Raw genomic sequence first — 53,659 nt, 5'->3', positions numbered from 1 at the left:
CTGATCCGTCCGTAGAACGCCCGCCACCCTCTTCCCGCCGCCCTCTCCCGATGGGAGAGGGCTTGAGCACGCGGCGGCGTAGCCGTCGCCCTTGCGCGAAAGGGTGAGGGTTCTAGGTCGAAGTCAGCGCGAGCTGTTGCTCCAAGGCCTGTACGACGGACGGCTCACGCCGACGGAAAGGGGAAACCCTCACCCTTTCGCCTGAGCCAATCGCTCCGCTCTTGGAGGCTCAAGCCCTCTCCCATCGGAAGAGGGAGCTCTTAACTGAGCACGTCGTCGATCATCACCTGCAGCACGCCGCGATCGCAGCGCTGGACACGGGCCGAGACGCGATAGACCTCGGCCAGGATGGCGGGCGTGACGGCTTCGTCCGGCGTCCCGAAGGCGACCAGCCGTCCCTTGGCCATGACGGCGATCCGATCCGAAACCCGCGCCGCCGCCTGCAGGTCGTGCAGGACGATCATCACCGTCATGCCCCGCTCCGCCGCCGCCTCGCGCGCCAGGTCCAGCACGCGCAGTTGATAGTGCAGGTCCAGCGCGCTGGTCGGCTCGTCCAGCAGCAGCAGGCGCGGCTCGCGCGCCAGGGCCTGGGCCAGGCCCGCCAGCTGTTTCTGGCCGCCTGACAGGCGGTCCAGACGCTGCCCGGCCAGAGCCTCGGCGCCGATGCGTTGCAGCACCTCATAGGCGCGCTCGACCGCCTGTTGGTCGGTGAAGCTGGCGCCGCCCAGCGGCGTGGCGCGGATCGAGGCGACCACCGTCTCCAGCACGCTCAGGGCCACGCCCTGCGGCAGGGTCTGGGGCATGTAGGTGACGCGCTTGGCCCGGTCAGCCAGCGACAGGCCGGTCAGCTCGGCGTCATCCAGCCGGATCGCCCCTTGGCCGGGATCAGCCCGGCGAGCGCGCGCAGGAAGGTGCTCTTGCCCGCGCCGTTGGGGCCGACGACCGACACCACTTCGCCGGGGCTGAGCGGCGGAAGGCTGAGGCCCTCGACGATGGGACGGCCGCCATAGCCGGCGCTGAGGTTCTGGATGTCCAGCCCGCTCATGCCCGTCCTCCGTTGCGGAAGATCAGCACCAGGAAGACCGGCACCCCGATCACGGCGGTGACGATGCCGACCGGCATCAGCACGCCCGGCACGATGATCTTGGACGCCGCCGAGGCCAGCGACATGATGACGGCCCCCGACAGGATGCTGGCGGGCAGGAAGAAGCGGTGATCCTCGCCCACCAGCAGGCGGGCGATGTGCGGCCCGACCAGACCAATGAAGCCGATGGCGCCGACGAAGGCCACGGCCGTCGCCGACAGCAAGCTGACGCGCAGCAGGGACAGGAAGCGCAGACGCTTCACGTCAACGCCAAAGCTCATGGCCCGGTCCTCGCCGAGGCGAAGCGCCGTCAGGCCGCGCGAGGACAGCAGGGAAAAGGGCGCCACCGCCGCCAGCACCACGCCCAGCGCCCCGACATTGCCCCAGGTGGCGCGCGACAGCGAGCCCATGGTCCAGAACACCAGCTGCTGCAGCGCCTCGGCCGAGGACAGGAACTGCACCAGCGCCGTCAGGGCGTTGAAGGCGAAAACCAGGGCGATGCCGAACAGGACGATGTTCTCGACGCCCGAGCCCTTCATCCGCGCCAGGGCCTGAAGCGCCAGCACCGAGCCGAAAGCGAAGACGAAGGCGTTCAGCGGCACCAGCCAGTCGGCGCCGATGAAGCTGGCCCCCACGCCCAGCACGATGGCCAGGGAGGCGCCGAAGGAGGCGGCCGAGGACACGCCCAGCGTAAAGGGGCTGGCCAGCGGATTGTTCAGCACCGTCTGCATCTCGGCCCCGGCCAGGGCCAGGGCGGCGCCGACCATCATCGCCATCAGGGCGTAGGGCAGGCGCACCTGCCAGACGATGGCCTGCTGGGCCGTGGTCAGACTGGACGGGTCGAACACGCCCTGAAGCACCGTCAGAGGCGACATCGACGACGGCCCGGTCACCACGTCCAGCAGCAGGCTGCACAGGGCCAGAGCCGCCAGCCCGCCGATGGCCAGGAACCGTAAGCGCACGTCGCGCCCATAGGCCGCGATCGCGTCGGACGTGACGCCGGGCGTCGCGCCGGAGGCCGCCTTGGACGCGACAGGTTCGAGACTCGCCAACAGCACACTCCATTCAGCGACTGCGTCGCAATACATCTCGGGGCCGAGATGGGCTAGGGTGAAGCCATGGATTCCGCTCCTTGCGTCTTTTCGCCGTCCGCTCCGCCCCTGTCCGGCGGGTGCCGCGCCTTGAGCCTGACCGCCGAGAGCGACGCGCCCGGCCTGATCCTGTGGCTGAGCGCGCCCGAGGGCGAGCCCCCGGCTGAGGGCTGGCCCCTGCTGATCGTTCTGGAGGGCGAGGCCTATTTCACCGCCGCCGCCGAGTGCGCGCGCCGCCTGGCCCGCCGCCCCCAAAAGACGCGCGTGGGGCCGATGATGGTGATGGGCGTGGCCCTGGCCCCCGGCGCCGAGCGTGTGGGGGCCTTCGCCTTCACGCCTGGGCCCGACACGGGCGGCGGCGCGCCTGCCCCGCGCGGCGCCGGCCTGCTGCGCCGACTGGTCGATGATGTGCTGCCGCTGGCCATCGGCGAGGGCGCCGATCCGACGCGCGCCGCCCTGATGGGCCACTCCATGTCCGGCCAGTTCGTGCTGGAGGCGCGCGCCCGCTCGGCGCCCTTCGCCCGCTTCGCCGCCGTAAGCCCGTCGATATGGTGGAACCCCGCCGTCATCGACGCCCAGCCGTCGCAGGCCCAAAGCGAACTGTTCCTGGCCGTCGGCGCGCAGGAGGAGGCGCCCGGCCTGCCCGGCCCGCATCTGGCGCGGCGCATGGTCTCCAACCTGCGGGATTTGGCGGGGCCGCTGGCGCGGCCCTGTCCATCCTGGCCAACGAGGACCACGGCTCGACGCCGTTCGCCAGCCTGCCCGCCATCCTGAGATTCGCCGCGCGTTCGTGAACTTAAACGCACGGAACTTGCGCCTTGAAGCCCAAGGGCGCATGAAATCCGCCCTTCCCTTCGCCTGATCGAGAAATCGCCGTGTCCGACGAAAAGCCCATCGCCACCCTGCCTGAAGGCCAGCCCGTCGGCCGCGTCATCGCCATGCCGGCCGACACCAATCCCGAGGGCGACATCTTCGGCGGCTGGCTGCTGGCGCAGATGGACCTGGCCGGGGCCACCCCGGCGTTCGAGCGTGCGGGCGGCCGCTGCGCCACCGTGGCGCTGGACGGCATGGTGTTCCACCAGCCGGTGTCGGTCGGCGACGAGGTGTCCACCTACGCCAAGATCATCCGCGTCGGCCGCACCTCGATCCGCGTGCATGTCGAGGCCTGGAAGCGGGCGCGCGGCCAGGCCGAGGCCCTGTCGGTCCGCGTGACCGAGGGCGTCTTCACCTATGTGGCCATCGACCAGGACCGCAAACCGCGCGAAGTGCCGCCCGCCTGAGGACGGCCGGAAGTCCCAGCGCGACGGTCGGAAATTCTTGACCTTCGGGGGCGGCGGCCCTACCTCCCCCGCATGGCCATTCGTCGCATCCTGACTATCGATAACGCCGCCGATCTGGCGATCCTGAAGACCGTCGCCGCGCCCGTCGAGGGCGGGGTGACCGACGCCGTGCGCGCCCTGATGGATGACATGCTGGAGACGATGTACGACGCGCCCGGCATCGGCCTGGCCGCGCCGCAGATCGGCGAGCTGACCCGCGTGGTCGTCATGGACCTGGGCGACAAGCCGGTCGAGGGCGCCTCTGACGAGCCGCAGACCGAGGAAGAGGCGCTCGAGCGCCGCAACCCGCGCTTCTTCGTCAACCCCGAGATCCTGTGGGCGTCCGAGGAGATGTTCTCCTACGAGGAAGGCTGCCTGTCGGTGCCGACCTATTTCGACTCGGTCGAGCGTCCGGCCCGCGTGCGCGTTCGCTACCTGAACTATCAGGGCGAGACGATCGAGGAAGAGATCGAGGGCCTTTACGCCGTCTGCTTCCAGCACGAACTGGACCATTTGAACGGCGTCCTGTTCATCGACCACCTGTCGCGCCTGCGCCGCGACCGCGCGGTCGCCAAGGTCAAGAAACAAGCGAGGTTGGCCGCCTGATGTCCCGCAAGACCCGCATCATCGATCAGAGAGAGCGTCGCCGTCTGACCCGCAACGAAAAGGTCGGCGTCGCCAGCCTGGCCACCCTGCTGGCCGTCGCCGCCGTCGGCGTGGTGGCGGGCCTGATCGTCGACCGGCTGCTCGATTTCGACGACGCGCTGGACGCGGGCGGCGAGTGGGACGAAGGCGGCGGCGTCTATACCCGCTGGATGTAATCGGCCTCACGGTCTAAAGGCCTGCCCATGCGCCTAGCCTTCATGGGAACCCCGACTTCGCCGTGCCGTCGCTGGCCGAGCTGATCGCCTCGGGGCACGAGATCGTCGCCGTCTATTCGCAACCGCCGCGCCCCAAGGGCCGGGGCCAGAAGCTGACGCCGTCGCCGGTTCACGCCTTCGCTGAGGCCATGGGCCTGCCGGTCTTCACGCCCGAGAGCATGAAGGTTCCTGAGGCCATCGACACCTTCAAGAGCCTGGACCTCGACGCCGCCTGCGTCGTCGCCTACGGCCAGATCCTGAAGGCGGAGGTGCTGGAGGCGCCGCGTCTGGGCTGCTTCAACCTGCACGGGTCGCTGCTGCCGCGCTGGCGCGGAGCCGCCCCGATCCAGCGCGCCATCATGGCCGGGGATCGCCAGACCGGCGCCCAGATCATGCGGATGAGCGAGGGCCTGGACGAAGGCGCCATCATCCTGTCCGAACTGATGGACATCTACGCCGACGACACGGCGGCCAGCCTCAGCGACCGCATGGCCCATGTCGGCGCCGCCCTGTGGCCGCGCGCCCTGGCCGCCATCGAACGCGGCGGCTTCACCAAGACGCAGCAGGCAGGCGAGCCGACCTACGCCAAGAAGATCACTTCGGCCGAAGCCCGCATCGACTGGACCCGCCCGGCGGCCGAGGTGGACGCCCACATCCGCGGCCTGTCGCCCTTCCCCGGCGCCTGGTTCGAGGTCGAGGCCGACGGCGAGCCGGTGCGGATCAAGGCCCTGATGTCGGCTCTGGCCGACGGCGAAGGCCTGGCCGGTCAGGTGCTGGACGACGCCCTAACGGTCGCCTGCGGAACCGGCGCGGTGCGCCTGACCCGCGTGCAGCGTCCGGGCAAGGCCGCGCAGTCGGCCGAGGAAATGCTGCGCGGCTTTCCCATCCCCGCCGGAACCCTTCTGGACGGGCCGCGTCGGGTCGAGAAGGCGGAGCCTTCTGATCGCGGCCCCCAAGGCTAATGCCCCGGTATCGGTTCACGGTCGAATACGACGGCTCGGCTTACAACGGCTTTCAGGCTCAGACCGACCAGCCGACGGTGCAGGGCGCGATTGAGACGGCGATTACCGCCTTCAGCGGTCAGAGCGTGCGCATCGCCGCCGCCGGGCGCACCGACACGGGCGTCCACGCCACGGGCCAGACCTGCCATGTCGATCTGGACAAGGAGTGGCCGGCGCAGACGGTGATGAACGCCCTGAACGCCCATCTGGTGAAGGAAGCGGTCGCGGTTCTGGACTGCACGCCCGTCAGCGACGACTGGCACGCCCGCTTCACGGCGACCGGGCGTAAATACCTGTATCGCATCCTGAACCGGCCCGGCCGCCCGGCGCTGGACCGGGGCCGGGTGTGGCACGTCAAGAAGCCGCTGGACGCCGAGGCCATGCACGCGGCGGCGCAACATCTGATCGGCCAGCACGACTTCACCACCTTCCGCGACGCCGCCTGTCAGGCGGCCAGCCCGGTCAAGACGCTGGACGTGGCCTGCGTCGCCCGCGTCGGCGAAGAGGTGCATCTGGTCTTCGAGGCGCGCAGCTTCCTGCATCGGCAGGTGCGCTCGATGGCGGGCAGCCTCGCCGAAGTGGGTTTGGGCCGCTGGAGCCCCGCCGACCTGGCCGAAGCGCTGGCGGCGAAAGACCGCGCCCGCTGCGGCCCGGTGGCGCCGTCAGACGGGCTGTATCTGACGGGCGTCACCTATGAGACGGAAGCCTGAAGCCTCGTCCTAACGCTTGAACAGACCGCCCAGGGCGCCGCCGAGGCCGCCCGGCAGGTTGTTCAGAAGACCGCCCAGCATGTCGTCCGCGCCGGCGGCCGTGCCGTTCGGCGTCAGGCGGTCGATGACCTGCGGCAGCAGGGTCGCCAGCGTCGCGCTGGCCTGTTCCGGCGAGACGCCCAGCTTTTTGGCGAAGTCGGCGATGGGGCCGGAGCCGATCACGGCGGCGATCTGCTCGGGGCTGATCGGGGCGTTGCCGCCCTTGCCGACCCATGAGGCCGCCACATCGCCCAGACCGTTCTGGCCGAACTTTTCCGTCAGGCCCGACACCCCGCCCTGGCTTTTCAGCAGATCCGCCACGCCCCCAGCCGCGCCGTCGCCCAGACCGCCCAGGATATTATCCAGAAGTTCCATGCTCATTCCTCCGATTGAGGCGTCACGTTAGTCGGTTTTTCCGACCCGTTCGCCGCCGGAAGGTAAAACATGGCGCCGGCGCCAGCGGGCGCCTCAGCTCTTGGCGCGTTCCGAGCCCGAAGTGACGGCCTGACCGGCGGCCGAAAGGTCGCGGCCGATGCCCGACACCGTGTTGCAGGCGGCGGTGGTCAGGGCGGCGGCGATGACGCCCAGAACGATGAGCTTGCGCATGATGAAATCCCCGTAGATCGATAGAGCGCTTCAACGTGAAGCTTGGCCGTAAGGTTGCATGGCCAACATATCCTCCGATCTGCTAACGGCCAAAGCATGACGCAAGCTTCTGACACCGCCGCCCGCCGTCTGGTCGAAACCCTGGTGATGAACGGGGTCGACAAGGTCTTCTGCGTGCCGGGCGAGAGCTATCTGGCCGTGCTCGACGCCCTGGCCGACGTGCGCGACAAGATCGAGGTCATCGTCTGCCGCCACGAGGCGGGCGCCGCCAACATGGCCGAGGCCTACGGCAAGCTGACCGGCCGTCCCGGCGTCTGCATGGTCACCCGCGGACCAGGCGCGACCCACGCCAGCATCGGCGTGCACACGGCGCATCAGGACTCGACGCCCATGATCCTGTTCGTCGGCCAGATCGCCCTGACCGACCGGGGCCGCGGCGCCTTCCAGGAGGTCGACTATCGCGAGGTCTTCGGCGGCCTGGCCAAGTGGGCGACCGAGATCGAAAGCCCGCAGCGCACGGTGGAGGTCGTGGAGCGCGCCTTCGCCGTCGCCCAGCAGGGCCGCATGGGCCCGGTCGTCGTCGCCCTGCCCGAGGACATCCTGCACGAAAACGGCGGCCCAGCGCCCGTCCGTCCGGTCGCTCCGGCGAAGGCGGCGCTGGACCCGGCCTTCGTCGAACAGGTGCGCGTGCGCCTGAGCCAAGCCGAGCGTCCCCTGCTGATCCTCGGCGGTTCGGGCTGGACCGACGAAGCCACTGACGCGATCTCCGGCTGGGCCGAGCGTCTGGGCCTGCCGGTCGCCCTGTCCTTCCGCCGCAAGGACCTGATCCGCAACGACCATCCCGGCTATGCGGGCGACCTGGGCCTGGGGCCCAACCCCAAACTGGTGGCGCGGGTCAAGGAGGCCGACCTGCTGCTGGTGATCGGCGCGCGCATGGGCGAAAATCCGACCCAAGGCTACACCCTGCTCGACCGCACGAAGACGGCGCAGACCCTGGTGCACATCCATCCGGGTCCAGAGGAGCTGGGCCGCGTCTGGGCCCCCGCCCTGTCGGCGGCGGCGGACAACGCGCTGGCCGCCCTGGCCCTGTCGGCCATCGAGCCGGGCCGGACCTGGCGCGATCAGGGCGCGGCGGCCCATGCCGACTTCCTCGCCTTCTCCTCGCCCATCGAGGTGAACAGCGCCGTCAACATGAGCGAGGTCATCGCCCATCTGGCCGAGGCCCTGCCCGAGGACGCCATCATCACCAACGGCGCAGGCAATTTCGCCGCCTGGCTGCACCGCTTCCACCGCCATCAGGCGCGCCGCACCCAGCTGGCCCCGACCTCGGGCGCTATGGGCTACGGCTATCCGGCGGCGCTGGGAGCCAAGGCGACCCAGCCGGAGCGCGAGGTGGTCTGCATCGCCGGCGACGGCGACTTCATGATGAGCGCCAATGAGATGGCCACCGCCGCCCAATACGGCCTCGGCGTCGTCGTGGTGGTCGTGGACAACGGCACCTTCGGCACCATCCGCATGCACCAGGAGCGGGAATACCCGGCCCGCGTCATCGCCACCGAGCTGAAGAACCCCGACTTCGTCAAATACGCCGAGGCCTTCGGCGCCTACGCCGTGCGCTGCGAGACGACCGGCGACTTCCCGGCGGCTCTGGCGGCGGCGCGCGAGGCGGCGGCGGGCGGGCGCCCGGCGCTGGTGCATCTGATCACCGACGCCGAACAGATCGCCCCGGGGCGGACGATCACGGATTTGCGAGGCGGGTAAAGCGCGCCCTCTCCCGGCGGGAGAGGGCTTGAGCCTCCAAGAGCGAAGCGATTGGCTAAGGCGAAAGGGTGAGGGTTCGCGGGTGAAGTCGGCCGAAGGCCGTGGCGCGACGGCTTGCGCCGACTGACCCCTCAGCCCCTCACCCTTTCGCGCCAGAACGACGACTTCGTCGTCGTGCGCTCAAGCCCTCTCCCGCCGGGAGAGGGTGGGCGTTTCCATCTTCACCTCAATCACCCTCCCGGCTTGCGTCCCGCCACGCTTCGCGAAAGAGTGCGCCCCTTATTGTACCGAGGGGTCTTTCTCATGCGTCGTCTTCTGATTTCATCCGCCGCCGTGCTGGCGCTCTGCGCCGCCGCGCCCGCCGTCATGGCGCAGGCGGCGCCCGCCGCTGCGCCCGCTGAGGCCCAAAGCGAGGACGCGCGGCTCAACGCCTTCTTCGAGCAGGCCTTCGAGGCGCGCGTGGCCCTGAGCCCCCAGCGCATGACCTCGCTGGGCCGCAAGACCGACTACGACAAGCTGGACGACGTCTCCGACGCCGCCGCCGAGCGCTCGCTGGCCCTGCAGGAAGCCCAGCTGGCGCAGATGAAGGCCCAGTTCGACCCGAACAAGCTGAGCGAGCAGAGCCGCCTATCCTGGCGCCTGTTCGAACACGGGGTGCAGCAGGCGCGCCTGTCGAACCAGTGGCGCGACTGGGGCTTCCAGTTCGCCGCCAACGGCAATCCGACCACGGGTCTGCCGGTGTTCCTGATCAACAACCACCGCATCTCAAGCGTTGCGGACGCCGAGGCCTATGTCGCCCGCCTAAACGCCGCCGAGCGCTACATGGGCCAGGTGGCCGACACCCTGACCGCGCGCGCCGCCAAGGGGTGGTCTCGCCGCGCTTCGTCTTCGAGCCCTCGATCGACAACACCCGCGCGGTGATCGCCGGCGCTCCGTTCGACGGCGGCGCCGACAATCCGGTCTGGGCCGACTTCCAGAAGAAGATCGCCGCCCTGGACGCCGATCAGGCGACGAAGGACCGGCTGCTGGCCTCGGCGCGCGAGGCCCTGACCGGCCCTTACAAGCGCGGCTTCGACACCGTCCTGACCGCCCTGGATCAGGTGCGGACCCAGGCCGACAGCGACGCGGGCGTGTGGCGCCTGCCGCAGGGCGAGGCCTATTACAACGCGCGCCTTCAGCTCTCCACCACCACCGACCTGACCGCCGAGCAGATCCACCAGATCGGCCTGGACGAGGTCGCCCGCATCCAGCGCGACATGGAGACGATCAAGGCCCAGGTCGGCTTCACAGGCTCGCTGCAGGACTTCTTCGCCTTCCTGAAGACGGACCCGCAGTTCCAATATCCGAACACGCCCGAGGGCAAGGAAGCCTATCTGACCGACGCCCGCGCCTTCGTGGCCCAGGTCATGGCCGTGGCGCCGCAGTGGTTCTCCAACCTGCCCAAGGCCCCGCTGGAGGTCCGCGCGGTCGAGCCGTTCCGTGAGGCGACCGCCTCCATCGCCTTCTACAACTCGCCCGCGCCGGACGGCTCGCGCCCCGGCATCTACTACGTCAACCTGTCCGACATGACCCAGGTGCTGAAGCCCCAGATCGAGGGCATCAGCTATCACGAGGGCGCGCCGGGCCACCACTTCCAGATCGCCTATGCGCAGGAGATGGAGCACCTGCCCAGCTTCCGCCGCTTCGGCGGCTACGGCGCCTATTCCGAAGGCTGGGGCCTGTATTCCGAGCGTCTGGGCAAGGAGATGGGCTTCTATCAGGACCCCTACTCCGACTTCGGCCGCCTCTCGACCGAGCTGTGGCGCGCGGTGCGTCTGGTGACCGACACCGGCCTGCACGCCAAGCGCTGGAGCCGCGAGCAGGCGATGGACTACTTCCGCCACAACTCCCTGCTGTCCGAGCGCGACATCCAGAAGGAGGTCGAGCGCTACATCACCAATCCCGGCCAGGCGACCAGCTACAAGATCGGCGAGCTGAAGATCGAGGAGCTGCGCGCCAAGGCCGAGGCCGCGCTGGGCGACAAGTTCGACATCAAGGACTTCCACACCGTGGTCCTGGGCTCGGGCGCCGTGCCGCTGGACGTGCTGGGCGACCTGGTCGACGCCTGGATCGCCAAGGGCGGCGGCAAGCCGGCCTAAGTCTTCCTTCTCCCCTCCGGGGAGAAGGTGGGCGCCGGAGGCGCTCGGATGAGGGGAGGTTTCAGCGCACGCGCGGCTGACGTCTCGCCTTCATCCGCCCGCCCCTCATCCGTCATGCTGACGCATGACACCTTCTCCCCGAGGGGAGAAGGGCTAGGAGGCTGCCCATGCCCTTTACCGCCACCGTCCTGACCATGTTCCCCGAGGCCTTTCCTGGACCGCTGGGGGTGTCGCTGATCGGCACCGCCTGGCGCGAGAAGGGGCTGTGGGACCTGCAGACGCTGGACATTCGCGCGTTTTCCGAAGATAAGCGCGGCTTCCTGGACGACACCCCTGCGGGTGGCGGTCCCGGTCAGGTGCTGAAAGCGGACGTGGTGGCCAGGGCTCTCGACAGCCTGGAAGGCCCGCCTAGGCCGCTTTTGTACATGAGCGCACGCGGTCGACCCCTGACGCAGGCGCGGGTTACGGAATGGGCCAAGGCCGACGGCATCGTCGTGCTGTGCGGCCGTTTCGAGGGGGTGGACCAGCGGGTGCTCGACGCCCGGGGGTTCGAGGAGGTCTCCGTCGGGGACGCGGTGCTCGCCGGCGGCGAGGCGGCGGCCATGGTGGCGATCGAGGCGTGCGTCCGGTTGGTTCCGGGGGTTCTGGGTGCGGCGGAAAGCCTGTCCACCGAGAGCTTCGAGGACGACCTGCTTGAGCATCCGCAGTACACGCGACCGCGGACGTTCGAGGGCCACGACATCCCGGAGATCCTGTTGTCAGGCGATCACAAGAAGATCGCTAAATGGCGCCAGGAGCAAGGGAAGCGACGACGCGGGAGCGGCGCCCGGATCTCTGGGAGCGGCATCTCGCCAACTTACAGGTAAAGAGCAAACAAGCTCCGGAGAAATGACATGAACATCGTCCAGCAGCTCGCTGCCGAAGAAAAAGCCCGCCTGCTTGAAGGCAAGACCATCCCCGATTTCCAGCCGGGCGACACCCTGCGCGTCAACGTGCGCATCAAGGAAGGCGAGCGCGAACGCATCCAGGCGTTCGAAGGCGTCTGCATCGCCCGTGACGGCGGCGGCGTGAACGAGACCTTCACGGTCCGCAAGATTTCCTTCGGTGAAGGCGTGGAGCGTCGCTTCCCGATCCTGTCGCCGAACGTCGACTCCATCGAAGTGAAGCGTCGCGGCGTCGTCCGTCGCGCCAAGCTGTATTACCTGCGCGACCGTCGCGGCAAGTCGGCCCGGATCGCCGAGCGCCAGACGGCCCGCAAGGTCGCCGTCCCGGCCACCGGCACGGTCGAAAAGGCGGGCGACGAGGCCTGATTTCAGGCTTCGGCTTCGCGCTGAAGATCAAAAGCCCCGGCGGAAACGCCGGGGCTTTTTTAGTGCTCTTCTTTGAGGGCGCTACCACTCGCCGCGCGGCGGCTCGCTGCTTGAGCGGGTGGAGTGCGCTAGCGCTCGCGGCTCGGCGGCTCGCTGCTGGAGCGCGGGCCGACGCCCGCGAGGCTGTGCTTCAACGCGCTGAGCTGATCAGAGCCCGCGCAGACCTCGCCATAGGCGCGGCGGATGCTTTCCTTGGTCGTGGCCGACAGGGCCTCGTCCGCCAGGGCCCGCTCGAACCGGCTTTTCAACTGATCCTCGCCGCGTTCGACCGTGTCGATCATCGAGACCTCGTTGCGCAGCAGGGCGTGACTGATGTCGCTGAAGGCGCGCTGGGCCTTGGACAGGATGGACCGATCCTCCTCCGGCGATCCGCCGCGCTCGCGCACAGCCGCCTTGAGGCTCCTCGGCCACGCGGCGGCGCTCGGACGCCCGCCCTTCGAACCAGTCGCGATAGGCCTCGCCGGGCGCGTTGACCGCGCCCTCATGATAGCCCTGGGCGCTGTCGATCAGCCCCTCGACCAGACCGTTGAGGACCTTGATGTCGTGACTGTTGCCGCTCATCGGAAACCTCCCTTGGCCGTTTCACAGGTTCAATCCCTGCCAGCAGCGAAGGTTGCCGACCTGCCCGCGCTCTACAGCTTGGTGCGCAGAGACCAAAGTTCCGGGAAGCAGCGGCGCTTCAGAGTCTCGACCAGGTAACCCACGCCGTCGGTGCCGCCCGTGCCCTGGCGGCGGCCGATGATGCGCTCGACCGTGACCACATGCTTATGCCGCCACGTCAGCAGGGCGTCGTCCAGATCGACCAGCTTCTCGGCCAGTTGGTACAGGGGCCACCAGCGCTCGGTGTCGCGATAGACCTCCAGCCAGGCGGCCTCGACGCCCTCGTTCGCCTCATAGGACTGGCTCACGTCGCGGTTCAGCACCGCGTCGGGCACCGGCAGGCCCGCCTTGGCCAGCTGGAGCAAGGCGTCGTCATAAAGGCTGGGCGATTCCAGCGCCGCCTTCAGCGCCGAATGGGCGGCCGGGCGTTCGGCGTGGAAGCGTAGGAAGCGGGGTCCTTCAGACCCAGCATGGTCTCCAGACGACGGAACTGATCGCTCTGGAAGCCCGAGCTGGCGCCCAGGTCGCCGCGGAACTTCAGGTAGTCGGCGGGCGTCATGGTGGCCAGGATGTCCCAGCTCTGGGTCATCACCGACTGGATGCGGCTGACGCGGGCCAGGCTCTTGTAGGCGGGCACCAGATCGCCGGCGCGCACCAGCGTCTGCGCCAGGGCTACCTCGTGCAGGATCTGCTTGAGCCACAGTTCCTTGGTCTGGTGGATGATGACGAACAGCATCTCGTCGTGCTGCTCGGAGCGCGGCTTCTGGGCCGAGAGGATGTCGTCCAGCGCCAGATAGCCGGCGTAGGTCACGCCCTGCGGCTCGTGCTTAGCCGTCTCGATAGCGTGTCCGCGAATGTCGTTTGCGTCGGTCATGAGCCAGCTATCGCCCGATCAGCCGGGCGGGGCCAGACCCTTTTTCAACGCGGCCGCGCCTGGGCTTAGTTGGCGGCGCGGTCGTCGGCGACGGCGTTGGCGGCCATCTGGCGGCCGTTGGCGAAGGAGTCGCGGGCGCCGTTATAGATGAAGCCGTAGGTCGGATAGACGGTGGTGCCCAGATCGTTGATCGGGTTGTACCAGACCTTCACCCGGCTCCAGTCGCCCGAGGAGGAGACGTCGACGACGGTGACGTTCTCTTCGACCTTGCCGCGGCTGCCGCCCCAGTTGGCGTGGGTGACGCGGATCACGCGGTCGGTCAGGACGTCGGAGACGACGGCGACGTGGCCGGCGCTCATCCGGCCGTGGGGCTGGAACACCAGCACCGATCCGGTCTCAGGCGCATCGCCGGTGCGGAACTTGCTGACGGCCTGACGCCACCAGGTCCAGGCGTCGCCGAAAATCTGAATCCCCGAGAACATGCGCGCGAAGGTCACGCACTGCCAATAGGGGTCGCCGGCTTGGGCGGGGTGGTGCTGAAGGCGAAGAACCCAAGGGTCGCCGCAAGGGCGGCGGCTGTGAGCCGTTTCATCATCTGGCGTGCTCCCGACTGAACGCGGACAAGCCTTAGACGATAGGATCAGAATGTTGAAGAACTGTTTCCGACTGTTTCCCCTGTCGATCCACAGATGATCGACGCCGTTTCGCCCATCCGCGCAGGAAACTGCGGGCCGGGCGCTCGATTAGCCGATGAACAATCGCAGCGGCGACAATCAGTCCCGCGATGATCGCCAGCCACAACACCAGAGGAAGCTGCTTGTCTTCATCCCCGGTCAGACGGGCGACGACATTGACCGCCAGTATCTGCCACGGGGCGCACAGCATATAGACGGCGTAACTGATCTCGCCGAGATAGACGGCGGGCGCCGAGCCCAGAACGCCCGCCTTGGCCTGAGGAATGCTGGCCAAGGCCAGGATCAGCAGGCCGCCCGACAGGACGGTGATCCCGTCCCAGCTCAACAGGGCGGCGCTGAACGCCATCACGACCGCCGCCGCCAGCGCCAGCAGTCCCGCGCGGGGCAGGGGCGCGCGGCGATAGACGAGGTAAAGGGCGCAGCCGTAGGCGAAGCAGGGCACGATCCGCAGCGCCCCCATTTGAACGTCGCCTCGGTCAGGCGATAGCCCGCGACGCGCTCGAACCCGACATAGAGGGCGGCCAGCAACAGGGCCGCCGCGCCCGTCGCCACCCACGGCCGCTCACGCAGCTTCCATGCGGCGGCGGCGAAGAGGGGAAGGTCAGATAGGCGAACCACTCGGCCGAGATCGACCAGGACGGATGGTTCCAGCCCGCCTCGCCGGCGAAGCCCCAGGCGTGGAGCATCAACAGATTGGGCAGCAGGGTCTTCCAGCTGAGGATGCCGGAATCGATCGCCATGCCCGCCGCCGTCGCCGCCAGGCCCAGGGCCATGACGCCGAACAGGGTGAATAGGTGCAGCGGATAGATGCGGGCTATGCGCGCCCACAGGAAGCTTCTGTAGCCGAACCGCTTCTCGCCGAAGGCCTGCAGATAGACGTGGCTGAGGATGAAGCCCGACAGGACGAAGAAGAGTTCGACGCCGAGATAACCCTTGGCCGCCAGGGCGGGCATGCCGCCGACCGCCAGGTTCGGCCACATCAGATAGACCACGACCCACAGGGCCGCGAGGAACCTGAGCGAGGTCAGGGGACGGATGTCGATCGGCGTCGCTAGGGGCGTCATGGGACCATCCTGGCCGGTGAACCGACCGGGGACAGCCCGGCCGCGCTGAGGGGATCAGTGCAAGCCCGGCGCCAGCTTGACCTTATTCTACGCGACCGCTCTCGCCCGCCCGCTCGATGGCGGCGACGGCGGCGGCGCAGCCGGTCAGGGTCTCGCCGCCGATCTCGACCTTGGCGGTCAGCGGATAGGTGCGGTCGCTCATGCCGTCCGAGCAGTCGGTCGCCGTCAGGGTGACCGTCAGATCGGCGCCCGCTTCCGTCTTCGTCGTCCAACTGACGAGATTGCCCTGAAGCGTCGGGCCGGGGTTGGCGGCCTTCTGCTCCGGCCGGTCGACGCCGGAATAGGTCAGACCCTGCGGCGTGATCTCCACGGCCCAGAAGGGCTCGGTTCCCAGCACGCGCACCGGCTGGTCCAGATCGACGCCCGCCAGGACGCGCGACTCGGCCTTGGCGGCTTCCGGCGTCTTCTGGCCCGGTTGGGAGCAGGCGGCGAGGACCAGCGACAGGGCGGCGGCTGACAGGAATACGGCGCGCATGGGCGATCCTTTCTGAGGTTCGTCGGCCAAGGTCAGGGTTTGCAGCCGTCCCGTCAAGACAGGCGCCAAAGCGGCGCGGCTGGGTTAATGTGGCCCCATGCCGATTCGTCCCGCACCCGCCACAGACTCAGGCGCCGCCTTCACGGCCTGCGAGTTCTTTGCGGGCGGCGGGCTGGCGGGGCTGGGGCTGCATCTAGGCGGCGCCGGTTTCCGCACCGTCCTGGCCAACGACATCGACGCGGCCAAGGCGCGCGCCTTCCGCGCCAACCACCCGGAGACGCCGCTGATCCACGACGACGTCTGGGCGGTGACGCCCGATCAAGTGCCCGGCGCGCCTGACCTGTGCTGGGCCTCCTCGCCATGTCAGGACGTCAGTCTGGCGGGCGCGCGCGGCGGGCTGAAGGCGCAGCGGTCGGGCGCCTTCTGGGGCTTCTGGAAGCTGATGCAGGGGCTGGACGCCGAGGGCCGCGCGCCGCGCGTCATCGTGCTGGAAAACGTGGTCGGCCTGCTGACCTCGGGCGAGGGACAGGACTTCGCCGCCGTATGCGGGGCCATGGTCGAGGCCGGCTATACGGTCGGAGCGCTAGAGCTGGACGCCGGACTGTGGCTGCCCCAGTCGCGCCCGCGCCTGTTCATCATCGCCATGCGGGGGCCGAGGGGCCGCGTCTGAAAGGCCCCGCCCTGCCCTTCCACTCGCCGCGTCTGACCGCCGCCTGGGCGCGGCTGCCCGCGCCCCTGAAGGCGAACTGGGCCTGGTGGGGCCTGGACGCGCCGCCGCGCCGCAATCTCGATCTGGCGGCGCTGCTGGAGCCGGACGTTCCCTGTTTCGACGAGGCGGAGGCGCAGACCCTGCTGGCCATGCTGTCGCCGCTGCACCGGGCGCGGCTGGAGGCGATCCAGGCCTCGGGCGAACGGCGCGTGGGCGCCGCCTTCCGCCGGGTGCGGACCAAGGACGGGCGGAAGCTGCAACGGCTGGAGCTGCGTTTCGACGGGCTGGCGGGCTGTCTGCGCACCCCTCGGGCGGGTCGTCGCGGCAATATGTGGTCATCGTTGACGGCGGCCAGGTCGCCCTGCGCCGCCTGACCGGGCGCGAGGCGGCGCGGCTGATGGGCGTGGACGAGGCCTATCGCCTGCCCGCCAGCGAAAGCGCGGCGCTGAAGCTGATGGGCGACGCCGTGGCCGTGCCCGTCGTCGCGGCCCTGACGCGCGGCCTGTTCCTGCCCGCCCTGACCGACGACGCCGAAGCCGCAGCCTGAACCATCAGTAATAGAGGTCGTCGTCCTTGCGGTCCTCGGAGCCCTCGATGCCGGGGTCCAGGTGGTTGTCGACCCTATCGTCCCAACCGTCGCGGTCCGACCGGAAGGCCAGAGCCATCAACCCCCAGGCGAGGCCGACCGTGCCAAGCACGCCCAGCCCCATGGCGATCCAGCCGTGCAGGCTCATCTCGCCGCCGCCGATCAGACGCCAATAGGCCGCCAGCCCAAGCGTGCTGACGGCCGATATGGCCACGGCGAGAACCAGCGACCGCAGAAGCCGGACCAGCCGCCCGCCTCTGGAGGTCTTCGTCATGGTTCAGCTCAGCGCTGGACCCACTGGCCCTGGGCGTTCTTGTACCACTGGCCCGTGCTGATGCGCGGCAGCAGCTGGGTTTCGAACATCCGGGCCCCAGCCACTTCGGCGGTGGTGCCGGCGTCGGCGGCGCTGCGGGCGTAGGCCTGGCGGCGGCCGGCGTTGGTCGCGCTGATGGCGGCCTGGGTGTCGCCGTCGACCGAGGTGCGCACGCCGACATAGCCGTCGGCCTGTTCGCCCGCCGCGCCGGCGGCCTTGGCCCGGTCGACCAGAGCCTTCTGCGAAGCGGTCTGGGCCACGGCGGCGCCGGCGGCGATGCCCAGGGCGGCTACTGCGGCCATGGCCACGAAGAGTTTGCGGTTCGTCATGTCAAAGCCCCCTTTCGTATCAGAACAGGTTGGGGTTTTCGCGGAGCAGGTTCTGCAGTTCCTGATCCAGCTTGATGCGGATATCGGCGTCCAGCTTGGCGTAGATTTGCAGCGGCTCGCTGAACTTGATGTTCACCGTAGGCGCGCATGCGGCCAGGCTGACGGCGCTGAGGCCGAGCATGGCGACGATCTGACGCTTGCTGATCATGGGGCCGATCTCCGAAGGCGGCGTTGGAAGTCACCGCCATCTAACGCTGCGGCGAGTGAACGGGTTCTGAACAAAGCGAAGCCGCCGATCAAGGCTGCTCATCCGTCGTCAGCACGGGCGCTTCGCCGCGCCGAGCATATTCCAGCAGATCCGAGACGATCTGGTTGGCGTTCCACGTGGTGTCGAGCGTCAGGTCGATGGGCGTGTCGGACGGCAGATTCAGCTTCTTGTTCATGAAGTCGCGGCGGATAAGCTCCATAAAGGTCAGCCGCAGTTGCTCGCGCTGAGGCGGATCATGGCGGCCGTTGATGCGGAAGCGCACGCCCAGACGGCCTTCGTCCAGACTGTTCACTTCGGCGGTCAGGTCGCTGATCGCCAGGTCCTGCATGGCCTGATAGGCCAGATCCTGCATGGTGTTGGGCGGCAGGTCGGCCGAGTTGGCCCCGCCGCCGGCGCCCAGATCGTCGAACACCTCCGGCTGGATCGACAGACGGCCGGGCCGCACCCCGTTCAACACGCCGCCGACGATGCGCCAGCCCGCCTTGGGGTCATAGGTGAAGGGCAGACGGCCGGACACCACGGCGTCGAGCTCCGCCTTGTCCTGAAGATTGGCGCTCTTCAGCAGTTCATTCAGTTGCACGCCCTCGACCACGATCACCCCGCCCCAGCCCTCGCCCGGCGTCAGCGGCAGGGACAGGGGCTCGACGCTGATGCGCCCGCCTGCGGCCTGAATCTGTCCGCCGCCGATGGTCAGGGCCTTTTCGTCCAGGCCGAACGTCAGCTGGAAATCGGTCAGCGGCGTCACCGTCTGCACGCGGTCGGCGGTCAGCGTCTGATCGGGCGCGGTGATCAGGGGCGTCAAACTGGTGAACTCCACCCGCCCCTTGAGGCCCTGAACCTTGCCCGCCGGGCTGGTGAAATCCAGATTCGGCACGGTCAGGACGCCGGAACTGGTCGCCCCCTCTGCGGTCCAGTCGAACCGCCCCTCGAACCCGGCCGAGCCCTCGACCGGCGACTTTACATAGTCCGCCACCAACGGGCTGAGATCGGCCGGCTGTAGGCCGTGCTCGGTGAAGGTCAGGTTGGGCGCGGCAATGGCCGCCCCGCCCGCCTGAAGGCGCCCGTCGTGGCGCAGGTCGATGCCGCCGACCTCATGGCCCAGTCGGGTGAGGTCGAAACCGGCGGTCCAGACCTCATCGGCCAACTGAGCCTCGCCCTTGGCCTGAAGCGGCAGGAAGCGAGCCGGGTCGGCGACGTCGGAAACCTGGGCCTTGGAGATCGCGGCCCGCATCGACAGCCCCTTGGCGGCGCCGTCGACGGCCAGGCGGCCTTCCGCTTCGGAAAACCGCATCTCCAGGAACGGCGCCGTGGCCTGCACGTCCGCGAGGCGGCCGCGCGCCCACCAGGCCCCGCCCTGGGCCGTGATCAGCGGCTCGTCGCCAGGACAGACCCGGCCCGAGATCGCCTCGACCGAGTTCTCGCCCAGGTCCAGCTTGCCGATCGTCAGAGGGATGCAGTCGTCCGCCGTATAGGTCAGCCGCCCGCCCGACGAAGCCAGTTCGCCCTGGGTGCTGAAGGCGATGTCGCGCGCCGGGCCGAAGTCCAGCCCGGCCCGTCCCTTGAGGCGCGCCGCAAAGCCGCCGCGGGTCAGACGCCACTCGATCCCTTCAAAGCGAGCGTCGGGCAGGCCGCCGCCGCGCGTGGAGGTCAGGCTCAGAGCCCCGCCCCCGCTTGCGCCCTCGCCCGAGGCGAACAGGGGCTTATGATGCGCCTCCAGCCGCAGCTCGCCGCCGTTGGCCGGGCGCGCCGTGATCGGCTGGGGAAGCGTCAGCTCCAGTCCGGCGTTGTCGCTGGACAGGCGGATATGCGGAGCGTTCAGGGCGAAGTCGCCCAGCCCACGCTTCAAGGCGGCCATTTCCGGCAGGTCGTCCGCCGTCGCCGCCCCCAGCGAGGTCACGGCGGCATGATCGGCCTTCAGGGCGCCCTGAACATCGATCCGGGTCACCGCGTCGCGCACGATGTCCAGATTCAGCGCGCCGCTGGCGCCGCGCAGGCTGAAGTCCTTGGCCCGCACGGATCGCGCCTGCAGCGCCACCGGCGCCTGCACCTCCAGCGCGTCGCCATGGCCGCCCGCGCGCACGCTGGCCGAGCTCAGGCTCAGGCCCTCCAGCCGCGTCTCGCCTGCGCGGCCCGCCCCGACGTTGAGGCGCGCGCGCGTCGTCACCGACCAGCGCGCCTTGTCGGCCTCCACGCCCCCGCGACCGCCACTTCGGCGTCCGTCAGACCAAGATCCAGCGCGCGCGCCTGAAGCCCCTCGGCCGCAACCGAGCCCGCCGTGGTCGCCAAGCGGCCCTTGCCTTTGAGATCATAGCGATTGATCCAGCCCGCGACCTGACCATCGAAGACCAGGTCGGCGTTGACGGCGCGGCTGTTCACACCGGCCCCGCCGGCTGCATCCGCAGTGAACCGGCCGGTCAGGGCGACGCGCCCGTCGCCACGCCGCGTCTTCATGTCCGGATAAGGCAGGTCGCCCTTCAGATGCAGGACCGCGCCCTCGCCGCTCGCCTGATCCTTGGCCGCAAACCGTTCGGCCTGAAGATCAAGCGCGACCGCCAGCCGGTCGCCGGTCGTCGTCGCCTCGATCACGCCGCCCAGACCGCGCGCCTCGATCCCGCCGCTCTTGAGCGAGGCCGCAGGCATCCGGCCCGACAACCGCATCAGCTTTCCGTTGTCGATGCGCGCGTCGGCCAGCAGATTGACCGGGCCGTATTCCGTGTCGATGCGCGCCTGGCCGCGCTCGACGATGACCAGGGGCGCGCGCAGATCCGGCTTGGGCGGCTTGCCGGTGAACTCTTCGACCAGAGGGTCCAGACTGCCCAGCGACAGCTTGCCGTCCTTCCACGCCGCGCGGACGATCGGCCGAACCAGCCGCACCCGGCTGGGCGTCACGCCCAGCCGGGCCTTCGACCAGGGCAAGCCCAGGGCGTAATCGACCTCGACCCGCTCGACCTTGAAGTCCGGGTTCTTGGGATCGCCGATGGAGATCTTGCCGACGAAGCCGTTGATCTCCAGCCGCTCGACCTCGACGTCGGCGTCGACGCCCTTGCGCTCCAGCCAGCCGACCAGCAATTCGCGCGCCGCCGCCCGACGGTTCAGATAAAGCGCCGCCGCCAGCACGAGCAGCACCATCAGGGTGACCCCGACGCCCTTCATCAGGGTCCGCACAGCGGAAGGCTGGCGAGGTCGCTCGCGCGGCGAGGAAGGATCGGCGTCTTCGGTCAAGGTCGCGGAACGATCATCATCTAACGGTTGAAGGCGACAACGCCACAAAATGCGCCACGATGACAGTCGTTGCCTTGCGACAACTCTACCGTGTCATCGTCGCCACTACACGACGATCAGACCCTAAAAATGGCGAAGATTCACGACAGGACCGCAGCGAACGTCGAAATACTTCATCAATCCCCCGCCAAGTTAACCGAATGTAACCTGACCGCTTCCCATCATGGATCAGCCGGGCTATACGGCTCGCTTCACTGTCGGTCGGGGACGCTCGACGTGAACGCAATTTCGACTGGTCTGGCGCAGCACGCGTCGTTGATTCGCCGGGGACCCATGGCTCAGTTCGATCCACGCCGCCAGCCTGTTCGGCTTGCGCCGCACCTGCTGACCACCTGCGCCGCCGTCGGCATCGCCCTGCTGGCGGGTCGAGGGTTGGAACAGGTGAAGGCCGAGGAGGTTCCACCTCTGACGGCGGAACAGATCGAATTTCTTGAGGCCCAGGCCTACGCCGCCGCCGCCGCTCCGGCCGGCATGACCACCCCGAAGCCATTCCCGTGCAGATTCGTCGCGGCGAGACGTTCGAACAGGCCGTGCGCCGCACCGGCGTCGGCGCCGAAGAAGCGCGCGCCGTGGCCGACACCGTCGCCAGCGCCTTTGACCTCAAGGACCTGCGCGCCGGCCTGAAGTTTGAGACCGCCGTGTCCAAGCCGCGCGGCGGCATGGGCGACGCCCGCCTGATCGGCCTGACCATGCGCACCGGCCCGGCCAGCCAGCTGACCGTGTCGCGCAGCTTCGACGGCGCGCTTCGCCTGCGTTCGCTCGACGAGAAGGTGACCGAGGAAACCGTCGTCGCCAACGACAAGGTTCAGCGCTCGCTGTCCGCCAGCGCCCGCGAACTGGGCGCCACCTCGGCCGTGGTGCGCCGCGCCAGCCAGCTGTTCGCCCACAAGTTCGACATGCAGCGCGACGTGCGCGCCGCCGACGAATTCACCCTCGTCTTCGACCGCAAGGTCACCGAATCGGGCCGCACCGTCGAAACCGGCGAGCTTCTTTACGCCGAGCTGAAGGGCCACGCCTTCTATCGCTTCCAGCCCGCCGGCTCGAAGACGGCCCAGTATTTCGACGCTACCGGCAAGAACACGCGCACCGCCATGATGCGCACGCCGCTGCAGAACTTCCGCCGCGTCAGCTCCAACTTCGGCGTCCGCACCCACCCGATCTCGGGCTATCGCAAGATGCACCAGGGGATGGACTTCGCCGCATCGACCGGCACCCCGGTCGTGGCCCCCGCCGACGGCGTGGTGGTCGAGGCTCGGCGCTGGGGCGGCTACGGCAACTGGCTGCGCATCCGCCACGCCAACGGGCTGGAAAGCGGCTACGGCCACCTGTCGCGCTACGCCTCGGGCATGCGCGCGGGCCAGCGCGTGACCCAGGGCCAGGTCGTCGCCTATGTCGGCTCGACCGGCGCCTCGACCGGACCGCACCTGCACTACGAAATCTGGCGCAACGGCCAGCGGATCAATCCCTCGGGCATCAAGACCCAGGAAGGCACCGTCCTGGCGGGCGCCGACCTGAACGCCTTCCGCGCCGAGAAGGCCCGCATCGACCGCATCATCGCCGCCGGCGGCCAGCGCCGCCCCGCCGCCGTGCAACAGGCCGCCAACGGCCTGCGTCCCGCCGAAGGCTGATACCGGGCAACAGTCGCGCCTCAACCGACCAGTTGCGGCGCGCCTTCCTGATTCGGACACCGCACGCCGTGGACCCGCAGGTCCGCCTCGCCCAGACGCACGCCCAGAAGCTCCAGCAGGGGCTGAACCACCCCGTCCAGAACCGGGCCTAGCGGCGTCAGCAGCCCGCGGACGCTCCCCAACAGTTCGCTGACCGGCAGACTGATCAGGCCTCCCAGCAACTCGACCTTCAGGTCCAGTTTCGTCAGCAGGCTCGCGATCACCCCGTGGCCGAACTGTTTGGAGCCCACTGTCTTGGGTTCGCCCGCGGCGATATCGGCAGCGGTGAAACGCACCTGGCGCCAATCAGGGTCGGCCGCCTCTATGTCCGCCCGGCCGGTCACATTGGCCGCCTTGATGCCGAGAAGCCCCAGGACCGACACCAGAGGCGCAGGCGTGACGGTCAGTTTCGACTTGAAGTCCCGCAGTTTGGTCTTGTCGACGGCGCCGATCGCCGCCCGCGCCACGCCCGTCTTGACCTCCAGCGTTGCACCGGGCCCTGGGGCGCAGTCGATCTGCTTCAGCCGCGCCTGCGCGCTCGCCGCTTCGATCAGGACAGGAAGTTTGATCGCGGTGAGATCCGACAGGGCCTTGGCGGTCGTCGCCTCAAGATAAAGCCGCGTCTGGACCGTGCGGATGATCGGCTCGCCCCTGCTGGTCACCGTCAGCCAGGGCGACCGGTTCGGTCGCTCGCCGATGGCCAGGATGACATCCAGGTCGGCGATGCCGAGCCCCGCGCCCACATCCAGCGCCAGCTGGCGTTCCTTGTTCGCCGTCTGCAGGCTCGCCATCAGCAGGTCAAAGACAGACACCTGGGCGTTCAACCGCTCACGCAGTCCCTGACGGGCGTCGGCCTCCACGCCGATGAGATCGCCGAGTTTCAAACGGGCGTCCGCGGGCGCGCTCGTCAGCTTGCCCAGCGCGCTGCTGGGCCCCGCGCCTGCAATCCGCTCCAGCACGCGCAGGACACGCCCGGTCTCGACCTCATGCTTCAGCAAGGCGTCATAGTCCCCCGCCGTCACCCCCAGGTCCGCCGCCAGCGCGTCCGAAAACTGCAGCAGGCTGACCTCGGCGTCGAGCAGGCTTCTGTAATCCATCAGGGTCAGCGACACCCGGCCTCCCAGAAGGCCCGACAACAGACTGTTGGCCAGCCCCCGTCCACCGACCCCAGCCGCGACCCGATCGAGAACAGGGCTGTCGGCGCGCCGCCGGGCCGCGCGGCCGTCGCTTGTTTGGTGATCGACACCGCATCGCGCCCCAGAACGACGCGGCCAAAGAACAAGGGGCGGGCGCCGTCGCCGTCACCTGCGCGGCGTTGACCTGCCCTTCGGCCGCGAAGAACCTCTGCGACGGCTTCAGCCTGGGGTCCGGCGTGTAGACGCCCGTCTGCACGCTTAAGGTCGCGATATCCGCCAGATTAGCGCGCGCCGGCGCCTCCGCCGCCGCTTCGGCGTGCTGAAGCGACCCCGCGGCCGCCAGGGCCGACAGATCGACCGCGCCCTGCAGCTCACGCCCCTTCAGGACCACCATTCCCACATCGACCGCCAGGGCGGCGCTGACGCAGATCAGCGCGCCGAAGGCCGCCGACATGATCGTCACCCCGCCGCGCCGGTTTCGTCCCAGACGGCCGATCAGATGGCACAGACCGTTCGATCCGTTCACATCAGGCCTCATTGATCTGAATGACGGCGGCGCGACGGATGACCTTGGGCGGCGACACGGTCAGGGGCGCCAGGGCCATCAGAGGGTGATGAGCGGCGTCATAGGCCACCACGACGCGGAAAAACCGACCGTCAACGCTGGTCTCTACAGAAGCGTCTGCGGCCCTCAACCCCAGATTGCGCAGATGCCCCTCGACGCCGTCACGGGCCAGTTGCTCTCGCTCTGCGGGATCGAGCCCGGCGACCGCCGCGCGCGCGCCTTCCGACACCGCCGCCTGAACCGAATGGGCCATCCACAGCCAGCCGCCGTAAACAATCAGGCCCACGACCAGCAGTAGAAAGAAGGGACCGACGATGGCGAACTCGATCGCCGCCGCGCCTGTGCGCCTGCCCGCTACACCAGAACCACACGCCTTCTGCATCGTCGCGCTCCTGACTGAGCAGCGATCATGCGCAACACAACTTAAGGGAGAATGTAGGCGCTGAACAAACCGCGCCCTGTTGCGGCGTCGAAGCTCTGCATGCTGGAGAAAGCGCTGGGAGGTGTTGGAGCGGGTAGCGAGAATCGAACTCGCGACATTCAGCTTGGGAAGCTGACGTTCTACCTCTGAACTATACCCGCATCGCCGAAGCGAGCGCGGAAGATATATGGCGCGGAGCAAAGAAAAGGCCCGGCGAACCGGGCCCCTGATTTTTCTCAGATCTGGCGACGGCCCTTAGTCGCGCACTTCCTCGACCTTGACGCCGCGCTTGGCCAGCATGGTCTGGAGGCTGTCGGCGCCTGCCAGGTGGCCTGCGCCCACCGAGATGAAGGCCGTGCCCGAGCCTTCCAGCAGGGTCAGGATCTGCCGGGTCCAGTCGGCGTTGCGGCGCGTCAGCATGACGTCGTACATTTCAGGCGACTGGGCCTTCATCTCCTGGCCGATCAGGGCGTCAAGGCTGTCGACGTCGCCGGTCGACCAGGCGCCGACCATGCGGCCCAGGAACTCGGGCGCCTGCTCGAACTCCTTCAAGCCGGAGCGCAGCATGGCCAGTTGCGCCTCTTCGGACATGTCGGCGATGAAGCCGATCTGTTGCGCCATCGTCTCAAAGCCCTTGATCGGCTTGCCGGCGGCGGCGGCGCGGGCGTGCAGCACCTGGTCCCCGCCGTTTTGCGGCAGATAGCCGGCCTTGGTGATGCTGGCGATCGCCAGTTGCAGGGCCGCGAACCAGGGACGCAAGGGATCCAGCGAAGCCCCCGTGGAGCCGACCTGGCGTGCGGCGGCGTCGAGGTCGGCCAGTTCTTCAGCCGTCAGCAGGCTGGACAGGGGGCGGTCCGGCGACACGCCCTTGGCCTGAATGATCGGCACGGCGCCGGCTGCATCGTTCAGATCGGCGATCTCGAACCAGTATTCATCGGCGCTGGCGAAGGCCCGGTCCAGGTTGGCGCTGCCCCAAGGCGTCTCGGGCTTCAGCACATGGACGGTGCCGAACAGATAGAGGGTCGAATCCTCGTCCTTCACCACCCACAGGCGCGGGCCGGATCCGGCCGGAGCGGCCACCACCGCGGCGGGATCGACGGCGGCGGGCGCGGCCTGGGCGAAGGCGGGCGTGCTCGGCGCCAGCAGGGCGGCCCCGAGGGCGACGACGGAGACAGAGGCGCAGGCGCGGCTCCAGAGGCGGCGGATCATGGTCGGGCTCCTAAATCGCAGGAAAGAAGGGAGACGCGTCAGCCCTCTTCGTCGATGAAGATGGACTCGATGGGCATCTCAAACAGCCGTGCGATCTTGAAGGCCAGCGGCAGGGAGGGATCGTAGCGGCCGGTCTCCAGCGCATTCACCGTCTGGCGCGAGACGCCCAGTTCCTGCGCCAGGTGCGCCTGGCTCCAGTCGCGCTCGGCGCGCAATACCTTGAGGCGGTTCTTCACGGCGTCCTCCTCATCGGCGTCCCAGCCACCACCAGGCCCAGGCCAGGCCGTAGCCGGCGAGCTGGAACAGAAGAATGGCCATCATGCCGGTCAACAGCAGTTCCGGCGGCGTCTCGCCCGCCCATTGCGGCAGCACGACCTCTTCGCGCCGCAGCGACAGGACCATCAACAGCACGGCGCCGACCGCCATGCCGCTGGTCCCGCCCCAGAACCAGGACCATTTGTGGGCCTCGCGCGCGGCCTCGTCGAGATGACGCCACCACCAGACGCAGATCAGCAGCGCCCCCGCCATCACCAGACTCAGCATCACAGCGGTCATGGCGAAGCCGCCCACGCCGGGCTGGTCGGACAGGATCACGCCCAGGACGCCGCCAATAAGCCCCAGGCCTAGAGAAACGGCGAACACCAGCAGGGCGCCGCGAATCCCAAGCGGCTTGAACGATTTGAACGACATCGGCGCTCTCAGGCAAAAACAGACAAGTTTGTTTGTCAGTCCCAGCGCACCACGTCAAGCGTGTTTGTCACATGCCGCCGTCATTCCGGCGCGTTCAGCAGCTCCGGCCGGCTGAGGGCCCGGGGCGATTGTTCGACGGCGGCCAGTTCGGGCAGTTCCTTGCCTTCGTGGTCGACCTTCAGGTCCTCGAAACGGCGGGCCGAGACCATGACCTGGCTCTCCAGCGAGCCGACGAACTGGTTGTAGCGGCCGACCGCCGCGTCCAGCGCCTTGCCGACCGAGGCGGCGTGGCCGCCCATCACCGACAGGCGCTTGTAGAGCTCCTTGCCCAGGCGGGCGACGTCCTCGGCGTTCCGGGCTTGCTCCTCGGCGCGCCAGCCGTAGGCGACGGCCTTGCACAAGGCGAACAGGGTGGTGGGGGTGACGATGACCACGCGCGAGGCCATGGCCGTGGTCATCAGGTCCGGCTCATGGTCCAGGGCGGCGGCCAGGAAGGCGTCGCCGGGCACGAACATGGCGACGAAGTCGGGGCTGGGTTTGAACTGGTCCTGATAGGCCTTGGACGACAGCTGGCGCACGTGGGTCTTCATGCTGGCGGCGGTGCGCAGGGACATGGCGCGGGCCTGGGCCTCCTCGTCGCCGTCCGCCTCGTCAGGGAAGGCCAGGGAGACCTTGGCGTCGATGACGAACATGCCGCCGCCGGGCAGTTTGACGATGAAGTCCGGGCGCTGCTGGCGGCCCTCGTCATTGGCCGAGGAGTTCTGCTCCTCGAAGTCGAAGCGGCCGGCCATGCCTGCGGCTTCCAGCACGTTGCGGCAGGTCTGCTCGCCCCAGCGGCCGCGCCGGCCGGTGTTGCCTTTCAGGGCCTCGGTCAGGCGCCGCGCCTCGTCGCGGGTGGCGGTGGAGGCGGCCATCAACAGGTTGAGCTGCTCCTTCAGCCCGCCGGTCTCGTCGGCGCGGCTCTTCTCCAGAGCGGTGACGTGCTCCTGAAACTTGGCGAGGGTCTCCGAGACGGGCTTGAGCTGAGCCTCCATGCGCTCGCGCGCGACGCGGTCCTGGGCCTGGAAGGTCTCGGTGGCGCGGGCGACCAGCTTGGCCGCCACGGCCTCGGCCGACTGCGAAGCCTGAGCCTTGAGGAACTCGGCCATGGAGTCCCGGCTCTCCTCCATCAGCTCCAGCCGGGCGTCGGCGGCGTCGAGCGCCCCCTTCGTCTTCTGCCAGCCCATGTAGGCCCACAGGAAACCGCCGCCCGCCATCAGCGCGACGACCAGCAGGATGAGTTCGAGCGTGTTCATGCTCCGTTCCTAGCGGGAGTCGGGAACGGAAGAAAGTCGCCCGTCGGGATCCGGTTCAGGCGGGCCGCCGGGCCCGCAGCGCCTGGATGATGGTGCCGTCGTCCAGCCAGTCCAGCTCGCCGCCGACCGGCACGCCGCGCGCCAGCGACGTGACCTGCACCCCCGCCGCCGACAGGCGCTCGGCCAGGTAATGGGCCGTCGTCTGGCCGTCGACCGTGGCGGGCAGGGCCAGAACGACCTCCTCGCCTCGCCGCCGCCCATTTCGCCGCCTTTGACCCGGCCGATCAGTTCGGCGATGCGCAGCTGTTCGGGGCCGACGCCGTCCAGGGCGGACAGCAGGCCGCCCAGCACATGATACTTGCCGCGGAAGGCGCCCGAGCGCTCCATGGCCCACAGGGCGCCGGCCTCCTCGACCACGCAGATCAGGGCGTTGTCGCGGGTCTGGTCCGAGCAGACCGAGCAGGGATCGCGCGTATCGGGCGCACCGCAGACCGAGCAGTTGACGACCTTGGCCGCCGTCTCGGCCAGAGACGCCGCCAGCGGGGCCAGCAGTTGCTCGCGCCGCTTCAACAGGGCCAGGGCCGCGCGCCGGGCCGAGCGCGGGCCCATGCCCGGCAGCTTGGCCAGCAGGCTGATGAGCCGTTCGATTTCCGGCCCGGCGGAAGCGGCCATCAGAAGAGTTTCGGCATTCCGGGGATGTTCATCCCGGCCATCGGCCCGGCGGCGTCGCGCATCAGAGCGTTGTTGATCTCGTCCAGCTTGCGCTTGGCGTCGGCGTGGGCGGCGACGATCAGGTCGGCCAGAATCTCGCCCTCGCCGGGGGCCATCAGGCTGTCGTCGATCTTCACCGAGGTGATTTCGCCGGGGCCTTTCAGGGCGACGGTGACAAGGCCGCCGCCCGAGGTGCCCTCGGCGGTGGATTCGGCCATTTTCGCCTGGGCGTCCTGCAGCTTCTGCTGCATCGCCTGGGCCTGTTGCATCAGGGCGTTGAGATCTTTCATGCCCCCTAGATAGGATCAAGCGCCGCCCGGCTCCAGACCCCCGCGAAGAAAGCGTGTCGCGGCGCCTTGCGGTTATTCGCTGAGAAATCGCCGGCCGATCCCTTGACGCGTCCGCCGCCCCTCCCTAATTAGCCACACCTGAAGTTGCTAATTAGTTTCTGGAGAAGCCCTAATGGCCTTTGACGCCCTTTCCAACCGTGACGTTCCGGTCTCCGACGCCGTTCTGGCCCGACTGTTCACCGAAGCCCGCACGCACAACGGCTGGAGCGACCGGCCGGTGTCCCAAGACCTGATTCGCAAGCTCTACGACCTGACCAAGTTCGGCCCCACGGCGGTCAACATGACCCCGGCCCGCTTCGTCTTCGTCACCTCGTCGGAAGCCAAGGCGCGCCTGGCCCCGCACATGGCCGAGGGCAACCGCGCCAAGACCCTGGCCGCGCCCGTCAACCTGATCATCGCCCAGGACATCGACTTCCACGACACCCTGCCCAAGCTGTTCCCGCACGCCCCGGGGGTGCGCGACTGGTTCCTGGACGAGGCCGGCCGACGCGAGGCCGCCTTCCGCAACGCCTCGCTGCAGGGCGGCTATCTGACCATCGCCGCGCGGGCGCTGGGTCTGGATGTCGGTCCCATGTCAGGCTTCGACCCGGCGGGCGTGAAGGCAGAGTTCTTCCCCGACAGCAATGTCGAGCCGAATTTCATCATGAACCTGGGCTACGGCACGGACGAGAACCTGTTCCCCCGCTCGCCCCGCCTCGACTTCGAGGAAGCCGCGCAGATTCTGTAAGCGGCATCCTCTCCTCCCCACTTTGTGGGGAGGGGGACCGCGAAGCGGTGGAAGGGCTTAACGACGGCGAAACCCAGACGCCCCTCCGTCTCGGCAGCTCCGCGTCCGATCCACCTCCCCACGCAGTGGGGAGGGGAAACTCAGTCGTCGTCGCCCGCCTCGCCGTCCTCGGGGATGGCGGGCATCTCGACCGCCGGGGCCAGGGTGACGATCTCCTTGATCTCGGCGCCGGGGAAGGCCTGCATGATCGACACCACAAAGGGGTCCGCCTCGACCGCCGCCCGGCGGGCGGCGCGGGCCTTTTTCTCGACCTCGATCAGGGTCTCGCCGCCGCCCTGGCCGTTGGCGGCGATCAGCCAGGTGCGCCCGGTCCATTCCTTCAGACGCCCGGCCAGACGCCGCGCCAGATCGTGGGGCGAGCCCTCGGCCGGTTCATAGGTGATGGCGCCGGGGCGGAAGCTGACCACGCGGACGTAACGCTCCACGTCCATCTGCAGGGTGATTTCGCGCTTCTCGCCGATCAGGGCGACCACCGCCTCGAAAGTCTGCGGATCCGGGAGGGCGGGCGCTTGAACTGGGCGCGCCGCCAGCATGGCCGAGGCGCCGCCGCCTCCGCCGCCCGATCCTCCGCCGCGCGGCCCCGCGCCGCCGCCGGGCACGCCGCCCGACTGGATCGCCTTCAGCGCCTCTTCCGGCCCCGGCAGGTCGGCGGCGTAGGCCAGGCGCACGATGGCCATCTCCACCGCATCGGCGGGATTGGGCGCGCGCCGCACCTCGTCCAGCGCCTTCAGCAGCATCTGCCACGTCCGCGACAGGGTGCCCGCCGAGATGGCCGCGCCCAGCGCCGCCAGCTTCTGCGCCTGATCGCCGGGCAGGCGGGTGGCGTTCGGCCCCAGCATCTTGGCGACCGAGGCCGCGTGGCAGTGCTCCAGCAGGTCGTTGGCCACCTGCACCGGATCGGCGCCGTAGCCATACAGGGTGCGGAAGGTCGTTAGCGCCTCGGCCGTCTTGCCCGCCATCGTCTGTTCGAACAGGGCGATGGTCTGGGTGCGGTCGGCCAGACCCAGCATGTCGCGCACCGTGGCCGTCTCGACCACCGCGCCGCGCTCAGCCTGAACCAGCGCCTGATCCAGCAGCGACAGGCCGTCGCGCACCGACCCTTCGGCCGCGCGGGAAATCAGCGCCAGCGCCTCCTGCTCGATCTTCATGCCTTCGCGTTCGGCGACGCGGCCCAGATGGCCGACCAGAACCTCCGGCTCGACCCGGCGCAGGTCGAAACGCTGGCAGCGGCTCAGGATCGTCACCGGCACCTTGCGGATCTCGGTCGTGGCGAAGATGAATTTGGCGTGCGGAGGCGGCTCCTCCAGCGTCTTCAGCAGGGCGTTGAAGGCCTGCGTCGACAGCATGTGGACCTCGTCCAGCACATAGACCTTGTAGCGGGCCTCGACCGGCGCGTAGCGGACGCTTTCCAGGATATCGCGGATGTCGTTGACGCCGGTGTGCGAGGCGGCGTCCATCTCCATCACGTCCATGTGCTGGCCCGCCATGATGGCGGCGTCGTGCCGGCCGGTGAGGCTCAGCGCCAGGGACGGCTTGTCGATGGTGTCGGTTTCGTTGTTGAGCGCGCGGGCCAGCAGGCGCGCGGTCGTGGTCTTGCCGACGCCCCGCACCCCGGTCAGCATGAAGGCGTGGGCGATCCGGCCTGTGGCGAAGGCGTTGGTCAGGGTCCTGACCATGGCCTCCTGGCCGATCAGGTCCTCGAACGCGCGCGGCCGGTATTTGCGGGCCAGGACGGTGTAGGCCTCGCCCTCGGCGGGGGTCGGCTCGCCCAGCGCCGGGGCGGGAGCGGGCGCGGGCTGGGGCGCGGGCTCCTGCGCCGGTTCAGGCGCGGCGGCCGGCGGCGGCGCGCCGAACATGTCACTGGTGTTGGGGTCGCGCTCTTCGACTTCGGGCGCGTCTTCCTCCCAGGGAGGACCATCGAGACTGTGATCGGCGTCGCTCATGGCCCTGTCTTAGCGCGAAGGGATGCGGTCGCGCACCCCTCGCGAGAAACGGACAAGTGGATCAGCGTCCTGTTGGCTAGTGGGAGGCGGAAACGTCGCAGCCAGCAAACGCTTGGCAGCGTTCCCGACCAAGGTTACGCAAGGCCATGCGCGAACGTCCCACACGGTTGAAGCTTCCGAGTCTGCGACGATGGCTCATCGGCGTGCACACGGATTTGTTAGCCATCCACGAGCATGTGCCAGGCGCCGTTTATCCAGAGCAGCTAACGTTGGTGGAGAAACTCGTCCTCGTGCTGGAGGATCGAAGATTTTTCGATCACTCCGGGAGCGATCTTCGCTCCGTCTGTCGCGAGCTTTTTCGCGCCTTAACTCTCCAGCGCCATGGCGGCGCAAGCACGATCGACATGCAGTTTGTACGCACCGTGACGGGGCGAAAAGAGCGAACCCTTCGGCGAAAACTGTATGAGATTATGCTCTCTAAACTCATTCAGTACCGATACTCGAAGATACGAATTCTTCGTGGTTATCTAAGCTGCGCGTTCTTCGGGTCACACCTGTACGGATCACACGCAGCGTCAGCGGCCATGTACGAAAAGCATCCTGACAGCCTGAACCTCGACGAGGCGTCGGTCATAGCTGCCATGCTTGTGTATCCAAAGCCGCTAAAGCCGACGCCCAAGTGGGCTAACAACATCAGCCGTCGAGCGAACTATGGAAAAACTGTCTATGTCAGACACAAAGAGAAGTTTGATAAGCTCAAAATTTCCGAGCCGCATTATATCTGATTTCTTATAGGTCAATTCTCGACCATAAAAAACTTCCTGACGCCTCTCCTCCGTAACCCGGACCAGAAATCGACTGAAATCTGCTATCTCTCCTCCGATCTCATTTAGACGCCTATCCCACACGCCATATCGGCTGGCTTTAGCTGCCTCCCCGAGCCTAAGCCTACGAATTTCAGCTTCAATCTCGCCACCAACCGCCACAAATTTTTATGGATTCGATTTTCCAGATCGGTCGCGCAATCCCATTTTATCTGGAAGGTAAGTTGCGCGTAATAAGAATAGATCGCCCCATTCCAGGCACCGAGAACGATTCGATAGGATTCTAGCTCATCTTGGTATGCTCCCCTTTTAGGGCCGCGACCAAGTTGCGCATCGCCTCGAGACGCCAACCACAATCCCTTACTAAGGTATCGGTCAGTGCCTTAAGCGCGACGTATTCCTTCTCAAGGCCTGAGAATTGCTGCTGATGAATCCAGTTTCGGTGCTGCCAAAACTGGACAAGTCTGTTGCCAAGAACGGCGGTGAGCAAAGCTCCAACCACCGTCGTAACCAGAGCCATCCATCCAGCCATAAGAGCTCTCCCCCGAACTCAATCCAAGGACGCAATCGACGTCACGGTCAATAGCAACGCCCGCGCCGCGCTAAGCAGCTCGCTACTAAATCCAGCATTTTCTGGGAAAAGGGTGGAGACCGCGACCCGAAGGGGAATTCGTTGTGGCTGCTGCCTTCCGGCCCTGACCAGGTTGGCGAAGCCTTCGCCCGCGATCTCCGAGAGGGGATATGACGGCGGACGGCGCGGGAATCAAGCCCTCCCCTGCGCGGGCGGTCGGGAGTATGAAGCGCCATGCCCTACCGTCACGCCTTTTCCGGCAATCCGCTCGACCGCTCCGGCGACCTTCGCAACGACGCCGCCTGGCTGGCCGAACAGGAGGCCAATCCCGAAGCCCTGGCCATGATCCTGTGGGAGGGGCGGCCGCTGATCGAACTGCATGACGGCGCCGAGCGGCTGGTCTGGCTGTCGCTGGGCCATGCGCGCGACCTGGCGCGCGACCGCGACGTCTTCCTGGGCCTGTGGAAGGGCGCGCCAGTGTTCGCCGCCGAGTTCGAGGGCTCCATCGACCCGACCAGCGGACCGGCCGGCGGCCTGGGCCGCTTCGTCGAGATGCGCGAGGCGGCGCTGGTCCTGCCCGAGGCCGACGCCGGCATCGCCGCCACGGCCAAGAGCCTGTTCGACTGGCGCCGCCGCCACGGCTTCTGCGCCGCCTGCGGCAAGGCGACCGATCAGGCGTCCGGCGGCTGGAAGCGCGTCTGCCCGGCCTGCGGGACCGAGCATTTTCCCCGCGTCGACCCCGTCGTCATCATGCTGCCGATCTACAAGGGCGGCGCCGAGCCCCTGTGCCTGCTGGGCCGTCAGGCCGCCTGGCCAGAAGGCCGGATGTCGGCTCTGGCGGGCTTCATGGAGCCGGGCGAAGCGATCGAGGAGGCCTGCGCCCGCGAGGTGATGGAGGAAGCCGGTCTGACGGTGTCGGACGTACGCTACCACTCCAGCCAGCCCTGGCCCTTCCCGGCTCAGCTGATGATCGGCCTGATCGCCGAGGTCACGACCGACGAGGCCGCCCCCGACCAGACCGAACTGGAAGCTGTCGCCTGGCTGACCAAGGCCGAGGCTCGCGCCGTTCTGGACGAGACCCACCCGACCATCCACGCCCCGCCGCCCTACGCCATCGCCCGGCGGCTGCTGGAAAGCTGGGCGGCGGAATAGGACCCTTCTCCCCTTGTGGGAGAAGGTGGCTCGCGCAGCGAGACGGATGAGGGGTGACTGCGTGTCGGCGTGAAGATTCGCCTGCAACGTCGCCCCATCGTTGTCCAAGCGCGACGCCGACACCCCTCATCCGAGCGCCTTCGGCGCCCACCTTCTCCCACAAGGGGAGAAGGACGAGTCAGACCAACGCCCGCGCCGCCTCCAGATCCGCCGGATTGTCCACCGACAGCGGCGCCTCGTCGATTACTGAGGCCCAGATCTGCAGCCCCATCTCCAGGGCGCGCAGCTGCTCCAGCTTCTCGCGCTTCTCCAGCGGCGAGGGCGGGGCGGCGCAGAAGCGGGCCAGGGCCTGGCGGCGATAGCCGTAGATGCCGACGTGACGCCAGACGGCTCCGTCGCCGTAGAGGGTCGAACGGGTGAAATACAGGGCGCGGCCCGTCGTCGCGCCTTGCGGCAGGGCCAGGACCGCCTTGACCACGTCGGGATTGGTCCGATCCGAAACATCCGCCTCGGCCGCGACCAGGGTGGCGATGTCGCAGGCTGATTCGCGCGCCAGCAGCTCGGCGCAGGCCTGCGCCAGCCCCGGCGAGGCGAAGGGCATGTCGCCCTGAATATTAATGACCACCTCATGGGCGCCGTCGGGGTCGACCGCCTGGGCCGCCGCCAGGATGCGGTCCGAACCGCTGGGCAGGTCCGGATCGGTCAGCACCGCCTCGCCGCCCGCCCCCTGCACCGCCGCGACGATCTCGGGATCGCCGGCCGCCACGGCCACGCGGAAGCCCGACAGCGACGCCTGCTCCCAAGCGCGCACGATCATGGGCTTGCCGCCGATGTCAGCCAGGGGCTTGCCGGGCAAACGGGTGGCGGCCATGCGAGCGGGTATCATTATCAGGGGTTTCATGGTCGCCAAGCGCCTTGAAAACGCCCGGAAACGTCCGGGCCGGTTGCGAAGGTCGCGCTAGCGTGTAAGAGACGCCCACGCAAGAATACGCCTAAGCGCCGCTTTGCGGTCGCGGGGCTCATCTAGAGACGGGATGCGACGACGCGGAATGAGCGGCGATCTGAAGTGGAACAAGATTATGGGCGCGTGCTTGGGCACCGCCTTTGCGATCCTGGTGGTCCAGCAGGTTTCGGGCATGGTCTACCACACCAAGCAGCCCGAAAAGATGGGCTACTTCGTCGACGCGCCGGATGAATCGGCCGCGGGCGCGGCTGAAGCCGCCCTGCCGATCGACTGGGGCACGGTCCTGCCAACCGCCGACCTGGCCGCCGGCGAAGCCGCCTTCGCGCGCTGCCAGGCCTGTCACACCGTGAACTCGGGCGGCGCCGACGGCATCGGCCCGAACCTGTTCGGCCTGGTCGGCGGCCCGGTCATGCACCGCGCCGGCTTCGCCTATTCGGACGCCATGGCCAAGCACAAGGCCGAGGCTCCGACCTGGAACTACGACGAGCTGGATCACTTCATCAACGCGCCGGGCCGCTATGTCCCGGGCACCAAGATGTCCTTCGCCGGCATTCGCGACGAGCAGACCCGCATCAACCTGATCGCCTGGCTGCGCACGCAAGGCTCGGGCGGTTACGCCATCCCGGCGCCGGACCCCGCGCGCCAACCGGGCGCCGCCGCCCCGGCCGAAGGCGAAGCCCCGGCCGCTGAAGGCGCCGCGGCCACCGAAGCTGGTTCGGCTCCGGCAGAGGCCCCGGCCGACGCCCCCGCGACTCAAGCGACGAACCCGGCGCCGCAAGCCTGAGGCTGACGGACGGTAGACGACGGAAAGGCGGCCCTCGGGTCGCCTTTCTTCGTTTCAGGGATCAGGTGGAGGGTTCAGACCCGACGGAAGATCGCAGACGCGAAGCCGTCGGCGGTCAGGCGCGCCTCGACCTCGGCCAAGGTCTCGATCACCACGCCGCCGCGCGCGCCGGTCGCATGAATGATGCGCTCAGCGTCAACCATCAGCGCGGAATGGCCGGTCCAGTCGCCCTCGGCCGAGGACAGCCAGATCGCCAGATCGCCGCGCCGGACGTCGTTTCGCGGCACGGCGCGGCCGAGTTCGGCCTGCTCTGAAGCACGGCGCGGGCCGGGCAGGCCGCAGGCGAACAGAGCCTGCTGCACCAGCCCCGAACAGTCGGTCTCCACCGAAGACCGCGCGCCCAGAGCGTGAGGTCGGCCCAGCAGACGCTCGGCCACAGCGACCAGATCGCGCTCGAAGGCGCCGACAGATTCGAGATCAGCCTCGGCCAGTCCTTGCGCGTCTGCGCCGACCAGGGCGTTCAGCGGCAAGGCGGCGGAAACGGACGCCACGCGCCGGGTCGCCGGGGGCGCGCCGGAGGCCAGAGCCGCCAGCGACACCCACCCCACCACGCCGTCCCGCCGCGCCCGGCCCCAGGCGCGGTCCTCGCGACGCTCCAACACGTCGAAGGCCTCGCCGAACAGCAGCTGATCGATGCGTTGTCCGTCGTCAGCGACGATATCGGCGACCGGCAGGCGGCAGTGAGAGGGATCGGTCGGCCGATAGGCCTCGGCCCGCATCAGACCTTCCAGCGCCTGTTCGGCCAGCACGACACGATCCCCGTCCCGCAGGATCAGGGGCGCGCCAGGCGGCAGCAGGGCCAGGACATCGGTCAAGCGGCGGTCTCTCGACGGCTCGTACAAATCGAACCGTCGACCCTAGGCGTCGATCCCAAAGGGGGCGTTAACAGCCTTGGCTATTTGACGAATTTGTCGCTGAGGTAGCGGAAGCAGGCGCGGATCGCCTGCGCCTCCCCGCCTTCGGGCCAGCCGGGTCGGGCGCGCGGATTCCAGGCGAAGACGTCCATATGCGCCCAGCTTCCCGTCGTCGGGGCGAACTTCTGCAGGAACAGGGCCGCCGTCACCGACCCGGCCTGGGCCCAGGCGGCGGAATCGTTGCGCACGTCGGCGATCTCGCTGTCCAGCGAGGCGCGATAGCCCGCCCACAAAGGCATCCGCCACAGGGGGTCGCCCACGGCCCGGCCGGCGCTCAGCACGCCCTCGGCCAGGGCGTCGTCGTCGGTGTAGAGCGGCGGCAGCTCGGGCCCGAGCGCGATGCGCGCCGCGCCGGTCAGGGTGGCGAAGTCCAGCGTCAGGTCCGGCTGGTGCTCGCCCGCCCGCGTCAGCACGTCGGCCAGGATCAGGCGCCCTTCCGCGTCGGTGTTGCCGATCTCGATGGTCAGGCCCTTGCGGCTGTTCAGGATGTCGCCCGGCCGGAAGGCGTCGGCCGACACGGCGTTCTCGACCGCCGCGACCAGCACCACCAGACGCACCGGCAGCTCGGCCTGCATGATCAGGCGGCCCAGCGCCAGGGCGTGGGCGGCGCCGCCCATGTCCTTCTTCATGTTGCGCATCCCGGCGGCGGGCTTGAGGTCCAGGCCGCCGGTGTCGAACACCACCCCCTTGCCGACCAGGGCCACCAGCGGCAGGTCCGCCCGGTCCAGGTTCCAGCCGATCTCCAGCACCCGCGGCGCGCGGTGCGGGGCGGCGGCGCGGCCGACGGCGTGGACGGCCGGATAGTTGTCTTCGAGCAGGGCGTCGCCGATCGTGACGGTCAGGCTCGCGCCCGCCGCCTCGGCGATCTCGCGCGCAATGGTTTCAAGCTGCAGCGGCCCCATGTCGGCGGCGGGGGTGTCGACCATCTCGCGGGTCAGGGCGCAGGCGCCCGCGATGTTCAGCGTGGCCGCCATATCAAGACCGTCCGGCGCGACCAAGCGGGCGCGGCCGCGCTCCGGTCGGGCCTTGTAACGGTCAAACAGATAGCCCCCAGCGCAAAGGCCAGAGCGGCCGAATGCGCCGCCTCGCCCTCGACGCCCTCCAGTCGCCAGTCGCCCGCAGGCAGGCGCGTCGGCAGGCCGCGCGCGTTCATGGGGTCGAACGCCTCGCCCGCGCCGAACAGGGCCAGCTCCGGCGCGCCGTCGGCGCCGGGGACGACCAGAAGCTGGCCCGACTTGCCGGTGAAGCCGTTGGCCTCGGCCCAGGCGGCGATCCGTCCCTCCAGCGCCGCGCCAGACTTCACGATGCGGACCGGGCGCGCGGCCTCGGCGGCGGCGATCAGCAGTTCGGACTGAGGGGACATAGGGCGACCTTTCCGACGCTTAACGTCGATTAACCAAACCTTGACCCGTCGGCGCGACCCTAGGGGCTGAACCGCCACGGACCCTTCCATGTCGCGCAACGCCGCCCTCGTCGCAACCGTCAGCCTGACGCTTCTGGCCCTCGCCGCCCCGGCCCTGAGCCAGACTGCGCCTGCAGCCCGCGCGCCCGCCGACGCCGCCACGCGCGCGGGCTATGACCGCGCCGACGCCCTCAGCCGCTCGGTGTTCTGGACCCAGGAGCAACAGCTCAACCCGATGGACCCGGTCGCCGGGGTCAAGCTGGCCCAAGCCCTGCGCGAGCTGGGCCAGTTCGATCAGGCGGCCGAGACGGCGCAGGGCGTGCTGGTCGTCCAGCCTGCCAATATCGAGGCCATGCTGGAGGTCGGCCGCGCCCACATCGCGCGCGGCCAGGCCTTCTACGGCATCGCCGCGCTGGAACAGGCCAAGGCCGCCGCGCCGCGCGACTGGCGGCCCCTGTCGCTGCTGGGCGTGGCCTATCAGCAGGTGCGCCGCCCCGACGACGCCAAGGCCGCCTGGGCCGAGGCCCTGCGCCTGTCGCCCGACAACGCCGACGTCCTGACCAACGCCGCCATCGCCCGCATCGGCGAGGGCGACGCGCCCTCGGCCGAGATTCTGCTGCGTCGCGCGGCGGCCCAGCCGGGCGCGGGCCTGCAGGTGCGCCAGAACCTGGCCCTGGCGCTGGGCCTGCAAGGCAAGACCGCCGAGGCCGAAGCCATCCTGCGCCGCGACCTGCCGCCGGAAGCCGCCGACCAGAACCTGCGCTGGCTGGCGGCGCGGATGCAGCCGGGGCAGGCGCCCTCCCCGCCCTCACTGAGGCGTCGCCAACGGCGCGCACATGGTCGTCGCTGCAAGGCGGATAGAACGCGCTCGACGCCTCTCCCTCCCCGTCCCGGGGAGGGTGGTCGGAGCGAAGCGGAGACCGGGTGGGGAGGGCCAGGCGATCCTGGCCTCGACGCGATCCTAGCCTCAGCGCCTGAATAGCCCTGCCGCCCCCACCCGGCTTCGCCTTTCAGGCTCAGCCACCCTCCCCGGGACGGGGAGGGAGAGGCGTCGCGTTCGCAGCCGCTCTTCACCTTCCGCCCGCAAACGCCTATCTTCATCCCGTGATCGACGACCTTTACAGCGCGCGCATCCTGTCGCTGGCGGCCAACCTGCCGCACAGCGGGCGCCTGCCTGCGCCCGAAGGCTCGGCCGAGCGGGTGGCCAAGCTGTGCGGGTCGAAGGCCATCGTCGACGTGGCGCTGGACGCCGATGGCCGCGTCAGCCACTTCGCCCAGACGGTCAAGGCCTGCGCCCTGGGCCAGGCGGCGGCGGGCGTAGTCGGCGAAAACGTGCTCGGCGCCTCAGCGGATGAGATCGAAGCCGCGCGCGACGCCATGTCCGCCATGCTCAAGTCCGGCGGCGACGGTCCCGAGGGCCGCTTCGAAGGCCTGCGCGTCCTGAAGCAGGTCGCCGACTATCCCGCCCGCCACGCCTCGACGATGGTGGCGCTGGAGGCGACCCTGGACGCCGTCAAGCAGGCCCAAGAGAATCGGGCATTGGAAAAGCACCACAGCGATACGCGAACTCGCCTCGCCGGCGCGGCCTGAACGGCGCGTCGGTTGATCCCCCTGCTGTGAAGAGGGATAAGCGCGACGAACCCGCAACAGAGCCCCCGGCGAAGGGACCGATGTCTCTCTACGAACGCAGCGTCCGCGCGGCCCATCGGGGCTATAAGCTGACGCTGTCCCCCTGATCGGCCAGCAGTGCCGGTTCATGCCGACCTGTTCGGATTACGGGCGCGACGCCCTGATCCGGCACGGTCCGGTGCGGGGGATGGCTCACCGTGCGGCGCCTCTGTAAATGCCATCCCTTCGGCGGTTCGGGCTATGATCCCGTTCCGCCCGCCAAGACCGAAAAAGAACGACCGTCATGATCGAACTGAAATCCCCGACGGCGCCGTGCGTCAGTATCTGGCCGGCTCGACGGGCCGCGACGTGGCCGCCGCCATCTCGCCCTCGCTGGCCAAGAAGGCGGCCCTGGTCGTCTGGAACGGCGAGCAGCGCGACCTGGACCGGGTCATCGACGGGAACGGCGACTTCCGCCTGCTGATGCGTGACGATCCCGAGGCGCTGGAGACCATCCGCCACGACGCCGCCCACGTTCTGGCCCAGGCGGTGCAGGAACTGTTCCCCGGCACTCAGGTGACGATCGGCCCTGCGATCGAGGACGGCTTCTATTACGACTTCGCCCGCGACGAACCCTTCTCGACCGACGACTTCCCGAAGATCGAGAAGAAGATGGCCGAGATCATCGACCGGGGCGCCCCGCTGGAGCGTCAGGTCTGGGACCGCGACACCGCCATCGCCCACTTCGAAAGCGTCGGCGAAACCTACAAGGCCGAGCTGATCCGCGACCTGCCCGAGAGCGAGACGATCACCGTCTACAAGCAGGGCGAATGGGCCGACCTGTGCCGGGGTCCGCACTTCCCGACGACCAAGTTCGTGGGCAAGGCCTTCAAACTGACCAAGCTGGCGGGCGCCTACTGGCGCGGCGATTCCAGCCGCGCCCAGCTTCAGCGCATCTACGGCACGGCCTGGGCAAGCAAGGAGGACCTGGACGCCTATCTGCTGCGCATCGAAGAGGCCGAGAAGCGCGACCACCGCAAGCTGGGCCGCGCCATGGAGCTCTTCCACATGCAGGAAGAGGGCCGGGGCATGGTCTTCTGGCACCCCAAGGGCTGGGTGCTGTGGCGCGTGCTGGAGGCCTATATGCGCCGCCGCCTGGACGCCGCCGGATACGTCGAGGTCAAGACGCCGCAGGTTCTGGACCGGAAGTTCTGGGAAGCGTCGGGCCACTGGGACAAGTACCGCCCCAATATGTTCGTCTGCGAAACGGTCGAGGGCGAGACCCTCAGCCTCAAGCCGATGAACTGCCCCGGCCACGTGCAGATCTTCGATCAGGGCCAGCGGTCCTATCGCGAACTGCCGCTGCGCATGGCCGAGTTCGGCGCCTGCCACCGCTATGAGCCGTCGGGCTCGCTCCACGGCCTGATGCGGGTGCGCGGCTTCACTCAGGACGACGCCCACATCTTCTGCCGCGAGGACCAGATCGTCGAGGAGACGGCCGAGTTCATCAAGCTGTGCCGCAGCGTCCACGCAGACCTGGGCATGGAGACCAAATACATCAGCCTGGGCACCCGCCCCGAGCAGCGCGCCGGCGACGACGCGTTCTGGGACAAGGCCGAGGCCCAGATGCTGGAGGCCGCCCGCGCCGCCGGGTCCGAGCCGGTCATCACCGAGGGCGACGGCGCCTTCTATGCGCCCAAGCTGGACTTCATCGTCAAGGACGCCATCGGCCGCGAATGGACCTGCGGCACGATCCAGCTGGACTATGTGCTGCCGGAACGTCTGGACGCGACCTACATCGCCGAGGACGGCCAGAAGCACCGCCCGGTCATGCTGCACCGGGCGATCCTGGGGTCGTTCGAGCGCTTCATCGGCATCATGATCGAGAACTACGCCGGAGCCTTCCCGCTGTGGCTGGCGCCGACCCAGGCCGTGGTGGCGACCATCACCTCGGACGCCGACGGCTACGCCGAAGAGGTTCTGGCCAAGTTCCGGGCGGCGGGTCTGCGCACCGAGATCGATCTGCGCAATGAGAAGATCAACTACAAGATCCGCGAACACTCAGTCGCCAAGGTGCCCGCCATCGCCGTGGTCGGCCGCAAGGAGGCCGAGGAAGGCAAGGTCGCCATCCGCCGCTTCGGCTCCCAGGCCCAGACCATCGTTACGGTCGAGGAAGCCATCGCCATGCTGACGGACGAGGCCCTGGCGCCGGATCTGAAGCGCCTGCGCGACGGCCAAGGCTGACCATGCTTTCTCCTCCCCACTGAGTGGGGAGGGGGACCGCGTAGCGGTGGAGGGGCCTTGCGACAGCAGAGCCAAGCAGCCCCTCCGTCTCGGCGGCTACGCCGCCGATCCACCTCCCCATTGCATGGGGAGGAGAAAGTCGCGTCGGGTCGAGAAGGCGGAGCCTTCTGACCGCGACCCAGCATCAGGCGGTCTTCTCCCTCGCGCCGAGCCGGGCCATAAGCCCCCATGGCCACCACCCTCTACATCGACGCCGACGCCTGCCCCGTAAAGGAGGAGGTGTACCGCGTGGCTCGCCGCTGCGGCCTGAAGGTCTTCGTGGTGTCCAACGCCTGGATCAACACGCCGCGCGAGCCTCTGATCGAACAGGTGGTCGTCGATGCCGGGCCGGACGTGGCCGACGACTGGATCGCCGAGCGCGCGGGGCGCGGCGACATCGTCATCACCGCCGACATCCCCCTGGCCGACCGCTGCCTGAAGTCGGGCGCCCAGGCGCTGAAGGCCAACGGCCAGCCGTTCACGACGGACTCCATCGGCTCGGCCCTGGCCGGGCGGATGATCGGCGAGCACCTGCGTTCCATGGGCGTGCCGACCAGCGGCCCCCGCCCTTCTCGGCCGCCGACCGCTCGCGCTTCCTGCAGGCGCTGGACGCGGCCGTCGTGCGGGCGCGCAGAGAGGCGTCAAGAGAGGCGTCATGAGCCGCATTCCCGAGGAGGAGCTGGAGTTCCGCTTCTTCCGCGCCGGCGGTCCGGGCGGCCAGAACGTCAACAAGGTCTCCACCGCCGTGCAGATGCGGTTCGACGTCAAGAACTCGCCCAGCCTGACCGAGCCGGTGAAGGCGCGGCTGATGAAGCTGGCGGGCAGCCGCCTGACGCTGGACGGGGTGATCCTCATCAGCGCCGTGCGCTTCCGCACCCAGGAGCGCAACAAGGCCGACGCCATCGAGCGGCTGGAGGCCCTGGTCGCCGAAGCCTCGATCAAGCCGGTCTATCGCGTGCCGACCCGGCCGACGCGGGCGTCCAAAGAGCGACGGCTGAAGGCCAAGTCCAGCCGGTCCTCGATCAAGAGCGGACGCGGCAAGCCGTCGCTGGATTAGGCCCCCTCACACTCCGTCATCCTCGGGCTTGACCCGAGGATCCAGCCATCCGCGCGCCCCACCCCGGACAACAGGAGCGCGTCCTTGCCCTCGATCCTCGGGTCAAGCCCGAGGATGACGGAGGAGAAGACGACGGACGAAAGACCGGGGAACGCCTTTAGTCCTGCGCCGGGCGAAACAGCAGGGCGGCGATCAGGTCTTCCTCGTCGAAGCCGATGACCCAGTCGGTGGCTTGCTTTTCGAATATGACGCGGAACACGTCGGCGCCGTTCTGCTGATCCAGGTGCGAAATGGACTTCAGCGGGCCGAACTGTTGAAGCAGCGGCGCGACCTGTCCCGACTGGGCGCGATCTGTTCGGCCATGTCAGGGGTGAACACCGTGTAGTCGATCTGACCGGCCTGCATGGCGGCGATCACGGCGCGCAAGGCCTCTTCTGAGCGGGCGATGTCAGGCGCGATCGCCGTCGTCGGCGCAGCCGGAGCGGCCTGCGGGCGAGCCGGAGCGGCGTCGCCCTCGAAGGCGTGCGGCAGGGTGGCCGCTGCTGCGCCCGAACCAGTCGCGGGGCCAGTCGCAGGCAGTGCAGGCGCCTGTTGCGCCAGCGCCGGGGCGGCCAGCAGGGTCGCGCCCATCAGGGCGGCGGTCAGAGAAAAGGTCTTCATGCGCAGGCTCCGAAGAAACGTCAGGCGACGATCATCGGCCAAAGCGTCAGCACCAAGGCGGCCGCCGACGCGCATAGGGCGACGGTGACGGCGGCGACCACCCAGGGCCGCGTTCCGGCCTTGTCGATCACCAACGTCTGAGACGGCGGCGGGTTCTGCACTAGGCGCGACAGCGCCTTCAGCGCGGCCACGGCCTCCTCCATCGCTTCCTTGGCCTGGTTCGCCGGCCCCAGCTCGCGGCGGATCCAGCGCTCGACCACCGGCTTGGCGGCCTCCCACAGGTCGTGATCGGGATTGAGGCGGCGCGCCACCCCTCGACCGAGACCATGGTCTTCTGCAGCAGCACCAGTTCGGGACGCATATGCATGTCGAACAGGGCGGTGATCTCGAACAGCTGGCCCAGCAGGCGGCCCATCGACACCTGGCTGGCCTGGCGGCCGATCACCGGCTCGCCCACCGCGCGCAGGGCCTGGGCGAAGGTGTCGACCGAATGGTGGGGCGGGACATAACCGGCCTCGAAGTGGACCCGGCTGATGCGATCGTAGTCGCGGCTGATGAAGCCCCACAGGATCTCGGCAAGGTAGCGGCGCTCGGCCGGTCCCAGCCGCCCGACGATGCCGAAGTCGATGGCCGTCAGTTGCGCGGGCGCGTCGGCGAACAGATTGCCCTCGTGCAGGTCGGCGTGGAAGACGCCGTGATCCAGCGCCTGAACCAGGAAGGCGCGCACCACCTTGTCGGCCAGGGCGTCCTTGTCGAGGCCCAGCAGTTGGACCAGCGCCGGGTCCGTCATCGGCAGGCCGGACGCCCATTCCAGGGTCAGCACCCGCTTGCCCACCCCGTCCCAGACGACGGCGGGCGCGGACATATAGCCGTCCTTGGCCATGACCTCGGCCAGTTCGGAGGCGGCCGCCGCCTCCAGCCGCATGTCCAGCTCCAGCTGCAAGGACTGGGCGATGATCTCGACGAAGGCCCGCGGCTCCAGCCGACGGGCGGGCTCGACGAAGCGGTCGACCAGCTTGGCCCCCAGACGCATGGCGTCCAGCCCCTGAGCCACGCGGCGCTCCACGCCGGGGCGCAAGACCTTGACCGCCACCTTGCGCCCGTCCGCCAGCCAGGCCGGATGCGCCTGCGCCAGCGACGCGGCGCCCATCGGTTCGCTCAGATCAATGAACAGGCTTTCGACCGGACGGCCCAGCGAGCGTTCGATCTCGCGCTTGGCCTCCTCCAGCGGGAAGGGCGGCAGCTTGTCCTTCAGCCGGCCCAGGTCCTGGGCGAACTGCAGGCCGAAGATGTCGGCGCGGGTGGCCAGCACCTGGCCCAGCTTGATGGCGACGGGGCCGAGGTGCTCGAAGGCCTCGCCGACGCGCTGGCCGGGCCGCCCGGCGCGATGCCTGCGGCTGGCGAGCATCTGAATCAGTTGCGCGAAGGGGCGGCCCCAGGCGGGCAGCAGCGGGTTGGCCTCGCGCGGGATCAGGGCGTCATGGCGCGCCAGCACCCAGCCCCAGCGATCATGCGCAGGGCGGCGCCGACCGGATGGCGGACGGGCTGCGCCTCGGGCTTGGGCGGCGGGGCGTTGAAGGTCAGCCGGCTCAGATCGCCCACCCGTGGTGGATGGCGGCGATCCCGCCCGACAGGTTGGTGACGCTGACGCGGCTGAAGCCCGCCTCCTCGATCATCCGCTTGAAGGTCTGCTGATCGGGGAAGCGGCGGATGCTCTCGACCAGATACTGATAGCTGTCGCGGTCCTTGGCGACCAGTTGGCCGATGCGCGGAATGGCGTGGAAGGACCAGGCGTCATAGGCCTTCCTCAGCGCGCCGGTCGTCGGGCGCGAGAACTCCAGGCAGATGAAGCGGCCGCCCGGCTTCAATGCGCGGCGCGCCTCGCGCAACGCCTGCGAAATGTCGGCCACATTGCGGATGCCGAAGCTGATCGAATAGGCGTCCAGACAGGCTTCCGGCAGCGGCAGGTGCATGGCGTCGCCGACGCCCCAGGCCATCTCGGGCTCGCCGCCCTTGGCCACGCCGTTCAGGATCATCTCGGCGTTGTAGTCCATGACGATGACGGTGGCGTCCTCGCCGCCGCGCCGGTCCTGCGCCGCGCGGGCCATCTTGGAATAGCGGCGGGCCATGTCGCCGGTGCCGCCGGCCATGTCCAGCACCACCTCGCCCGGCCGGACGTTCAGCTTGGCCGCCGTGGCGTCCTTCCAGATGCGATGGACGCCCGCGCTCATCAGGTCGTTCATCAGGTCGTAGTTGGAGGCGACGGAGTTGAACACGCCGCGCACCATCTGCACCTTTTCCTTGGCGTCCACGTCGCGGAAGCCGAAGGAGGAGGTCTTGCCGGAAGCGTCGGAGGAGGGATCGGCCTGGGTCATGGATGCGGGTGTAACGCCTCCCGTCGCCGCCGTCATCCGGGGAAGCGCCGCCCGGACATCGCGTCGCGACTTGTCGCATCCCGGGGCGCGCGATACGCCTGAAGAAAATCCAAGGAGACGCCCATGACCGCCGCCCTCGACGTGACCGAAGTTTTGGCCGGCCTGCCCGACTGGCGCCGCGCCGACGATCCGCGCCCGGCCATCGCGCGGACCCTGCGCTTCGCCGATTTCAACGCCGCCTTCGGCTTCATGACCCGCGTCGCCCTGCTGGCCGACAAGGTCGATCACCATCCGGAGTGGTCGAACGTCTACAATCGCGTCGAGGTGCTGCTGACGACCCATGACGCCGACGGGGTGACCGAGCGCGACGTGGCGATGGCCCGCTTCATCGACGAGGCGGTCAAGGGCCTGGTCGAGTAATGGCCCCCGTCACGGACGCGTCGCGGGCAAGGCGGCCCTGATCACCGGCGCCGCTGGCGGGCTGGGCCAGGCGATGGCCCGGATGCTGGTCCGCGAGGGCGCCAACGTCGCGCTTAGCGATCTGGACCTGAACGGCGTCCGCGCCCTGGCCGAGGCGATCAACGCCGACCACCCCGGCATGGCCTTCGCCTATGAACACGACGTCACGCGCGAGGACGACTGGGTCCGCGTCGTCGGCGCGGCGGTGCAGGACATGGGCGGGCTCAACATCCTGGTGAACAACGCCGGGATCGGCGGCCAGCTTTTGTGGGCCGAGCAGGACACGCTGGAGAACTGGCGCAAGGTTCAGGCGATCAACCTGGAATCCGTCATGCTGGGCTGCAAGCACGCCATGGCGCCGCTGCGCGCCTCGGGCGCGGGGTCCATCATCAACATCTCGTCCATAGCGGGGCTGGCGGCGGCGCCGGGCATGGGCGCCTATAACGCCACCAAAGCGGCGGTCTGGCTCTACACCAAGACGGTGGCGCTAGAAGCGGCCAAGGCCGGCTGGAACGTGCGGGCCAACTCGGTGCACCCGGTCTTCATCAAGACGCCGATCCTCGATCCCTTCGTCGCCATGGCGGGCGGGGACGAGGCGAGCGCCCATGAGAGGCTGGCGCGCGGCATCCCGCTGAAGCGCATCGGCGAACCGGACGATGTGGCGTACTGCGTGCTGTATCTCGCGTCAGATGAATCGAAGTTCGTAACCGGCGCCGAGTTCAAGATCGACGGCGGACTGACAGCGCAGTAGGGGCGCGGGCCTATAAACCCGCTCATCCCGGCGGACGCCGGGACCCAGTTCTTTGGCTTCAAGCTGGACATTGGAAACCGCTGTGCGCGGAGTTCTCACTGGGTACCGGCGTCCGCCGGGATGAACGGAAGTCGAAAGCAATGACAAAGGGCGCCGCGGTCTCCCGCAGCGCCCCTCTGTCGTCAGGCTTGAAGCCTCAATTGCCGTAGGCGGGCGGCATGGCCCCTTCGCCGCCGGTGCGATAGCGGTCGCGCAGCAGCAGGTTGCGCGCCTGCAGCGGCTGCTCCACCCCGTCGATCAGCACGGCCGAGGGCTGGCTCAGCGGCTCCAGCGGATCGCCCGACCAGACCACGACGTCGCCCGCCGCGCCGGCCTTCAGCTCGCCGAACTGGCCGTCGAAGCCGAAGATGCGCGCCGGGTTGACCGTGATCGCCTGGATGGCCGCCGCGAAGGGCAGGCCGTGCGAGACGGCGTTGCCGGCGTTGTAGCGGATGTCGCGGGCGCGGTGGGCCGAGCCCTCATTGCCCTTGAGGGCGATGACCACGCCCGCCGCGTTCAGGGCCGCCGCATTCTGCATCCGCGCCGCCCGCATCTCGAAGTTCGAAGGCAGGTTGGTGGTCGGGTGCAGGATGACCGGAACCTTGGCCGCCGCGATCTCATCGGCGACCAGCCAGCCTTCGACGGCGCCGTCCAGGATGATCTTGATCCCTTCCTCGCGCGCCAGACGCAGCACCTGCTGGATGTCCGAGGCGCGGTTGACGGTGACGATCAGCGGCATACGCCCCTCGGCCACCGGGATCAGGGCCTCCATATCGGCGCGCGACAGAGACAGGGCGCGCATGTCGGCCCGCTCATAGGCGGCCTTGTTGCGGGCGTAGGTCCGCACCTCGGCCAGGGTCTCCTTGAACAGGACGAACTCGGCGCCGCGCGCGCCGCCCGCCACCGCCTTGCCGGCCTCGCCGAAGGGCGCGACCATGGCCACGCGCGGCTTCACCAGAATGTCGGCGCCGCCCAGCTTGATGACCGCCGCCTGACCCGCGAACAGGCCCGGCGTCTGGAAGCCGCCCGCCCCGGCGCCGGCGAAGTCGCTGTCGTCATGGCTGTGGCCGCCGCCCGAACCGCCGTGCTGCGGCGTGACGACAGCGCGCGTGACGCCGCCCAGACGCGCCACCGGCAGGGTGAAGGACCACGGGTCCAGCCCATAGGACAGGTCGAAGGCCGCCGTCAGGGTGTTGGCGCGGTTGGCCAGATCGTTGGAGCCGCGCACCGAGCCGACCTCGGTGCCGCCGAGGCCGGAATCCACGGCGACGAAGCCCGGCGTCACCACCTTGCCGCGCGCGTCGATGACCCGCAGACCGGCCGGGGCCGCGCCGGTTCCGACCGAAACGACCTTGCCGTTACGGATGACCACGGTGCCGTTCTCGATCACCGAGGTTCCGGTCAGCACCTGGCCGCCGGTGATGGCGACGTCCTGCGCCAGGGCGGGACCGGTTAGGGCCAGGGCCGCGACAGCGCCCGCGAGGAGAGTTTTGATACGCATGGTTCAACGGGCTCCCTGGGCGACGCCGGCGGCGGACAGGCCGAAGCCGGGCTGACCCAGTTCGAAATCGGACACGGGCTGGAAGGCGGGGTTCTGGCGGTCGAAGGCCAGTCCGCCGTCGATGAAGACCTGATCGGCGCGGGCGTAGATGGAGAAGGGATCCGCGCTCCAGATCACCACGTCGGCGCGCTTGCCGCTTTCCAGAGAGCCCGTCTCCTTGTCGATGCCGATGGACTTGGCCGCATTCAGCGTGATCCAGCTGATGGCGTGCTCTTCGGCGATGTTCATCCCGGCGCGGCGACCGGCCGACAGGGCGGCGGCGGCTTCCTGGTTCAGGCGCTGGATCAGTTCGGCGTCGTCCGAGTGGATGACGGCGCACGAGCCCTGGGGCGCGTCGGTCAGGGCGGCGTTCTCCTCGATGCCGTCCAGAGCCTCCATCTTGAAGCCCCACCAGCCGGTCCACATGGCGGCGCAGACGCCTTCGCGCGCCAGCAGAGGCGCAATCTTGTAGGCCTCGACCGCGTGGTGGAAGGTGGTGATCTTGTAGCCGAACTCCTTGGCCACATCGAGCATGACCGCCATCTCGTCGGCGCGGTAGCAGTGGTTCTGGACCAGAATCGACCCGTCCAGAACGCCCGCCAGGGTTTCAAGCTGCAGGTTGCGGGTCGGAGGCGTGCCCTGGCCCGTCTCGCGCCACTTGTCCCACTTTTCCTTGTAATCCTGCGCCGCGATGAAGGCGGTGCGATAGCCGGCGACATTGCCCATGCCGGTGGCCGGCGACTGGTTGCGCGAGCCATAGACGCGGCTCGGGTTCTCGCCGCAGGCCATCTTCAGGCCGTAGGGGCCCGGGAACTTCATCCCCTGCATGGTCACCGACGGCACGTTGCGCAGCGTCACGCCGCGACCGCCGAACAGGTTGGCCGAGCCGGGCAGGATCTGCACCGTCGTCACACCGCCCGCGCGGGCGGCGTTGAAGCCGGGGTCCTGCGGCCAGATCGAGTGCTCGGACCAGACCTGGGCGGTGTTCGGGTTGGTGGCCTCGTTGCCGTCGCTCATCCCCTGCACGCCGGGCGAGGGATAGACGCCAAGGTGGCTGTGAATATCGATGATGCCGGGCGTGACGAAGCGGCCGCGCGCGTCGACCACCTGGTGGCCCGCCGGGACCGGGGTGTCCGCGCCGCCGACAGCGGCGATGCGGCCGTCGGTGACGACGACGACGCCGCCCTCGATCTTCTGGCCCGCGCCGGTCAGCACCGTGGCGCCGACGATAGCCATGTTCTGGCGCGGCAAGCCGCGATAGGTCGAGGGATAGGGGTCCTGATTGGCCCAGCCGTCCAGACCCGGCGCCATCGTGCGGTCCTTGGAGGCCGACGACGTCGAAGCGGTCTGCGTCTTGGGCGACGCCTCGCCGGTCGTAGCGCAGGCCGAAAGGCTGAGCGCGCCGAGCGCGCAGGTGAGGACAGCGAGGCTTGGACCCCGCAGGCGACTGAACAACATGGGCGAGCCCCCTCGCGCCCGCGAACGGCGGGCAAACAATGGCGCGTATACAATCGCCTGTTTCCGTCAGGGTAAAGCTCTAAAAGCGGTTGCTCGCGGCAAAGTCAGCGAGGCGCTCAATCGGCGGGCAGACGGGCGCGGACCTCCGCGTCGGTCAGGCCGTCGACCTCGATCATCTTCAGCCGCGACTGGCCGCCGCGCGCCAGGGTCACGTCGCGCTTGGGCACGCCCAGCGCCTTGGCCAGGAAGGCGGTCAGGGCGGCGTTGGCCTCGCCCTCGACCGGCTGGGCGCGCACGCGGACCTTCAGCACCGGGCGGCCGTCCGGGTCGACGTCCCAGCCGTCGATGCGATCGGCCGAGGCGCGCGGGGTCAGTTTGACGGGGATGCGGGCGGTCATGGGACGTGTTTGGCCCATTCAAGCGAGAGCGCCAAGCTAACCTTCCCGCTCATCCCGGCGGACGCCGGGATCCAGTGCTTTGCCTCAGGCGCCGCGCAGGCTTGCGGATATCTCCACCGTTGAGCGCGCAGCTCTTACTGGGTCCCGGCGTCCGCCGGGATGAGCGGATATAGAAGGCGGATAAGAAAACGCGCCGGACGATCTCTCGCCCGGCGCGCTTCCAACTCAGCGTGACGACTGCCCTTAGCCCAGAGCGGCCATCAGTTCCGGCACGGCGGTCTTGTAGTCGGCGACCCAGCCGTAGTCGGCGACCTGGAAGATCGGGGCGTCGGCGTCCTTGTTGATGGCGACGATCACCTTGGAGTCCTTCATCCCGGCCAGGTGCTGGATGGCGCCCGAGATGCCGATGGCGATGTAGAGGGCCGGGGCCACCACCTTGCCGGTCTGGCCGACCTGATAGTCGTTGGGCGCGTAGCCCGCGTCGACCGCCGCGCGCGAGGCGCCGACGGCGGCGCCCAGCTTGTCGGCCAGCGGGTCCATGACGGCGTGGAACTCTTCGGCCGAGCCCAGGGCGCGGCCGCCCGAGACGACGATCTTGGCGGCGCCCAGTTCGGGGCGGTCCGACTTGACCATCTCTTCCGAGACGAAGGCGGTCTTGGGCGCTTCGCCGGCGGCGACGCTCTCGACCGCGGCCGAGCCGCCTTCAGCGGCGGCGGCGAAGGCCGTGGGGCGCACGGTGATGACCTTCTTGGCGTCGGCCGACTGGATCGTCTCCAGCGCGTTGCCCGCGTAGATCGGCCTGATGAAGGTGTCGCCCGAGACGACCTCGACGATGTCCGAGATTGGGGCGACGTCCAGCTTGGCGGCGAGGCGCGGGGCGTAATTCTTGCCGTCCGTAGTGGCGGGGGCCAGAACGGCGTCATAGTTCCCAGCCAGCGGCAGGACGGTGGCTTCGACCGCTTCGGCCAGACCATGAGCGACGGCGTCGCCCTCGGCCAGCAGGACCTTGCGGACGCCCGAAATCTTGGCGGCGGCGTCCGCGACGCCCTTGGCGTCCTTGCCCAGCACCAGAACGTCGACGTCCGACGACAGCGCCAGGGCGGCCGTCACGGTCTTGTGGGTGGTGTCGCGAACGGCCGAGCCGTCGTGGTCGGCGATGACGAGAACGGCCATTACAGAACCCCTGCGTCTTTGAGCTTGGAAACCAGTTCGGCCGCATCGGCGACCTTAACGCCCGCCGAACGCTTCGGCGGTTCCGTCACCTTGAGCACCTTCAGGCGGTCGGCCGTGTCGACGCCGTAATCGGCGACCGCCTTCACGGCGATCTCCTTCTTCTTGGCCTTCATGATGTTGGGCAGCGACGCATAGCGCGGCGTGTTCAGGCGCAGGTCGACCGACACGACGGCGGGCAGTTCGGCCGCAACCGTCTGCAGGCCGCCGTCGACTTCACGCGTCACCACAGCCTTGCCGCCCTCGATCATCAGCTTGCCGGCGAAGGTGGCCTGCGGCCAGTCCAACAGGGCGGCCAGCATCTGGCCGACCGCATTGTTGTCGCCGTCGATCGACTGCTTGCCCAGCAGGACCAGATCCGGCTTCTCCTCCTCGACCACCGCCTTCAGCACCTTGGCGACGGCCAGCGGCTCCAGGTCCGTGTCCGACTGCACCAGAACGCCGCGATCGGCGCCCATGGCCAGGGCCGTGCGGATGGTTTCCTGAGCCTGGGTCACGCCGATGGAGACGACGACGATCTCCGTCGCCGTGCCCGCCGCGTGGTGTTCCTTGCCTTCCTTCAGACGCACCGCCTCTTCGACGGCGATTTCGTCGAAGGGGTTCATGCTCATCTTGACGTTGGCCAGATCGACGCCGGTCTGATCCGCCTTGACGCGGGCCTTGACGTTATAGTCGATCACCCGTTTCACCGGGACGAGTACCTTCATGAGCCTATCCACTTGGTCATCGAAATGTCGGTCGAGGGATTGGACCGACGAGGCCGACCTGTCAACGTAACGCTACGTGAAGTGCGGTGGTGTCGCGGCCGCATTTTTGATTTATTGAGACCGGCATGAAACGCTTCCTGACGATCCGTCGCCTCAGCTTTATCTTCTTCAGCCTGTTTGCTGTGACGCTGGCGGGGGTGTTCATCCTGCAGCGTTTCTGGGTCGATCCGGGCGATCGCTGTACGGCCAAGGGCTATTGGTACGACTTGGAGACGCGCATCTGCGCCCAGCCCGTCTACATCCCCGACATCACCAAACGGCCGGAGGGCATGTCGCGCGCTGAAGCCTCGGCCGAGGCCAACCGCGACCTGGTCAAGCTGGAAGACCAGATCGCCGCCGACAAACGCGCCCGCGC

At 68.7% G+C, this 53,659-nt stretch carries 54 protein-coding genes, 1 tRNA gene, 1 other RNA gene and 10 pseudogenes (1 of these 66 running past the window's edge); 28 read left to right on the top strand and 38 right to left on the bottom strand.

Annotated features, from left to right (window positions below; genetic code table 11):
- Positions 1–260 precede the first annotated feature (260 nt).
- Positions 261–1,045: pseudogene (locus tag V8F63_RS06595) on the bottom strand (ABC transporter ATP-binding protein).
- Positions 1,042–2,142, bottom strand: coding sequence for an iron ABC transporter permease (locus tag V8F63_RS06590; RefSeq protein ID WP_392354834.1), 1,101 nt, complete (start codon positions 2,140–2,142; stop codon positions 1,042–1,044). The pseudogene V8F63_RS06595 and the gene V8F63_RS06590 overlap by 4 nt, the downstream one beginning before the upstream one ends.
- Positions 2,143–2,202: 60 nt before the next feature.
- Between V8F63_RS06590 and V8F63_RS06585 the strand changes: the two genes are divergently transcribed.
- From V8F63_RS06585 to truA, 6 genes and pseudogenes are all read left to right on the top strand, one after another.
- Positions 2,203–2,949, top strand: a complete 747-nt coding sequence (locus tag V8F63_RS06585) for an alpha/beta hydrolase (RefSeq protein WP_392354833.1) — start codon at positions 2,203–2,205, stop codon at positions 2,947–2,949.
- A 101-nt stretch (positions 2,950–3,050) separates the two neighbouring features.
- Entirely contained in the window at positions 3,051–3,455 is a 405-nt protein-coding gene (locus V8F63_RS06580; RefSeq protein WP_025976153.1) for an acyl-CoA thioesterase, read from the top strand.
- Positions 3,456–3,527: 72 nt separating this feature from the next.
- On the top strand, positions 3,528–4,100 hold the full coding sequence (gene def, locus V8F63_RS06575; protein ID WP_278070306.1) for a peptide deformylase: 573 nt from the start codon (positions 3,528–3,530) through the stop codon (positions 4,098–4,100).
- Positions 4,100–4,315, top strand: coding sequence for a hypothetical protein (locus V8F63_RS06570; RefSeq protein WP_312446004.1), 216 nt, complete (start codon positions 4,100–4,102; stop codon positions 4,313–4,315). The genes def and V8F63_RS06570 overlap by 1 nt, the downstream gene beginning before the upstream one ends.
- 27 nt (positions 4,316–4,342) lie before the next feature.
- Positions 4,343–5,316 (top strand): annotated as a pseudogene (gene fmt / locus V8F63_RS06565) (methionyl-tRNA formyltransferase).
- Positions 5,316–6,065 carry a tRNA pseudouridine(38-40) synthase TruA gene (truA, locus tag V8F63_RS06560; RefSeq protein ID WP_392354832.1) on the top strand — a complete coding sequence of 250 codons (750 nt, stop codon included), beginning with the start codon at positions 5,316–5,318 and terminating at the stop codon, positions 6,063–6,065. The pseudogene fmt and the gene truA overlap by 1 nt, the downstream one beginning before the upstream one ends.
- Before the next feature lie 9 nt (positions 6,066–6,074).
- Here truA and V8F63_RS06555 read toward each other — a convergent pair whose 3' ends face one another.
- Both V8F63_RS06555 and V8F63_RS06550 read right to left on the bottom strand, forming a co-directional pair.
- Positions 6,075–6,479 carry a YidB family protein gene (locus tag V8F63_RS06555; protein WP_392354831.1) on the bottom strand — a complete coding sequence of 135 codons (405 nt, stop codon included), beginning with the start codon at positions 6,477–6,479 and terminating at the stop codon, positions 6,075–6,077.
- 93 nt (positions 6,480–6,572) lie between these two features.
- Positions 6,573–6,710 carry an entericidin A/B family lipoprotein gene (locus V8F63_RS06550; RefSeq protein WP_003166208.1) on the bottom strand — a complete coding sequence of 46 codons (138 nt, stop codon included), beginning with the start codon at positions 6,708–6,710 and terminating at the stop codon, positions 6,573–6,575.
- 96 nt (positions 6,711–6,806) lie between these two features.
- On the opposite strand from V8F63_RS06550, the gene V8F63_RS06545 reads away from it, so the two are divergent.
- From V8F63_RS06545 to rplS, 5 genes and pseudogenes are all read left to right on the top strand, one after another.
- Positions 6,807–8,471: a thiamine pyrophosphate-binding protein gene (locus V8F63_RS06545; protein ID WP_392354830.1), complete on the top strand. Its 1,665-nt coding sequence runs from the start codon at positions 6,807–6,809 to the stop codon at positions 8,469–8,471.
- A gap of 303 nt (positions 8,472–8,774) precedes the next feature.
- A complete protein-coding gene (locus V8F63_RS06540; protein WP_392354829.1) occupies positions 8,775–9,392 on the top strand; it encodes a DUF885 family protein in 618 nt (205 codons plus the stop codon).
- Complete coding sequence (locus tag V8F63_RS06535) at positions 9,338–10,609, top strand: DUF885 domain-containing protein (RefSeq protein ID WP_392354828.1); 1,272 nt, start codon at positions 9,338–9,340, stop codon at positions 10,607–10,609. The genes V8F63_RS06540 and V8F63_RS06535 overlap by 55 nt, the downstream gene beginning before the upstream one ends.
- A 167-nt stretch (positions 10,610–10,776) precedes the next feature.
- Positions 10,777–11,501 (top strand): annotated as a pseudogene (gene trmD, locus V8F63_RS06530) (tRNA (guanosine(37)-N1)-methyltransferase TrmD).
- Position 11,502: 1 nt separating this feature from the next.
- On the top strand, positions 11,503–11,919 hold the full coding sequence (gene rplS / locus V8F63_RS06525; protein WP_025976143.1) for a 50S ribosomal protein L19: 417 nt from the start codon (positions 11,503–11,505) through the stop codon (positions 11,917–11,919).
- A gap of 128 nt (positions 11,920–12,047) precedes the next feature.
- On the opposite strand, the gene V8F63_RS06520 is transcribed toward rplS, so the two are convergent.
- The 5 genes and pseudogenes from V8F63_RS06520 to V8F63_RS06500 form a co-directional block, all read right to left on the bottom strand.
- Complete coding sequence (locus V8F63_RS06520; RefSeq protein WP_392354827.1) at positions 12,048–12,365, bottom strand: PA2169 family four-helix-bundle protein; 318 nt, start codon at positions 12,363–12,365, stop codon at positions 12,048–12,050.
- A 246-nt stretch (positions 12,366–12,611) separates the two neighbouring features.
- Positions 12,612–13,453 (bottom strand): annotated as a pseudogene (locus V8F63_RS06515) (tryptophan 2,3-dioxygenase).
- Positions 13,454–13,518: 65 nt separating this feature from the next.
- Positions 13,519–13,950, bottom strand: coding sequence for a CHAP domain-containing protein (locus V8F63_RS06510; protein ID WP_392354826.1), 432 nt, complete (start codon positions 13,948–13,950; stop codon positions 13,519–13,521).
- A gap of 130 nt (positions 13,951–14,080) precedes the next feature.
- Positions 14,081–15,212, bottom strand: a pseudogene (locus tag V8F63_RS06505) (acyltransferase).
- A gap of 82 nt (positions 15,213–15,294) precedes the next feature.
- The gene (locus V8F63_RS06500; RefSeq protein ID WP_392354825.1) at positions 15,295–15,747 is read right to left on the bottom strand and encodes a hypothetical protein; all 453 of its coding nucleotides are present in this window, start codon (positions 15,745–15,747) and stop codon (positions 15,295–15,297) included.
- Between the two features lie 97 nt (positions 15,748–15,844).
- On the opposite strand from V8F63_RS06500, the gene V8F63_RS06495 reads away from it, so the two are divergent.
- Genes V8F63_RS06495 through V8F63_RS06485 form a run of 3 tightly spaced genes read left to right on the top strand, consistent with a single transcriptional unit; the run spans position 15,845 to position 17,003 of the window.
- Positions 15,845–16,417: a DNA cytosine methyltransferase gene (locus V8F63_RS06495; protein WP_392354824.1), complete on the top strand. Its 573-nt coding sequence runs from the start codon at positions 15,845–15,847 to the stop codon at positions 16,415–16,417.
- Entirely contained in the window at positions 16,351–16,830 is a 480-nt protein-coding gene (locus V8F63_RS06490; RefSeq protein WP_392354823.1) for a hypothetical protein, read from the top strand. Before V8F63_RS06495 ends, V8F63_RS06490 begins: the two co-directional genes overlap by 67 nt.
- Positions 16,788–17,003 carry a DNA cytosine methyltransferase gene (locus tag V8F63_RS06485; protein WP_392354822.1) on the top strand — a complete coding sequence of 72 codons (216 nt, stop codon included), beginning with the start codon at positions 16,788–16,790 and terminating at the stop codon, positions 17,001–17,003. The genes V8F63_RS06490 and V8F63_RS06485 overlap by 43 nt, the downstream gene beginning before the upstream one ends.
- Positions 17,004–17,007: 4 nt before the next feature.
- Here the strand turns inward: V8F63_RS06485 and V8F63_RS06480 are convergent, their stop codons facing one another.
- The 5 genes from V8F63_RS06480 to V8F63_RS06460 all read right to left on the bottom strand — a co-directional run bounded on the left by V8F63_RS06480 (position 17,008) and on the right by V8F63_RS06460 (position 21,174).
- The gene (locus V8F63_RS06480; protein WP_134582224.1) at positions 17,008–17,316 is read right to left on the bottom strand and encodes a hypothetical protein; all 309 of its coding nucleotides are present in this window, start codon (positions 17,314–17,316) and stop codon (positions 17,008–17,010) included.
- 8 nt (positions 17,317–17,324) lie between these two features.
- Positions 17,325–17,684, bottom strand: coding sequence for a YdbL family protein (locus tag V8F63_RS06475; protein ID WP_392354821.1), 360 nt, complete (start codon positions 17,682–17,684; stop codon positions 17,325–17,327).
- Between the two features lie 19 nt (positions 17,685–17,703).
- Positions 17,704–17,892 carry a YnbE family lipoprotein gene (locus tag V8F63_RS06470; protein ID WP_025976134.1) on the bottom strand — a complete coding sequence of 63 codons (189 nt, stop codon included), beginning with the start codon at positions 17,890–17,892 and terminating at the stop codon, positions 17,704–17,706.
- 88 nt (positions 17,893–17,980) lie between these two features.
- Positions 17,981–20,143 (bottom strand): YdbH domain-containing protein, encoded by a 2,163-nt coding sequence (locus V8F63_RS06465; protein WP_392354820.1) that lies wholly within the window; start codon positions 20,141–20,143, stop codon positions 17,981–17,983.
- Positions 20,113–21,174 carry a hypothetical protein gene (locus V8F63_RS06460; protein WP_392354819.1) on the bottom strand — a complete coding sequence of 354 codons (1,062 nt, stop codon included), beginning with the start codon at positions 21,172–21,174 and terminating at the stop codon, positions 20,113–20,115. Before V8F63_RS06460 ends, V8F63_RS06465 begins: the two co-directional genes overlap by 31 nt.
- 554 nt (positions 21,175–21,728) lie before the next feature.
- Between V8F63_RS06460 and V8F63_RS06455 the strand changes: the two genes are divergently transcribed.
- Positions 21,729–22,862, top strand: coding sequence for a peptidoglycan DD-metalloendopeptidase family protein (locus V8F63_RS06455; RefSeq protein ID WP_392354818.1), 1,134 nt, complete (start codon positions 21,729–21,731; stop codon positions 22,860–22,862).
- Positions 22,863–22,882: 20 nt separating this feature from the next.
- On the opposite strand, the gene V8F63_RS06450 is transcribed toward V8F63_RS06455, so the two are convergent.
- The 10 genes and pseudogenes from V8F63_RS06450 to V8F63_RS06405 all read right to left on the bottom strand — a co-directional run bounded on the left by V8F63_RS06450 (position 22,883) and on the right by V8F63_RS06405 (position 29,218).
- A complete protein-coding gene (locus tag V8F63_RS06450; RefSeq protein WP_392354817.1) occupies positions 22,883–24,013 on the bottom strand; it encodes a hypothetical protein in 1,131 nt (376 codons plus the stop codon).
- Positions 23,904–24,491, bottom strand: coding sequence for a TadG family pilus assembly protein (locus V8F63_RS06445; RefSeq protein ID WP_392355051.1), 588 nt, complete (start codon positions 24,489–24,491; stop codon positions 23,904–23,906). The genes V8F63_RS06450 and V8F63_RS06445 overlap by 110 nt, the downstream gene beginning before the upstream one ends.
- A gap of 73 nt (positions 24,492–24,564) precedes the next feature.
- Complete coding sequence (locus V8F63_RS06440; protein WP_392354816.1) at positions 24,565–24,984, bottom strand: TadE/TadG family type IV pilus assembly protein; 420 nt, start codon at positions 24,982–24,984, stop codon at positions 24,565–24,567.
- Between the two features lie 125 nt (positions 24,985–25,109).
- Positions 25,110–25,184 (bottom strand) — tRNA-Gly (locus V8F63_RS06435).
- Positions 25,185–25,278: 94 nt separating this feature from the next.
- Complete coding sequence (locus V8F63_RS06430; protein WP_392354815.1) at positions 25,279–26,232, bottom strand: TraB/GumN family protein; 954 nt, start codon at positions 26,230–26,232, stop codon at positions 25,279–25,281.
- 38 nt (positions 26,233–26,270) lie between these two features.
- Positions 26,271–26,468, bottom strand: coding sequence for a helix-turn-helix transcriptional regulator (locus tag V8F63_RS06425; protein WP_025976128.1), 198 nt, complete (start codon positions 26,466–26,468; stop codon positions 26,271–26,273).
- Between the two features lie 10 nt (positions 26,469–26,478).
- Positions 26,479–26,922 (bottom strand): hypothetical protein, encoded by a 444-nt coding sequence (locus V8F63_RS06420; protein WP_253122946.1) that lies wholly within the window; start codon positions 26,920–26,922, stop codon positions 26,479–26,481.
- 80 nt (positions 26,923–27,002) lie between these two features.
- Positions 27,003–28,217, bottom strand: coding sequence for a DNA recombination protein RmuC (locus V8F63_RS06415; RefSeq protein ID WP_312449257.1), 1,215 nt, complete (start codon positions 28,215–28,217; stop codon positions 27,003–27,005).
- A gap of 55 nt (positions 28,218–28,272) precedes the next feature.
- Positions 28,273–28,889 (bottom strand): annotated as a pseudogene (gene recR, locus V8F63_RS06410) (recombination mediator RecR).
- Positions 28,889–29,218 carry a YbaB/EbfC family nucleoid-associated protein gene (locus V8F63_RS06405; RefSeq protein WP_025976124.1) on the bottom strand — a complete coding sequence of 110 codons (330 nt, stop codon included), beginning with the start codon at positions 29,216–29,218 and terminating at the stop codon, positions 28,889–28,891. Before V8F63_RS06405 ends, recR begins: the two are co-directional and overlap by 1 nt.
- A gap of 172 nt (positions 29,219–29,390) precedes the next feature.
- Here V8F63_RS06405 and V8F63_RS06400 point away from each other — a divergent pair, with 172 nt between their 5' ends.
- Positions 29,391–30,005, top strand: coding sequence for a malonic semialdehyde reductase (locus V8F63_RS06400; RefSeq protein ID WP_392354814.1), 615 nt, complete (start codon positions 29,391–29,393; stop codon positions 30,003–30,005).
- A gap of 140 nt (positions 30,006–30,145) precedes the next feature.
- Here V8F63_RS06400 and V8F63_RS06395 read toward each other — a convergent pair whose 3' ends face one another.
- On the bottom strand, positions 30,146–32,008 hold the full coding sequence (locus tag V8F63_RS06395; RefSeq protein WP_392354813.1) for a DNA polymerase III subunit gamma/tau: 1,863 nt from the start codon (positions 32,006–32,008) through the stop codon (positions 30,146–30,148).
- Between the two features lie 146 nt (positions 32,009–32,154).
- Between V8F63_RS06395 and V8F63_RS06390 the strand changes: the two genes are divergently transcribed.
- Positions 32,155–32,793, top strand: a complete 639-nt coding sequence (locus V8F63_RS06390; protein ID WP_392354812.1) for a biosynthetic peptidoglycan transglycosylase — start codon at positions 32,155–32,157, stop codon at positions 32,791–32,793.
- A gap of 322 nt (positions 32,794–33,115) precedes the next feature.
- On the opposite strand, the gene V8F63_RS06385 is transcribed toward V8F63_RS06390, so the two are convergent.
- Both V8F63_RS06385 and ffs read right to left on the bottom strand, forming a co-directional pair.
- A complete protein-coding gene (locus V8F63_RS06385; RefSeq protein WP_392354811.1) occupies positions 33,116–33,352 on the bottom strand; it encodes a hypothetical protein in 237 nt (78 codons plus the stop codon).
- A gap of 120 nt (positions 33,353–33,472) precedes the next feature.
- Positions 33,473–33,566: signal recognition particle sRNA small type (ffs, locus tag V8F63_RS06380), an RNA gene on the bottom strand.
- Positions 33,567–33,637: 71 nt separating this feature from the next.
- Between ffs and nudC the strand changes: the two genes are divergently transcribed.
- Positions 33,638–34,555: an NAD(+) diphosphatase gene (nudC, locus tag V8F63_RS06375; protein ID WP_392354810.1), complete on the top strand. Its 918-nt coding sequence runs from the start codon at positions 33,638–33,640 to the stop codon at positions 34,553–34,555.
- Positions 34,556–34,733: 178 nt separating this feature from the next.
- Here the strand turns inward: nudC and V8F63_RS06370 are convergent, their stop codons facing one another.
- The gene (locus V8F63_RS06370) at positions 34,734–35,456 is read right to left on the bottom strand and encodes a 3-deoxy-manno-octulosonate cytidylyltransferase (RefSeq protein WP_392354809.1); all 723 of its coding nucleotides are present in this window, start codon (positions 35,454–35,456) and stop codon (positions 34,734–34,736) included.
- A gap of 148 nt (positions 35,457–35,604) precedes the next feature.
- Between V8F63_RS06370 and V8F63_RS06365 the strand changes: the two genes are divergently transcribed.
- Positions 35,605–36,303, top strand: coding sequence for a cytochrome c family protein (locus V8F63_RS06365; RefSeq protein ID WP_025976118.1), 699 nt, complete (start codon positions 35,605–35,607; stop codon positions 36,301–36,303).
- 74 nt (positions 36,304–36,377) lie between these two features.
- Here the strand turns inward: V8F63_RS06365 and V8F63_RS06360 are convergent, their stop codons facing one another.
- Together V8F63_RS06360 and V8F63_RS06355 are read right to left on the bottom strand one after the other, a co-directional pair.
- Positions 36,378–37,178 carry an NlpC/P60 family protein gene (locus tag V8F63_RS06360; RefSeq protein ID WP_392354808.1) on the bottom strand — a complete coding sequence of 267 codons (801 nt, stop codon included), beginning with the start codon at positions 37,176–37,178 and terminating at the stop codon, positions 36,378–36,380.
- Between the two features lie 80 nt (positions 37,179–37,258).
- A pseudogene (locus tag V8F63_RS06355) lies at positions 37,259–38,640 on the bottom strand (leucyl aminopeptidase family protein).
- Between the two features lie 88 nt (positions 38,641–38,728).
- On the opposite strand from V8F63_RS06355, the gene V8F63_RS06350 reads away from it, so the two are divergent.
- The 6 genes and pseudogenes from V8F63_RS06350 (at position 38,729) to arfB (ending at position 43,627) form a co-directional block, all read left to right on the top strand.
- The gene (locus tag V8F63_RS06350; protein ID WP_392354807.1) at positions 38,729–39,661 is read left to right on the top strand and encodes a hypothetical protein; all 933 of its coding nucleotides are present in this window, start codon (positions 38,729–38,731) and stop codon (positions 39,659–39,661) included.
- A 122-nt stretch (positions 39,662–39,783) separates the two neighbouring features.
- Entirely contained in the window at positions 39,784–40,269 is a 486-nt protein-coding gene (locus V8F63_RS06345; protein WP_025976114.1) for an iron-sulfur cluster assembly scaffold protein, read from the top strand.
- Between the two features lie 80 nt (positions 40,270–40,349).
- A pseudogene (yidD, locus tag V8F63_RS06340) lies at positions 40,350–40,595 on the top strand (membrane protein insertion efficiency factor YidD).
- Complete coding sequence (thrS, locus tag V8F63_RS06335) at positions 40,549–42,531, top strand: threonine--tRNA ligase (protein WP_392354806.1); 1,983 nt, start codon at positions 40,549–40,551, stop codon at positions 42,529–42,531. Before yidD ends, thrS begins: the two are co-directional and overlap by 47 nt.
- Positions 42,532–42,759: 228 nt before the next feature.
- A pseudogene (locus V8F63_RS06330) lies at positions 42,760–43,229 on the top strand (YaiI/YqxD family protein).
- Positions 43,226–43,627 carry an alternative ribosome rescue aminoacyl-tRNA hydrolase ArfB gene (gene arfB / locus V8F63_RS06325; RefSeq protein WP_025976111.1) on the top strand — a complete coding sequence of 134 codons (402 nt, stop codon included), beginning with the start codon at positions 43,226–43,228 and terminating at the stop codon, positions 43,625–43,627. Before V8F63_RS06330 ends, arfB begins: the two are co-directional and overlap by 4 nt.
- 297 nt (positions 43,628–43,924) lie before the next feature.
- On the opposite strand, the gene V8F63_RS06320 is transcribed toward arfB, so the two are convergent.
- The 3 genes and pseudogenes from V8F63_RS06320 to V8F63_RS06310 form a co-directional block, all read right to left on the bottom strand.
- Positions 43,925–44,287, bottom strand: a complete 363-nt coding sequence (locus V8F63_RS06320) for a hypothetical protein (protein WP_392354805.1) — start codon at positions 44,285–44,287, stop codon at positions 43,925–43,927.
- A gap of 20 nt (positions 44,288–44,307) precedes the next feature.
- A pseudogene (gene ubiB / locus V8F63_RS06315) lies at positions 44,308–45,889 on the bottom strand (2-polyprenylphenol 6-hydroxylase).
- A complete protein-coding gene (locus tag V8F63_RS06310) occupies positions 45,877–46,662 on the bottom strand; it encodes a class I SAM-dependent methyltransferase (RefSeq protein ID WP_392354804.1) in 786 nt (261 codons plus the stop codon). Before V8F63_RS06310 ends, ubiB begins: the two are co-directional and overlap by 13 nt.
- 123 nt (positions 46,663–46,785) lie before the next feature.
- Here V8F63_RS06310 and V8F63_RS06305 point away from each other — a divergent pair, with 123 nt between their 5' ends.
- Both V8F63_RS06305 and V8F63_RS06300 read left to right on the top strand, forming a co-directional pair.
- Complete coding sequence (locus V8F63_RS06305) at positions 46,786–47,082, top strand: 4a-hydroxytetrahydrobiopterin dehydratase (RefSeq protein ID WP_024355112.1); 297 nt, start codon at positions 46,786–46,788, stop codon at positions 47,080–47,082.
- Between the two features lie 37 nt (positions 47,083–47,119).
- The gene (locus tag V8F63_RS06300) at positions 47,120–47,872 is read left to right on the top strand and encodes a glucose 1-dehydrogenase (RefSeq protein WP_392355050.1); all 753 of its coding nucleotides are present in this window, start codon (positions 47,120–47,122) and stop codon (positions 47,870–47,872) included.
- A 196-nt stretch (positions 47,873–48,068) separates the two neighbouring features.
- Here the strand turns inward: V8F63_RS06300 and V8F63_RS06295 are convergent, their stop codons facing one another.
- The 5 genes from V8F63_RS06295 to V8F63_RS06275 all read right to left on the bottom strand — a co-directional run bounded on the left by V8F63_RS06295 (position 48,069) and on the right by V8F63_RS06275 (position 53,244).
- Complete coding sequence (locus tag V8F63_RS06295) at positions 48,069–49,412, bottom strand: amidohydrolase family protein (RefSeq protein WP_303705487.1); 1,344 nt, start codon at positions 49,410–49,412, stop codon at positions 48,069–48,071.
- A gap of 3 nt (positions 49,413–49,415) precedes the next feature.
- Positions 49,416–50,909 carry an amidohydrolase gene (locus tag V8F63_RS06290; protein WP_392354803.1) on the bottom strand — a complete coding sequence of 498 codons (1,494 nt, stop codon included), beginning with the start codon at positions 50,907–50,909 and terminating at the stop codon, positions 49,416–49,418.
- A 116-nt stretch (positions 50,910–51,025) separates the two neighbouring features.
- On the bottom strand, positions 51,026–51,307 hold the full coding sequence (locus tag V8F63_RS06285) for a DUF167 domain-containing protein (RefSeq protein ID WP_227157864.1): 282 nt from the start codon (positions 51,305–51,307) through the stop codon (positions 51,026–51,028).
- 243 nt (positions 51,308–51,550) lie between these two features.
- The gene (locus V8F63_RS06280) at positions 51,551–52,480 is read right to left on the bottom strand and encodes an electron transfer flavoprotein subunit alpha/FixB family protein (RefSeq protein ID WP_227157865.1); all 930 of its coding nucleotides are present in this window, start codon (positions 52,478–52,480) and stop codon (positions 51,551–51,553) included.
- Complete coding sequence (locus V8F63_RS06275) at positions 52,480–53,244, bottom strand: electron transfer flavoprotein subunit beta/FixA family protein (RefSeq protein WP_313634110.1); 765 nt, start codon at positions 53,242–53,244, stop codon at positions 52,480–52,482. Before V8F63_RS06275 ends, V8F63_RS06280 begins: the two co-directional genes overlap by 1 nt.
- 125 nt (positions 53,245–53,369) lie before the next feature.
- Between V8F63_RS06275 and V8F63_RS06270 the strand changes: the two genes are divergently transcribed.
- Positions 53,370–53,659, top strand: partial view of a hypothetical protein gene (locus tag V8F63_RS06270; RefSeq protein ID WP_025976100.1) — the 5' portion only. It continues 52 nt past the right edge of the window; only the first 290 of its 342 coding nucleotides appear in the window; its start codon is at positions 53,370–53,372; the stop codon falls past the right edge of the window.

Source organism: Brevundimonas sp. LF-1 (assembly GCF_037055305.1).
GTDB lineage: Bacteria > Pseudomonadota > Alphaproteobacteria > Caulobacterales > Caulobacteraceae > Brevundimonas > Brevundimonas sanguinis.
Note: the sequence above shows the minus strand (reverse complement) of the source record. Positions and strands in the feature narration are given on the sequence as shown.

Excerpts from the sequence above, each read along its gene's own strand:
- V8F63_RS06540 (WP_392354829.1), top strand. The coding sequence starts at position 8,775 with ATGCGTCGTCTTCTGATTTCATCCGCCGCCGTGCTGGCGCTCTGCGCC.
- V8F63_RS06285 (WP_227157864.1), bottom strand. The coding sequence starts at position 51,307 with ATGACCGCCCGCATCCCCGTCAAACTGACCCCGCGCGCCTCGGCCGAT.
- V8F63_RS06320 (WP_392354805.1), bottom strand. The coding sequence starts at position 44,287 with ATGAAGACCTTTTCTCTGACCGCCGCCCTGATGGGCGCGACCCTGCTG.
- V8F63_RS06570 (WP_312446004.1), top strand. The coding sequence starts at position 4,100 with ATGTCCCGCAAGACCCGCATCATCGATCAGAGAGAGCGTCGCCGTCTG.
- V8F63_RS06415 (WP_312449257.1), bottom strand. The coding sequence starts at position 28,217 with ATGAACACGCTCGAACTCATCCTGCTGGTCGTCGCGCTGATGGCGGGC.
- thrS (WP_392354806.1), top strand. The coding sequence starts at position 40,549 with ATGATCCCGTTCCGCCCGCCAAGACCGAAAAAGAACGACCGTCATGAT.
- V8F63_RS06365 (WP_025976118.1), top strand. The coding sequence starts at position 35,605 with ATGAGCGGCGATCTGAAGTGGAACAAGATTATGGGCGCGTGCTTGGGC.
- V8F63_RS06470 (WP_025976134.1), bottom strand. The coding sequence starts at position 17,892 with ATGATCAGCAAGCGTCAGATCGTCGCCATGCTCGGCCTCAGCGCCGTC.
- V8F63_RS06405 (WP_025976124.1), bottom strand. The coding sequence starts at position 29,218 with ATGAAAGATCTCAACGCCCTGATGCAACAGGCCCAGGCGATGCAGCAG.
- V8F63_RS06550 (WP_003166208.1), bottom strand. The coding sequence starts at position 6,710 with ATGCGCAAGCTCATCGTTCTGGGCGTCATCGCCGCCGCCCTGACCACC.
- V8F63_RS06400 (WP_392354814.1), top strand. The coding sequence starts at position 29,391 with ATGGCCTTTGACGCCCTTTCCAACCGTGACGTTCCGGTCTCCGACGCC.
- arfB (WP_025976111.1), top strand. The coding sequence starts at position 43,226 with ATGAGCCGCATTCCCGAGGAGGAGCTGGAGTTCCGCTTCTTCCGCGCC.
- def (WP_278070306.1), top strand. The coding sequence starts at position 3,528 with ATGGCCATTCGTCGCATCCTGACTATCGATAACGCCGCCGATCTGGCG.
- nudC (WP_392354810.1), top strand. The coding sequence starts at position 33,638 with ATGCCCTACCGTCACGCCTTTTCCGGCAATCCGCTCGACCGCTCCGGC.
- V8F63_RS06385 (WP_392354811.1), bottom strand. The coding sequence starts at position 33,352 with ATGGCTCTGGTTACGACGGTGGTTGGAGCTTTGCTCACCGCCGTTCTT.
- V8F63_RS06295 (WP_303705487.1), bottom strand. The coding sequence starts at position 49,412 with ATGCGTATCAAAACTCTCCTCGCGGGCGCTGTCGCGGCCCTGGCCCTA.
- V8F63_RS06280 (WP_227157865.1), bottom strand. The coding sequence starts at position 52,480 with ATGGCCGTTCTCGTCATCGCCGACCACGACGGCTCGGCCGTTCGCGAC.
- V8F63_RS06585 (WP_392354833.1), top strand. The coding sequence starts at position 2,203 with ATGGATTCCGCTCCTTGCGTCTTTTCGCCGTCCGCTCCGCCCCTGTCC.
- truA (WP_392354832.1), top strand. The coding sequence starts at position 5,316 with ATGCCCCGGTATCGGTTCACGGTCGAATACGACGGCTCGGCTTACAAC.
- V8F63_RS06310 (WP_392354804.1), bottom strand. The coding sequence starts at position 46,662 with ATGACCCAGGCCGATCCCTCCTCCGACGCTTCCGGCAAGACCTCCTCC.
- V8F63_RS06290 (WP_392354803.1), bottom strand. The coding sequence starts at position 50,909 with ATGTTGTTCAGTCGCCTGCGGGGTCCAAGCCTCGCTGTCCTCACCTGC.
- V8F63_RS06395 (WP_392354813.1), bottom strand. The coding sequence starts at position 32,008 with ATGAGCGACGCCGATCACAGTCTCGATGGTCCTCCCTGGGAGGAAGAC.
- V8F63_RS06390 (WP_392354812.1), top strand. The coding sequence starts at position 32,155 with ATGCGCGAACGTCCCACACGGTTGAAGCTTCCGAGTCTGCGACGATGG.
- V8F63_RS06495 (WP_392354824.1), top strand. The coding sequence starts at position 15,845 with ATGCCGATTCGTCCCGCACCCGCCACAGACTCAGGCGCCGCCTTCACG.
- V8F63_RS06305 (WP_024355112.1), top strand. The coding sequence starts at position 46,786 with ATGACCGCCGCCCTCGACGTGACCGAAGTTTTGGCCGGCCTGCCCGAC.
- V8F63_RS06420 (WP_253122946.1), bottom strand. The coding sequence starts at position 26,922 with ATGTCGTTCAAATCGTTCAAGCCGCTTGGGATTCGCGGCGCCCTGCTG.
- V8F63_RS06555 (WP_392354831.1), bottom strand. The coding sequence starts at position 6,479 with ATGGAACTTCTGGATAATATCCTGGGCGGTCTGGGCGACGGCGCGGCT.
- V8F63_RS06445 (WP_392355051.1), bottom strand. The coding sequence starts at position 24,491 with ATGTCGGCGGCCTTCGGCGCGCTGATCTGCGTCAGCGCCGCCCTGGCG.
- V8F63_RS06440 (WP_392354816.1), bottom strand. The coding sequence starts at position 24,984 with ATGCAGAAGGCGTGTGGTTCTGGTGTAGCGGGCAGGCGCACAGGCGCG.
- V8F63_RS06370 (WP_392354809.1), bottom strand. The coding sequence starts at position 35,456 with ATGAAACCCCTGATAATGATACCCGCTCGCATGGCCGCCACCCGTTTG.
- V8F63_RS06275 (WP_313634110.1), bottom strand. The coding sequence starts at position 53,244 with ATGAAGGTACTCGTCCCGGTGAAACGGGTGATCGACTATAACGTCAAG.
- rplS (WP_025976143.1), top strand. The coding sequence starts at position 11,503 with ATGAACATCGTCCAGCAGCTCGCTGCCGAAGAAAAAGCCCGCCTGCTT.
- V8F63_RS06500 (WP_392354825.1), bottom strand. The coding sequence starts at position 15,747 with ATGCGCGCCGTATTCCTGTCAGCCGCCGCCCTGTCGCTGGTCCTCGCC.
- V8F63_RS06350 (WP_392354807.1), top strand. The coding sequence starts at position 38,729 with ATGTCGCGCAACGCCGCCCTCGTCGCAACCGTCAGCCTGACGCTTCTG.
- V8F63_RS06430 (WP_392354815.1), bottom strand. The coding sequence starts at position 26,232 with ATGATCCGCCGCCTCTGGAGCCGCGCCTGCGCCTCTGTCTCCGTCGTC.
- V8F63_RS06480 (WP_134582224.1), bottom strand. The coding sequence starts at position 17,316 with ATGACGAAGACCTCCAGAGGCGGGCGGCTGGTCCGGCTTCTGCGGTCG.
- V8F63_RS06475 (WP_392354821.1), bottom strand. The coding sequence starts at position 17,684 with ATGACGAACCGCAAACTCTTCGTGGCCATGGCCGCAGTAGCCGCCCTG.
- V8F63_RS06545 (WP_392354830.1), top strand. The coding sequence starts at position 6,807 with ATGACGCAAGCTTCTGACACCGCCGCCCGCCGTCTGGTCGAAACCCTG.